52 protein-coding genes are annotated in these 57,671 nt (G+C 44.8%); 49 read left to right on the plus strand and 3 right to left on the minus strand.

Translation table 11 applies throughout. The features are described 5' to 3' along the window. The 34 genes from G517_RS19135 to G517_RS0113160 all read left to right on the plus strand — a co-directional run. Window positions 1-1,149, plus strand: a 1,149-nt coding sequence (locus tag G517_RS19135; protein WP_084632219.1) for a flagellin N-terminal helical domain-containing protein, incomplete at its 5' end; no start/stop codon positions are given. 268 nt (window positions 1,150-1,417) lie between these two features. Beyond that, window positions 1,418-1,843: a flagellar protein FlaG gene (locus G517_RS20245; RefSeq protein WP_051206386.1), complete on the plus strand. Its 426-nt coding sequence runs from the start codon at window positions 1,418-1,420 to the stop codon at window positions 1,841-1,843. Between the two features lie 65 nt (window positions 1,844-1,908). Continuing rightward, complete coding sequence (fliD, locus tag G517_RS19145) at window positions 1,909-3,627, plus strand: flagellar filament capping protein FliD (protein WP_036591494.1); 1,719 nt, start codon at window positions 1,909-1,911, stop codon at window positions 3,625-3,627. Window positions 3,628-3,646: 19 nt separating this feature from the next. After that, window positions 3,647-4,087, plus strand: coding sequence for a flagellar export chaperone FliS (gene fliS, locus G517_RS19150; RefSeq protein WP_051206387.1), 441 nt, complete (start codon window positions 3,647-3,649; stop codon window positions 4,085-4,087). After that, a complete protein-coding gene (locus G517_RS0113015) occupies window positions 4,077-6,239 on the plus strand; it encodes a motility associated factor glycosyltransferase family protein (RefSeq protein ID WP_028304769.1) in 2,163 nt (720 codons plus the stop codon). The genes fliS and G517_RS0113015 overlap by 11 nt, the downstream gene beginning before the upstream one ends. Before the next feature lies 1 nt (window position 6,240). Beyond that, a complete protein-coding gene (locus G517_RS0113020; RefSeq protein ID WP_028304770.1) occupies window positions 6,241-6,552 on the plus strand; it encodes a hypothetical protein in 312 nt (103 codons plus the stop codon). Window positions 6,553-6,560: 8 nt separating this feature from the next. Next, a complete protein-coding gene (locus G517_RS19155; RefSeq protein ID WP_036591496.1) occupies window positions 6,561-7,709 on the plus strand; it encodes a sensor histidine kinase in 1,149 nt (382 codons plus the stop codon). 50 nt (window positions 7,710-7,759) lie between these two features. Beyond that, on the plus strand, window positions 7,760-9,166 hold the full coding sequence (locus tag G517_RS0113030) for a sigma-54-dependent transcriptional regulator (RefSeq protein ID WP_028304771.1): 1,407 nt from the start codon (window positions 7,760-7,762) through the stop codon (window positions 9,164-9,166). Window positions 9,167-9,249: 83 nt separating this feature from the next. Next, window positions 9,250-9,612: a flagellar hook-basal body complex protein FliE gene (gene fliE, locus G517_RS0113035; RefSeq protein WP_028304772.1), complete on the plus strand. Its 363-nt coding sequence runs from the start codon at window positions 9,250-9,252 to the stop codon at window positions 9,610-9,612. A gap of 51 nt (window positions 9,613-9,663) precedes the next feature. After that, window positions 9,664-11,397, plus strand: coding sequence for a flagellar basal-body MS-ring/collar protein FliF (gene fliF, locus G517_RS0113040; protein WP_084632223.1), 1,734 nt, complete (start codon window positions 9,664-9,666; stop codon window positions 11,395-11,397). Beyond that, window positions 11,390-12,400, plus strand: a complete 1,011-nt coding sequence (gene fliG, locus G517_RS0113045) for a flagellar motor switch protein FliG (protein WP_028304774.1) — start codon at window positions 11,390-11,392, stop codon at window positions 12,398-12,400. The genes fliF and fliG overlap by 8 nt, the downstream gene beginning before the upstream one ends. A gap of 42 nt (window positions 12,401-12,442) precedes the next feature. Further along, entirely contained in the window at window positions 12,443-13,477 is a 1,035-nt protein-coding gene (locus G517_RS0113050) for a flagellar assembly protein FliH (protein ID WP_157833198.1), read from the plus strand. 30 nt (window positions 13,478-13,507) lie between these two features. Continuing rightward, complete coding sequence (gene fliI / locus G517_RS0113055) at window positions 13,508-14,863, plus strand: flagellar protein export ATPase FliI (RefSeq protein ID WP_028304776.1); 1,356 nt, start codon at window positions 13,508-13,510, stop codon at window positions 14,861-14,863. Beyond that, the gene (gene fliJ / locus G517_RS0113060; RefSeq protein WP_028304777.1) at window positions 14,860-15,306 is read left to right on the plus strand and encodes a flagellar export protein FliJ; all 447 of its coding nucleotides are present in this window, start codon (window positions 14,860-14,862) and stop codon (window positions 15,304-15,306) included. The genes fliI and fliJ overlap by 4 nt, the downstream gene beginning before the upstream one ends. A gap of 58 nt (window positions 15,307-15,364) precedes the next feature. Continuing rightward, window positions 15,365-16,978: a flagellar hook-length control protein FliK gene (locus tag G517_RS20250; protein WP_028304778.1), complete on the plus strand. Its 1,614-nt coding sequence runs from the start codon at window positions 15,365-15,367 to the stop codon at window positions 16,976-16,978. A 134-nt stretch (window positions 16,979-17,112) separates the two neighbouring features. Then, on the plus strand, window positions 17,113-17,616 hold the full coding sequence (locus G517_RS0113070; RefSeq protein ID WP_028304779.1) for a flagellar basal body-associated FliL family protein: 504 nt from the start codon (window positions 17,113-17,115) through the stop codon (window positions 17,614-17,616). A 14-nt stretch (window positions 17,617-17,630) separates the two neighbouring features. Continuing rightward, window positions 17,631-18,599, plus strand: coding sequence for a flagellar motor switch protein FliM (gene fliM / locus G517_RS0113075; RefSeq protein WP_102043372.1), 969 nt, complete (start codon window positions 17,631-17,633; stop codon window positions 18,597-18,599). A gap of 22 nt (window positions 18,600-18,621) precedes the next feature. Continuing rightward, on the plus strand, window positions 18,622-19,137 hold the full coding sequence (gene fliN, locus G517_RS0113080; RefSeq protein WP_102043373.1) for a flagellar motor switch protein FliN: 516 nt from the start codon (window positions 18,622-18,624) through the stop codon (window positions 19,135-19,137). Between the two features lie 91 nt (window positions 19,138-19,228). Next, complete coding sequence (fliO, locus tag G517_RS20255) at window positions 19,229-19,645, plus strand: flagellar biosynthetic protein FliO (RefSeq protein WP_157833199.1); 417 nt, start codon at window positions 19,229-19,231, stop codon at window positions 19,643-19,645. After that, window positions 19,645-20,388, plus strand: coding sequence for a flagellar type III secretion system pore protein FliP (gene fliP / locus G517_RS0113090; RefSeq protein WP_028304782.1), 744 nt, complete (start codon window positions 19,645-19,647; stop codon window positions 20,386-20,388). The genes fliO and fliP overlap by 1 nt, the downstream gene beginning before the upstream one ends. Window positions 20,389-20,390: 2 nt before the next feature. Further along, window positions 20,391-20,660, plus strand: coding sequence for a flagellar biosynthesis protein FliQ (gene fliQ / locus G517_RS0113095; protein ID WP_028304783.1), 270 nt, complete (start codon window positions 20,391-20,393; stop codon window positions 20,658-20,660). Between the two features lie 5 nt (window positions 20,661-20,665). Next, complete coding sequence (gene fliR, locus G517_RS19170) at window positions 20,666-21,454, plus strand: flagellar biosynthetic protein FliR (protein WP_084632225.1); 789 nt, start codon at window positions 20,666-20,668, stop codon at window positions 21,452-21,454. After that, window positions 21,454-22,587 carry a flagellar biosynthesis protein FlhB gene (gene flhB / locus G517_RS0113105; protein WP_028304784.1) on the plus strand — a complete coding sequence of 378 codons (1,134 nt, stop codon included), beginning with the start codon at window positions 21,454-21,456 and terminating at the stop codon, window positions 22,585-22,587. The genes fliR and flhB overlap by 1 nt, the downstream gene beginning before the upstream one ends. Window positions 22,588-22,682: 95 nt before the next feature. Further along, complete coding sequence (flhA, locus tag G517_RS0113110) at window positions 22,683-24,800, plus strand: flagellar biosynthesis protein FlhA (protein ID WP_028304785.1); 2,118 nt, start codon at window positions 22,683-22,685, stop codon at window positions 24,798-24,800. An 86-nt stretch (window positions 24,801-24,886) separates the two neighbouring features. Next, the gene (gene flhF / locus G517_RS19175) at window positions 24,887-26,161 is read left to right on the plus strand and encodes a flagellar biosynthesis GTPase FlhF (protein WP_051206389.1); all 1,275 of its coding nucleotides are present in this window, start codon (window positions 24,887-24,889) and stop codon (window positions 26,159-26,161) included. Between the two features lie 19 nt (window positions 26,162-26,180). Beyond that, window positions 26,181-26,909 (plus strand): RNA polymerase sigma factor FliA, encoded by a 729-nt coding sequence (locus tag G517_RS0113120; protein WP_211224296.1) that lies wholly within the window; start codon window positions 26,181-26,183, stop codon window positions 26,907-26,909. An 87-nt stretch (window positions 26,910-26,996) separates the two neighbouring features. Then, entirely contained in the window at window positions 26,997-27,374 is a 378-nt protein-coding gene (locus G517_RS0113125) for a chemotaxis response regulator CheY (protein WP_425413774.1), read from the plus strand. Window positions 27,375-27,431: 57 nt separating this feature from the next. Then, window positions 27,432-28,220, plus strand: a complete 789-nt coding sequence (locus G517_RS0113130) for a protein phosphatase CheZ (RefSeq protein ID WP_036591499.1) — start codon at window positions 27,432-27,434, stop codon at window positions 28,218-28,220. Between the two features lie 12 nt (window positions 28,221-28,232). Beyond that, complete coding sequence (locus G517_RS0113135) at window positions 28,233-30,398, plus strand: chemotaxis protein CheA (RefSeq protein WP_028304789.1); 2,166 nt, start codon at window positions 28,233-28,235, stop codon at window positions 30,396-30,398. An 18-nt stretch (window positions 30,399-30,416) separates the two neighbouring features. After that, on the plus strand, window positions 30,417-31,580 hold the full coding sequence (locus G517_RS0113140) for a protein-glutamate methylesterase/protein-glutamine glutaminase (RefSeq protein ID WP_028304790.1): 1,164 nt from the start codon (window positions 30,417-30,419) through the stop codon (window positions 31,578-31,580). A 129-nt stretch (window positions 31,581-31,709) separates the two neighbouring features. Further along, complete coding sequence (locus G517_RS0113145) at window positions 31,710-32,510, plus strand: ParA family protein (RefSeq protein WP_028304791.1); 801 nt, start codon at window positions 31,710-31,712, stop codon at window positions 32,508-32,510. A gap of 1 nt (window position 32,511) precedes the next feature. Next, the gene (locus G517_RS19180; protein WP_051206390.1) at window positions 32,512-33,669 is read left to right on the plus strand and encodes a chemotaxis protein CheW; all 1,158 of its coding nucleotides are present in this window, start codon (window positions 32,512-32,514) and stop codon (window positions 33,667-33,669) included. 74 nt (window positions 33,670-33,743) lie between these two features. Then, on the plus strand, window positions 33,744-34,235 hold the full coding sequence (locus G517_RS0113155) for a chemotaxis protein CheW (RefSeq protein WP_028304792.1): 492 nt from the start codon (window positions 33,744-33,746) through the stop codon (window positions 34,233-34,235). A 20-nt stretch (window positions 34,236-34,255) separates the two neighbouring features. Beyond that, window positions 34,256-34,690, plus strand: coding sequence for a DUF2802 domain-containing protein (locus G517_RS0113160; RefSeq protein ID WP_028304793.1), 435 nt, complete (start codon window positions 34,256-34,258; stop codon window positions 34,688-34,690). 124 nt (window positions 34,691-34,814) lie between these two features. On the opposite strand, the gene G517_RS19185 is transcribed toward G517_RS0113160, so the two are convergent. Both G517_RS19185 and fliK read right to left on the minus strand, forming a co-directional pair. Then, window positions 34,815-35,159, minus strand: coding sequence for an EscU/YscU/HrcU family type III secretion system export apparatus switch protein (locus tag G517_RS19185; protein WP_051206391.1), 345 nt, complete (start codon window positions 35,157-35,159; stop codon window positions 34,815-34,817). After that, a complete protein-coding gene (fliK, locus tag G517_RS0113170) occupies window positions 35,156-37,231 on the minus strand; it encodes a flagellar hook-length control protein FliK (protein WP_028304794.1) in 2,076 nt (691 codons plus the stop codon). The genes G517_RS19185 and fliK overlap by 4 nt, the downstream gene beginning before the upstream one ends. A gap of 210 nt (window positions 37,232-37,441) precedes the next feature. Between fliK and ccmA the strand changes: the two genes are divergently transcribed. The 14 genes from ccmA to G517_RS0113245 all read left to right on the plus strand — a co-directional run bounded on the left by ccmA (window position 37,442) and on the right by G517_RS0113245 (window position 53,730). Continuing rightward, window positions 37,442-38,089, plus strand: a complete 648-nt coding sequence (gene ccmA, locus G517_RS0113175; protein WP_028304795.1) for a cytochrome c biogenesis heme-transporting ATPase CcmA — start codon at window positions 37,442-37,444, stop codon at window positions 38,087-38,089. Beyond that, window positions 38,089-38,826 carry a heme exporter protein CcmB gene (ccmB, locus tag G517_RS0113180; RefSeq protein ID WP_036591501.1) on the plus strand — a complete coding sequence of 246 codons (738 nt, stop codon included), beginning with the start codon at window positions 38,089-38,091 and terminating at the stop codon, window positions 38,824-38,826. The genes ccmA and ccmB overlap by 1 nt, the downstream gene beginning before the upstream one ends. A 27-nt stretch (window positions 38,827-38,853) precedes the next feature. Further along, complete coding sequence (locus G517_RS0113185; protein WP_036591504.1) at window positions 38,854-39,603, plus strand: heme ABC transporter permease; 750 nt, start codon at window positions 38,854-38,856, stop codon at window positions 39,601-39,603. Further along, a complete protein-coding gene (ccmD, locus tag G517_RS0113190; RefSeq protein ID WP_028304798.1) occupies window positions 39,603-39,782 on the plus strand; it encodes a heme exporter protein CcmD in 180 nt (59 codons plus the stop codon). Before G517_RS0113185 ends, ccmD begins: the two co-directional genes overlap by 1 nt. Continuing rightward, window positions 39,779-40,222 carry a cytochrome c maturation protein CcmE gene (gene ccmE, locus G517_RS0113195; protein WP_028304799.1) on the plus strand — a complete coding sequence of 148 codons (444 nt, stop codon included), beginning with the start codon at window positions 39,779-39,781 and terminating at the stop codon, window positions 40,220-40,222. Before ccmD ends, ccmE begins: the two co-directional genes overlap by 4 nt. A 200-nt stretch (window positions 40,223-40,422) precedes the next feature. Further along, entirely contained in the window at window positions 40,423-42,501 is a 2,079-nt protein-coding gene (locus G517_RS19190; protein WP_169447917.1) for a heme lyase CcmF/NrfE family subunit, read from the plus strand. Further along, entirely contained in the window at window positions 42,498-43,028 is a 531-nt protein-coding gene (locus G517_RS0113205) for a DsbE family thiol:disulfide interchange protein (RefSeq protein WP_028304800.1), read from the plus strand. The genes G517_RS19190 and G517_RS0113205 overlap by 4 nt, the downstream gene beginning before the upstream one ends. Then, entirely contained in the window at window positions 43,019-43,510 is a 492-nt protein-coding gene (locus tag G517_RS0113210; RefSeq protein WP_084632229.1) for a cytochrome c-type biogenesis protein, read from the plus strand. Before G517_RS0113205 ends, G517_RS0113210 begins: the two co-directional genes overlap by 10 nt. 199 nt (window positions 43,511-43,709) lie before the next feature. Further along, window positions 43,710-44,951, plus strand: a complete 1,242-nt coding sequence (ccmI, locus tag G517_RS19195) for a c-type cytochrome biogenesis protein CcmI (RefSeq protein ID WP_051206392.1) — start codon at window positions 43,710-43,712, stop codon at window positions 44,949-44,951. Between the two features lie 190 nt (window positions 44,952-45,141). Next, window positions 45,142-48,726, plus strand: coding sequence for a chromosome segregation protein SMC (gene smc / locus G517_RS0113225; protein WP_028304803.1), 3,585 nt, complete (start codon window positions 45,142-45,144; stop codon window positions 48,724-48,726). Between the two features lie 90 nt (window positions 48,727-48,816). Next, window positions 48,817-50,382 (plus strand): cell division protein ZipA, encoded by a 1,566-nt coding sequence (gene zipA / locus G517_RS0113230; protein WP_028304804.1) that lies wholly within the window; start codon window positions 48,817-48,819, stop codon window positions 50,380-50,382. 164 nt (window positions 50,383-50,546) lie between these two features. Continuing rightward, window positions 50,547-52,631: an NAD-dependent DNA ligase LigA gene (gene ligA, locus G517_RS0113235; protein WP_084632233.1), complete on the plus strand. Its 2,085-nt coding sequence runs from the start codon at window positions 50,547-50,549 to the stop codon at window positions 52,629-52,631. 143 nt (window positions 52,632-52,774) lie between these two features. After that, window positions 52,775-53,431: a transglycosylase SLT domain-containing protein gene (locus G517_RS19200; protein ID WP_051206393.1), complete on the plus strand. Its 657-nt coding sequence runs from the start codon at window positions 52,775-52,777 to the stop codon at window positions 53,429-53,431. A gap of 56 nt (window positions 53,432-53,487) precedes the next feature. After that, a complete protein-coding gene (locus tag G517_RS0113245; RefSeq protein ID WP_028304806.1) occupies window positions 53,488-53,730 on the plus strand; it encodes a YheU family protein in 243 nt (80 codons plus the stop codon). Window positions 53,731-53,827: 97 nt separating this feature from the next. Here G517_RS0113245 and G517_RS19205 read toward each other — a convergent pair whose 3' ends face one another. Next, entirely contained in the window at window positions 53,828-55,165 is a 1,338-nt protein-coding gene (locus G517_RS19205) for a peptidoglycan DD-metalloendopeptidase family protein (RefSeq protein ID WP_036591507.1), read from the minus strand. A gap of 324 nt (window positions 55,166-55,489) precedes the next feature. On the opposite strand from G517_RS19205, the gene G517_RS0113255 reads away from it, so the two are divergent. Continuing rightward, window positions 55,490-57,652, plus strand: a complete 2,163-nt coding sequence (locus G517_RS0113255; RefSeq protein WP_028304807.1) for an FAD-dependent oxidoreductase — start codon at window positions 55,490-55,492, stop codon at window positions 57,650-57,652. Window positions 57,653-57,671: the final 19 nt, after the last annotated feature.

Here is a 57,671-nt window from a genome sequence, read left to right on the forward strand (position 1 = left end):
CGTATGAACAGCTCGTTTGAGAAGCTGTCTTCTGGTAGCCGTATTAATAGTGCTCGTGATGACTCTGCAGGCTTGCAGATTGCTGACCGTTTAACTACGCAGATCACCGGCTTAAACCAAGCAAACCGTAACGCGAATGATGGTATCTCTATCGCGCAAATCGCAGAAGGCGCATTGAGTGAAGTAACCACCAACGTACAGCGTATGCGTCAATTGGTCGTACAAGGCGGTAACCGCACCATGAGTAGCGATGACCGTAGTGCTCTAGCGCAAGAATTTACTAAACTGCTGGATACCAATAACGATATTGCCGAGCGTACTGCTTACGGCACGACCAAAATTTTGAATGGTGACTCGCCTCAATCAGGTTTCCAGATTCAGTCTGGTGCGCAAGCTGGCCAGCAAGATACAGTGACCACAGGTAATGCTGAGTTGTCTGCTTTGTTTGGTAAAATTGCTGCCGGTGAAAGTGCTACAGGTAACATGTCTGCAATTAGCGGTATGAATAATGCTGCCCTTAAAGCGCTGGGTACTGCAGGTGAATTAGTTGTTGCTTATCTTGCTGTAGAGGGTACAACAAAGGCTACTCGCGGCGAAGCTCTTGAAGAGGTCGCTAATGCCTTATTTGGTACAGATCGTGAAGGCGCTGTTGCTGATTTTGGTACGGATAAAGGTGAGGGCACGATTAATACAGCAGCCCTTACTAAAATTCTAGAAGGTAATATTGATTCCCCGTATGATGGAACAACTACCTCTACCGCTTTTAATGTCATTATGGATGGTGCTACTGGTCTTTTGGCAAATGCTGGTGTTGATCTAGAGGGTTCTGTTGGCTTCACTGATGCCCAGATCAATACGCTACATGGTTTTGCTACAGATACCCTGCTTGATGCGATGAGTGGTCTTGTGACTCAGGTTGATACGCAGCGTGCTAAGTTGGGTGCAGAGCAAAATGGTTTGACCTCTATCGTACGTAGTAATACTGCGGCTGTGGTTAACGTATCAGATTCTCGTTCTCGCATTATGGATACTGATTTTGCTTCAGAAACATCTGAACTGACTCGTAATCAGATTATTCAACAAGCATCAACGACTATTCTGTCTCAGGCTAACCAGTTGCCACAGACTGCATTGTCTCTACTGCGTTAATATTGATCTGCTTCGTTAAGATAGCGTTGTATTTTTTGATAACGCATTGATAATGAAAGAAGTATTTGTAAGATAAGAATCCCGCTTCGGCGGGATTTTTTTTGCCTGTCATCTCTCCTCAAAATCTCTGTAATATCTCTTTAAGAACTCTTCAAGAAATTCTCTGTAAAGCCGATATAGTATAGAGATTAAGGAGCTTAAGGTTTGATAAAGGATTTTCTATTTAAAACCGTTTTTTGAAGTGTTGACTAAGAGCCTGGAGACTGGCATGAAAATTGATAGTAATAGCGATACATACTCGCAGTCCCAAGAGCACCGGCAAAAAACTGCCGCCCCTGATATTGATAAGGTTTCAACAGAAGCGGGTGTTAAATTAGAAAACGTCCGAACATCAAGTGTTGATGCTATTAAAGCAGCGATGCCTGCTAAAGAATATTCAGATGAGGAATTGCAAGAAGCTATTGAAAAAGTTAATCAATACGCTGATATGCAAAAAGTAAGCTTAAGATTGCAAGTCGAAAAAGAATTACAGCAAGTGATTGTAACCGTTGTTGATCAAAGCACGGATGAAGTTATTCGCCAGATACCCTCAGAACAAGCTATTACGATGGCTAAAAGGCTTGATGAGGTTATGCGAGAATTTCTAGATGAGCAGACAGGTTCTGCTTTCAGCCTTTTTTCAGATCAAGTTTGATTATTTGCTTAGATGTTTAATTATTCGCTTAGAATGGTAGCGCTTTCGTTATCAAGGAGAAGATTATGAACTTTTTAGGTATTGGATCTGGTTTAGAACTTTCAACCATGCTAACCAAACTTGTTGAGGCTGCCAGCACGCCTAAAGTAGAGCAATTAGGGAAGCGTGAAATCTTAGCTGAAGATTCAATTTCAGGCTTGGGTATTTTGAAAAGTGCACTGTCAGATTTTCAAACAGCCTCTGATGCACTAAAAGATGCGGGTCTTTATAGCAAAATGACCACGACGGTAACCCAGCCGACGAGTGGTGATATTGTTGAAATAGAAGCTGAAGATAATGCGGTTGCTTCAAATTATACTATTGAAGTAGTCGAGTTAGCCGCGGGTAGTAAAGCAACGTCTGGTTGGAAGTCTGTAAGTTATCAAAGTGATAAATTTGCGAGTTCAACGGATGCTTTGAGTAAAAACGGAACGCTATCTTTTTCCATAGATGGTGCACCTAGTTTTAATTTAAGTGTTTCTGCGGGGGACTCTCTTGACGATATTGCTTTCCATATCAATGCTGCAAATACTGGAGGTACTACTGGGATTAGTGCTCGTGTAACCGATGGTCGCTTGGAGTATTATGCGGAGGGTACTGGTGAGGCTTTGACCGTAACAGGAAGTGACCCAAGTCTTGACGCATTTACAACATCTGGTGATATGACCCAGCGTGCAACAAGTTCCAAGCCTGTTAATTTAAGCGGTGATTTAACCTTTGGGGCTGATGGCAACACCTTTGGTGTGACGTTAGATGGCTCGGAAACACTGGATGAGATCGTAGCCAAAGTTAATAGCGCTGAAGATAATTTTGGTGTAACCGCTAACATCATTGATGGCAAGCTGGTCTACCAGTCCTCTATTACGGGTGTCGGTAATGATTTAAGTGTTACGGGTGACTCGGCAAGTTTAGATAAGTTAACAACAGAAGCCTTTGGTGGTGGTGCTGGAGGCGTTGTTGTTGGTTCTGTCTCAACAGATGCAAAAATCAAGGTGGATGGTGTCGAAATTACCAATGACTCTAATACCTTTGATAGTGCTGTGGCTGGCTTAACGATTACGGCGCTAAAGCAGTCAAAAGATGCCGGCACAGTTGATGCTGAAACGGCTAGTTTAAGTGTTGGTGATAATAAAGTTGCTGTAGAGAAAAAGATTGAAACCTTTGTGGGTACTTATAATACGCTCAGAGAAAAAATGAATGAGCTAAAAGGTTATATGGTCGATAAAAAGTTTGTTGCAGGTAAGCTAACCAACGATCCTATTGTTCGTAATATAGAATCGGTGCTTAACCAAGTAATGACTTCGGTCGGTGTCGATGCTGAGGATAATACCAATACCCTATTTGCCATCGGTCTTGAAATTACAGAGGATGGAACGCTATCACATTCTAGCTCTGATACAGGTGCTTCGGGTCGTTGGGATGCTGCCATGAGTGGTAGCATGGATAGCCTGAAAAAGTTGTTCGCAGGTGATGGGCAAAGCTCAAATGATGGCTTAGCTGATTTAATCAGTGATCAAATTGACAACTATGTTGGTATTACAGGTATCATTGCAGGCCAAGAAAGTTCATTCCAAGAGCAGCTAGATGATCTTGAAAAGGAATACGAAGCCCATACCCGATATATTGCAAGCTATAAGGCAACGCTTAAACAGCAGTTTACTGCACTGGATACTAGCATGGCTCAAATGAATGCAACGCTTAAATATCTCACGTCTCAGCTGGCTGCGTTGCCAGGTGTAGCCTAATAAAATAAGGTCATAAACAATGAACAGAGCAATCAATAAGTACAAGAATGTTAGCGTAGAAAGTGGCTTGGAGGGCGCTAGCCCTTATCAAGTCACCAAAAAGTTATTTGATGGCTGTATGATTTTTATCAAGCAGGCGAAAGTGGCAGTTGCTAACAAGGATTTTGAGAAAAAGTCGTTCCATATCTCAAAGGCCCAAGCCATCATCACAACACTGGCATCAAGTCTTCAGACAGATAAAAATGAAGAAGTAGGTGGTAATTTACTGGCCCTTTATGATTTTTGCCTTAATCGACTAATTGAAGCCTCTGCTGAAATGAATACGGAGAAACTTGATATTGTTGAGAAAATAATGGGTGATATCAAATCTGGCTGGGATTCCATCCCTGCTGCTGCGATCCATCAGGCTGAAGCTATGCGGAACCCTGATAATGGCAAGGTCAGTACTGATGCAGGATAAGTCTCAAGAGCCTTTACAAAGCCATGAATTGGTAGCCGCTTTTATTGAAACGCGGCTATCAAATAATCTAGCTGCTTTTAAAGAACATTTGCCTGATATTTATCAGGCATTTTCTCACTATCAAGAAGAAAGATTTTTCCTTATTTATGATCAAGATGGAAATATCAATCTTTTTGACCGTGAAAGTGAGGTTGCACTTTATTCGGATAATGCAGTACAGCAATGCTTGAATACTTTATCTGAATATGAAAAAACCCCAGTACAGCGACCTTATTTTATCGCGTCAGGTGATAAAAAAGTAGATTTGGTTAATTATGTTCATTCTAACGCATTAAAAAAAGTAGGCGAGCACCAGAAAAATGTTGTCGCTAACTTGGTTAGGTCTACAATAGATAAATCTATTGCTGAAAATAAAGAATTTTCTGGCGATTTTTCTTCTTGTGTGAATTCATTATTTTGCCTTTCAACTGGATTGGGTTTTGATGTAGAGAAACTTTATCTAGAACGAGATATAAAGCATTTTTATGTTATTGAGCCTAATCTTGATGTTTTTTACGCGTCTTTACAGTTAATTGACTGGGCTTCTATTTTAGAAAAATCAGTAGATAAAGGGCTTGACCTTCATATTGTAATAGAAAGTGATAAAGATAAGTTAGTTAGTGCTGTCTCAAACCTTGTTGTAAAGTCAGGGAAGCATAATGTCGCTGGTGCCTATCTTTATTCTGCATTCTATCTAAACGATTATAAGGACCTTTACGAAAATATAAAGTCGACTATTAGTTATAGTTATCTCTCTGGTTTTGGTTTTTATGATGATTCTCGATATAGCTTGGCTCACACACTTGGTAATATAAAAAATAATCACCCTATTTTATCTGCTAATAAAAAGATAAATAAAAAATATAGCCAAGATGAACGGTCTGTATTTATTATCGGTAATGGGCCTTCACTGGATAATGATATAGATTTCATTAAAAATAATCAGAAATCATTTGTTATTGTCAGTTGTGGTTCAGCTTTACGTTCACTGTTAAAGAATGGTATCGAGCCAGATTTTCATGTTGAATTAGAACGAACTGCTCATGTACCTCATTGGGTTAAAAAGTCTGCGGAAGGTATTGAAAGTTTTTTCGAAAAAACAAAGAAAATCACTTTAATTGCTGTATCGCAAGTACATCCCGATGTTGCTAGTCTATTTGGAAAGGTGGGGATTGTACTTAAAGATATAGAAACAGGCTCATCTTTTGCTTACTACGGTTTAGAGGGTAGTGGTGTTGCTCTTGTTCCTAGGTTGGCACCTTCTTGTGTGCATACTGCTGTAACAGTATTTGTCTTGATGGGTTTTAAAAAGATTTATTTCTTTGGAACTGATATGGGAAGTATAGATCCTGAACAACATCATTCCAAAGATAGCAGTTATCAATATTTGAAGAAAGAAACCTCTGATAAGTTTGTTTTTAAGAAAAATGCAGAGATTTATTCTTCGAACTTTGGAGATAAAGAAGTTTACTCGTCTGGGGTTTATCCAATGTTTAAGCGTGAGCTAGAGTCTATCGTCTCAGGCTGGTCTTATACTTTTGGTAATGATATTGATTTTAAAAACTGTAGTGATGGAGCGCTTTTAAAAGGCATAGATCCTTGTTGTCGAGAAGATATTGTTATTTCGAATGATAATAATTCGGAAAAGAATGAGATCTTAGATAACGTTTTTGATGCATTCTTTAGCTATTACCCTGACGGCTCTATTGATGGGCTGTATGAAAACCTTTCCAGTATGAAAGATAGTGTAGATAAGGCATGTGATTACGCTATTGATATGATTAGTGAGGTGGGTACGGTTTGGGATGTTTTTGATCAGGTTGATCGATTCTCAACAGAGTTTCATAGCAATAAGGTATTGGATGATGATGAGGCATGGCTTTATTCTTTATTTGATGGCTCTTTGCTTTATTTTTTAAGCTGTATTAACTCGACTGCTATGTTGCCTGCTGATGAAGCTGTTATTTTGTCTGCTGTTAATAAGCAGTTTGACGAATTAAAAGACTTCTTCGAACAAATCAAAAAAGATTTTAGAGAAAATTGTACGGAATGGGATAAAGAATCCCGTTACTCAATGTTTGCAGAAGAAGAGGCTGTATCTTCGGAGGCTTAGTATGAGTTTTTTAATTTGGCGATCTATTGTTGATCAGGTTAGTGCTCTAGAAAGCGTTGCACTTAAAGAGGGTTGGGAGCAGATACCAGAGCTTGGGGCTAAGCTTGATCAGGATCTACGGTCTTTTTTTGAAACGCAGATTTCTGATCTTACTGCTGAAGAGCAAGGTATCGTTAAGCAGGAAGGTAACCAAGTAGTAACAACTATTTACACGCTTCTAGAGAAAGCGAAACAAGAAAAAAAGAAGATCAATAATGAAGCTGGTAAGATGGCTCGAGGCAAAAAAGGTATTTCTGCCTATAAAAAAACATAGGGTAGTTTATGAGCGCATCGGCTAAAGAGTTGCAGGCGGCTTTTTTGGAGTTTTCAGCTCTGTCAGAGCAGCTAACATCATCTTATGATCAGCTTCAGTTTAAGATAACGTCGTTAACCACAGAATTAGAAGAAGCCAAAAGACAGCGCTCGGAAGAGTTAACTAAAAAACAGCAGGTTGCTGAAAAACTTGAGCACCTGCTTTTTTTATTGCCAGTTGGCGTGGTGGTAATTGATGGCAGTGGTACGGTTACTAGTGCAAATCCCACGGCTTGTGAACTTTTATCTGGTAGCCTAATTGGTGATACTTGGGTTGAGGTGATAGAAAATTGCTTTGCACCGCGCCAAGGCGATGGTTATGAAATATCATTAAAAGATGGCCGGTTGGTATCAATATCAACGCGTTCTTTGGAAAAAGAGCCAGGGCAGATGATTGTTATTAATGATATGACAGAGACTCGACGCTTGCAGGAACAAGTAAGCCGTAGTGAGCGATTAACAGAAATGGGACGTATGGTTGCATCTCTTGCACATCAAATTAGAACGCCCTTATCTGCTGCTATGTTATACGCAGGCCATCTTCAAGCCGGTGGGCTTTCTGAGGAAAAGCAGACTAAATTCTCAAGCAAGTTATTAGGTCGGCTTAAAAACCTTGAACAACAGATTGGTGATATGCTGATATTTGCACGGGGCGGTAGCACGATTGCTGAGCCTTTTGCTATTCAAAGCTTGGCTCAATCTATTACGTCAGAAACTGAGAGTGTACAGTTAGCCTCTAATGTTATTATAACTTTGGATGTTCAGTGTGATGGTATGCTCTTGGGACATTTGGAGTCGTTGTCAGGTGCCGTGCTTAATTTAGTCAATAATGCGGTCCAGGCTGGGGCAAAGTGTGTCGATATAACATTCTTTCAAGAAAGCCATGAATTGCTGATTATTAATGTTAAGGATGATGGTCCTGGAATTGCTGAAGAGCAGATTGCTAAGATCACTGAGCCTTTTTTTACAACAAAAAGCCAAGGAACCGGATTAGGGTTGTCTATTGTTCAATCTGTTGTGAGCGCTCATAAAGGATTGTTAAGTGTTGAATCTGAGCTTGGAAAAGGGTCTCAGTTTGTTATATCGTTGCCCGTTATAAGCTTTAGTTACCCGTTATAAGCTTTATCGTAGATTAGACATCAGACAGATGGATACTTGGACAGTTAATTATGCACAAAGGAAAGCTTTTAGTCGTTGAAGATGATGCAGATCTTCGCGAGGCAGTTGTCGATACTCTTGAATTAGCCGGTTATGACGTGGTTGATTCAGATTGTGGTGAATCGGCCATTGTGGCATTGGCTCAAGAATCCTTCGATATGGTTGTTTCTGATGTCAATATGCCTGGTATTGATGGGCATCAGTTATTAGAGCATGTCGTTACGAAGTACCCAGGTCTAAGCTTTTTAATGGTTACAGCCTATGGTTCGATCACTAATGCTGTTGATGCGATGCGCCAAGGGGCGTCTGACTATTTGGTAAAACCCTTTGAGCCGAGTAAGCTCGTAGGATTGGTTGAGCGGTATATTGCGGGAGTATCGGCGGATAAATCTGATGCCCCTGTTGTAGAGAGCGATAAAGGGAAGCAGGCATTTGCTTTAGCTAAGCGCGTTGCTGTGACGGATTCAACGGTTTTAATTGCCGGTGAAAGCGGTTCAGGTAAAGAAGTTATTGCCAAATATATTCATCAACACTCTCAACGAGCAGATAAACCTTTTATTGCCATTAATTGCGCTGCAATTCCAGAAACTATGCTTGAAGCAACTCTTTTTGGTCATGAGAAAGGGGCGTTTACAGGTGCCCATGCGAGTGCTCCAGGTAAATTTGAGCAAGCAAATGGCGGTACATTGCTACTTGATGAAATATCAGAGATGGCGATTGATTTGCAGTCAAAGCTTTTACGGGTGCTTCAAGAGCAAGAAGTTGAACGTGTTGGTGGGCGTAAGGTTATTAAGCTTGACGTGAGAGTTATTGCGACCACAAATAGGAATATGAGGGATTATATTTCTGAGGGGCGTTTTCGGGAAGATTTATATTATAGGCTTAATGTATTTCCTTTAACTTTGGCTCCTCTGCGCGAGCGTGTGGAAGATATTGTTCCGTTGTCAGAGAAATTATTTAAAAAGCATGCTTCCAAAATGAATCGCAGTGATATGCAGCTTTCAGAGTCCGCAAAGCATATGTTGAAAGCATACGCTTGGCCTGGAAATGTACGAGAGTTAGAAAACGTTGTTCAGCGTGCGTTGATTTTACAACCCGGCTCTATAGTTGAGGCGGCAGATCTTTGCATAGATTCTTTTGACATTGCGGATAATTTTTGCCCAGACAAATCAATAAGTGACATTGAGACTACTGGTTCCGCTCTGTTTGATTCTGGAATATCATCTGTCTCTGGACGGCTAGGAGACGATCTTCAAATGAAAGAGTTTGAGATGATTCTAACTGTTTTACGCGAATTTAAAGGGCGCAAGAACAAAGCTGCTGAGAAGTTAGGCATTAGCCCAAGAACATTACGCTATAAATTAGCTAAAATGCGGGATAATGGCATAGATGTTGAAAGGGAAATAGAAGTTGCCTAACTCCAGGTATGGCAATAAGCAGGCGATCAGATATAGAATCAGTCCGTTAATATTCATTTAATGCAACAAGTTGAGGATTTACCATGGTAGATAGAGCTGATATATCAGGAGTGCTGGATCAAATTCGGTCTATGCAGTCTGAAATTCATCAGGCTAGCCGTGTTGCTCCTTCAGCCAATAGCGCTAATGTTACGGCCATTAATGGTGCCAAAGCGGCAGATGCGCCTGATTTCTCTGAAATGCTTAAAGCCGCTATTGATAAAGTTAATGAAACACAAAAAACAGCTAGCGCATTGCGTGAATCTTATGAAATGGGTAATCCTGAAGTGGATATTACTCAGGTCATGATTGCCTCACAAAAATCGACGGTGGCTTTTGAGGCCATGAGCCAAGTTCGCAATAAATTAGTGTCGGCTTATCAAGAAATTATGCGGATGCCACTTTAATAACGTTAATTTCTAGTAATTTGTCGCCAACCTGGACTAGGAACCTGATGAATGGATAACTCCTCTGCTGAAGCAGCGAATGAAGCTTCTGAGCTTTCTAATAACGAACAAAGCCAGACTGGAGAACCTAGAGCAACAACAGATCCAGCCGCTAACCGCTCTGGTATTAGTGGTGTTATGGCTGGTTTTAACAATCTTGATATGCTTCGTCAGCTAGGCCTTCTAGCTGGTTTTGCGGCAAGTATTGCGATAGGATTTGCTGTTGTTCTTTGGTCGCAAGAAGAAGACTATCGCCCGCTTTTGAGTAGTATTGGTGAGTATGATTCACCGGCAGTCGTTGATATTCTTGAAAAAAATGGTATTAACTACAAAGTAGACCCTAAATCAGGGGCATTACTGGTGCTTTCTGATCGTATTTATGAAGCTCGAATGAAAATAGCGGCTTCTGATGTGGCTCGTGCGAATACGGTTGGGTATGAATTACTCGATCAAGAGCAAGGCTTAGGAACGAGTCAGTTTATGGAGTCGGCTCGATACCGTCGTAGTATTGAAGGTGAGTTAGCTCGTACAATTTCTAGTTTGCAGCCAGTAAAGGGCGCGCGAATTCATTTGGCAATGCCTAAACAGTCTGTTTTTGTAAGGGACTATCGAAAGCCTTCTGCATCCGTATTTTTAAATCTTCATAGTGGCGCTGCTCTTGATTCCAGTCAGGCGAATGCCATTGTTAATCTTGTTGCAACCAGTATTCCTGAGCTTGACCCTAAAAACGTCACTATTGTCGACCAGAAAGGGAGAATGCTCTCTCAGACTGAAACCAAAGAGTCAGATAAACAAATTCAGCGACAATTTGAGTATTCGCGCAAGTTAGAGCGAGTTCTTACTGAGCGAGTTCGCAGTATTTTGGAGCCAGTATTAGGTGCTGGTCGTTATCAAGCCGCTGTCTCAGCTGAAGTTGATTTTACTCAAACAGAGCAAACCGAAGAGATTTATAATCCTGATTTACCGGCCTTGCGAAGTGAGCAAGTGCTTGATGAGCATCGTTCTGGTGATATGAATCAAGGTGGCATTCCCGGTGCGTTGTCAAATCAACCTCCTACTCCTGCTGATGTACCAGAACAAGCGACAGATGAGAATGGTAATCTAATTTCCACGACACCGGTCAATAGTCGAAAACAGGCAACTCGTAACTTTGAGTTAGATCGAACGGTTAGCTACTCGCGTAATAATTTGGGGCGAGTGGATCGATTGACTGTGGCGGTGGTCGTTGACGATATTATTATCCGTGAGCCGGATTCTGGTGATGTTGTTCGTCGCGCTTGGGATGAGAATGAACTGAAGCGGTTAGAAGTCCTTGTTCGTGATGCGGTTGGCTTTAATGCTTTGCGTGGCGATAGTGTTAATGTTGTTAACTCGCCGTTTGCGGATGGTGGTGGTGACGTAATCGAGAAACTGCCTTTCTATCAAGAGCCTTGGTTTTGGGAAATTGCTAAGCAAGTCTTGGCTGGGTTATTTGTACTTATTCTTATTTTTGGTGTGCTTCGTCCGATCCTTCGCAGCTTGGCTACTGCAAGGGATGCGAGTGATGGTGCCGATGCAGAAGATGAAGTCATTCCTTTGGATGACCTGGGTGACGATCAAGTGACCCTGTCCGCAGCGGATGATCCTTTGCTAGCAGGACCAAATGAAGCATATGAACGTCAATTAAATGCTATTCGAGCTATGATCGCTGAAGATCCTGGCCGTGTTGCACAGGTTGTAAGGCAGTGGGTGATTTCTGATGAGTGATGAAGATTATCAAAGTCTGAGTTCGATTCAGCGCGCTGCTATTTTGCTGATGACGCTGGGCGAGTCTGATGCGGCACAGATTCTGCGTCATATGGGGCCGAAGGAAGTTCAGAAAGTCGGTATGGCCATGTCTCAAATGCAACATGTTTCTAAAAGTCAGGTAGAAGAAGTACTTTCTGAATTTCTAGAAACAGCAGGTGATGTGACAGGTCTGGGTGTCGGGGCTGATAGCTATATCCGCCGAATGCTGACAGAAGCTTTGGGTGAAGATAAAGCAAACGGTCTTATCGATCGTATTTTGTTAGGCGGTAATACTACAGGGCTAGATACTCTGAAATGGATGGAGCCTCGGGCTATTGCCGATATTATTCGCTATGAGCATCCTCAAATTCAGGCGATTGTTTTATCTTATTTAGATTCGGATCAATCTGCAGAAGTACTTGCATTCTTCGACTCAAAAGTGCGTCTTGATGTTATTTTACGAGTTGCTGCTTTAGAGTCTGTGCAGCCTCAGGCTTTGCAAGAGTTGAATGATATTCTTGAGAAGCAGTTCTCTGGTAGCACGGGGACTCAAACAACGAGTATGGGCGGTGTTAAAGTCGCTGCCAATATCATGAACAACCTAGAAAGTGCGCTTGAAGGTGAGTTGATGGAGGCCATCAAAGAAGTTGATGAACAGCTAGGTGAAGAGATTGAAGACCTAATGTTCGTATTTGACAACCTTGTTGAAGTTGATGATCGTGATGTTCAGATCCTATTGCGTGAAGTTAACCCGGACAGCTTGGTTCTGGCGCTTAAAGGTGCAGATACTCGCGTACAGGAAAAAATCTTTAAAAATATGTCTAAAAGAGCCAGTGAGCTGTTACGTGACGACCTTGATGCGAAGGGGCCTGTTCGTGTGAGTGAGGTTGAGCAATCTCAGAAAGAAATTTTGGCTATTGCTCGTCGCTTGGCTGAAGATGGTGAAATTACGCTTGGTGGCGGCGCTGACCAAATGGTTTAGGCTTGTTATCGTAATGTATATGGCTTGAGTTGAGTGAAAACTATGTCTCTGGATAAACGACACCTATGGTCGAGTGAAGAGATTGAAGCCTTTGAACGTTGGGAGATGCCGGATTTAACCGGTGTCTCCCTTCGTAGTTTAGGGCGTGGGAAAATCTCAGATAACGCGGCGGACTCTGAAGAATCTCAAGAAGAGGTTGAAGAAGTTCAGCTACCCACAGTAGAAGAAGTCGAGGCGATTCGTAAAGCGGCATACGATGAAGCTCATGCAGAAGGTTTTGAGCAAGGACGGCTTGATGGCTTTGAGCAAGGCCGAGAAGATGGCTTTCTAAAAGGTAAAGCTGAGGGTTATGAAGACGGTTCTAAGAAAGGCTATGAAGAAGGGATGCAGCAAGGTGAGCGCGAGATTAATGATGCCTTGTCTCGCCTAAATAGTATTTTATCTCTCCTCCATGAGCCGATTGCTGCACAGCATGAGGAGCTTGAAGGTGTGCTTTATGAGCTTCTGACGCACCTGGTTTCTTTAGTAACAAAGCAAGAGTTGAGTGTTAATTCGTCAGTTGTGACGCGGATTATTCAAGAGTCGTTGGCTGCATTGCCTCATAACAGCGAACGAATTCGTGTATTTATTAATCCTATCGACTATGAGTTAGCCCGTGAGCAAGCGAGCCGCCAGATTGATCCTTGGCATGTCTATCCTGATGAGGATATCGCACCGGGTGGTTGTCGTGTTGAAAGCTTAAGCTCTCTGATTGATAACACGGTTGAACATCGCTTAGGTGATCTGTTGCAACAGATTGTTATTGATAGGTATGCGACTCCAAAAGCGGCTCAAACAGTTAAGCCGCCAGCGCCAAAAGCGGCTCAATCTGCAGCGCCAAAAGCAGCTCCAGCGGCTCGGCGTACTTCGCCTAAAACAACAGATCAACCTGTGGCTCGAAAAGGAGCCCAAGCAGCACAGTCTACTGCTCAAAAAACAACTCAGCGGGTCGCGCCAAAAACAGATCAATCAGTGACTCCAAAAGCAGCTCCGAGTGTGAGTCAAAAAGAGCATGTAAAGCCCCCATCAAACGCTTAGTTTGATTAATGGATATTCAGGTTTGAACTTATGGATAATCTAGCTCAGCGTTTACGACAATATAAGCCTAGTGTCGATGTAAAGCCCCGTATTCGTGCTGAAGGACGCTTGGTTCGCATGGTGGGGTTAACATTAGAGGCCATTGGCTGCGATATGCCTGTGGGTAGCTATTGTAACGTTGAAACTGCGCGTGGTGACTTTGTTGAAGCCGAAGTTGTTGGTTTTGCCTCTGAAAGGACTTTCTTGATGCCCGTTGGTATGGCTGAAGGTTTAAAACCGGGTGGGCGCGTTATCCCGAATGATAAAGCTTTGAATATTCCGGTTGGTCCAGAACTATTGGGGCGAGTACTTAATGGTATCGGTGAGCCTTTGGATGGACGAGGCCCTATTACCACTAAAGACACAACTAGTTTACACGGAAAAATTATTAACCCTTTAGCGCGCAAGCCGATTCGCGAAACTCTTGATGTTGGTATTAAGGCGATTAATGCCTTGTTCACCGTAGGGCAAGGACAGCGAATAGGTTTGTTTGCTGGTAGTGGTGTGGGTAAAAGTATGCTGCTTGGCATGATGACCCGTTTTACTGAAGCTGACATTATCGTCGTCGGTCTTGTTGGTGAGAGGGGCCGAGAAGTTAAAGAGTTTATTGATGAGATTTTAGGTCAAGAAGGTATGTCGCGCTCGGTTGTTGTTGCCTCTCCTGCTGATGATGCGCCTTTGATGCGATTGCGTGCTGCGATGCTAACGACCAGTATTGCAGAATACTTTAGGGACCAGGGGAAGAAAGTTTTATTGTTGATGGATTCATTGACTCGTTTTGCGCAGGCGCAGCGAGAAATCGCTTTAGCGATAGGGGAGCCACCGGCAACAAAAGGTTATCCACCATCAGTATTTGCTAAAATTCCTCAGCTGGTTGAACGTGCGGGTAATGGTAATGAAGGTACGGGAGGCTCCATTACTGCATTTTATACCGTGCTAACAGAGGGCGATGATCAGCAAGACCCTATTGCTGATGCAACACGGGCCATCCTTGACGGCCATATTGTTCTATCTCGTCGCTTGGCAGAAGAAGGACACTACCCAGCTATTGATGTTGAGGCTTCTATTAGTCGTGTAATGCCTCAAGTTGTATCAGAAGATCACTTGAAGTTAGCCTATTCATTAAAGCAAATTTATGCCTTATATCAACAAAATAAAGATCTAATTAGTGTTGGTGCATATAACGCAGGTTCGGATGCTGCTATTGATCAGGCTATCGCTTTGATGCCAAGGGTAAAAGGCTTCTTACAGCAAAATTTGAAAGAGAATGTTGATATTGTGACTAGTTATCAGCAAATGAATCTTGCATTAAATAACCAACTACAGGCAAAGGGCGGTGAGTCATGAAGCGTTCCGAACGGCTGAAGAACATCATGAGTATGGCGGAAAAAAAAGAAAAAAATGCTGCGAATGCTTTAGGTTATTTGAATACCAAGATTATGAATGAAGAGCAGAAGCGAGAGCAGTTGATGGGCTATGAGCTTGAGTATCATGAGCAGATCATAGAGACCGGAAAAACAGGAATTAACGGTGCAACACTTAGAACCTACTTTGGTTTTATGGGGAAGCTCAGTCATGCTGCTAATCAACAGATTGGTCATATTGCTGAACTAGAGCAGCAAGTTGATCAGGTGCAGGAATATTGGTTTAAAACCCGTGGTAAGTTAAAGGCTTTTGAAAGTTTAGTTGATAAGGTGGAGCGGCAAGAAGCGGCGGAGCAGGATAAGCAAGAGCAAAAAATGCTTGATGAGTTTGCATCCCAGGCGTTTATACGGCGAATGGATAGATGATCGCACTTGGCATGTACCTTGCTAAATACCCTCTAGGAATAATCAACGAGGATACAACATGGGTGTCAGTCAAGCGCAATCAGTTGTTGATGTATTAGCCTCCTCTACCTCTGCAAGTAAGCGGAATCAAAGCAACGCTAATCAGGCTATGTTTGATATTGCTTTGAAGAGTGCATCAATAGCTACACCTCAAGCCTCAGGGAATGAAACGTTAAAAAAACAGGATGTTGCATCAGCTGCAGATAAAGCTAAAGGCAAAGAAGTTCCGCATAACGGCAAAGAAGTTCCAGAGAAAAGTGATAACGCTAAGACTGCTACCGTTGCTCATCAGGATTCGCGTGACGCTGTTTATAACGCTCAAGCGGAAGATGATTCTAACCAAGCCGCTGAGGACAATGAGCGTGATTTGGCGCTTGTTGATAAAAATGCCATGCAGGCCGCTGCTGACAAGGCGGCGCTTGCAGCTAATGAAGAAGAAGAGGAATTAGAAGCCGCTGCTTTGGCTGATGCAGATGCTTTAGCCTTAGATCAAGAAGAGGTTGATTTAGCTTTAGAGCAAAAAGAAGCATTAACTGCTGAAACGTTAAATGATCTTTTAACTCAGATGGAATCCGGTGAACTTAGTGCCGAAGATTTCCTAGGGAAGCTTGAACAGGTTTTAGAATCGCAAGATCTTGATATCAGCGATATTCAAGACTTTGTTGTATCTGAAGGTCTTGTGTCAGAAGAAGAGTTTAATGAACTCTTGGCAGACCCTGCTGATTTTATTACGCAGCTTCAGCAATGGTTTACCCCTGATAGTGAGCTTGCGGCAACGTTAAAAGATCTTGGTGCAAGTGCTGATGTTATCGCTCGATTGGGCGCGGCATTACAAAGCCGATTATCTAATCAGAATGAAACCTATCGCTTTGTCGATGTTTTGAAGTCTGAGAATAACAGCCGCCAAGCTGATGATCTTGTTTCCAGTTTGCTAAAAGAACAAGGTTCGGCTAAGGATCAAGATTCTTTATTTGATAGAGATAAACTTTTTGAGCAACTTATGGCTCAAAAAAATCCTGATACAGCTGGTAAGGTCTCGGGTTTTGCTGGGTTGATGCTTAAAGAAGGTGTTCAAGGAGGATTTTCCCAGGCTGGGACTCTTGGCAGTACAGTGGTTGGATCAGGAAGTGAAACTTTACAAGCTCAAGGCTTAAGGCCTGGAGTGCAAGTTCAAACACAGACGCTTCCTCAGTTACCTGTTTTGCGTGGTTTGCCTGGGCAGGCAGGTGCAACAGAAGCTCTTAATGAACGTATTATGATGATGCGCTCAAAAGGGATTCAAACCGCTGAGATTCGCTTAGATCCACCTGATTTAGGGAGCTTGGAAATTCGAGTTCGTGTCTCTGGAGATACAACAACGATTCAATTCCATAGTCCAAATCCAAGTGTTCGTGAGGCGCTGGAGTCTCAAGTGAATAAGCTCCGTGAGATGATGGAAGGTGCCGGTGTGGATCTAGGGCAAGTCGATGTTTCGGATCAATCGCTATCCGAGAGAAAAGATGACGAATATGCCTTTGGTGAAAGCCCTCGCTCTAGCGATGGGGCAAGTGATGAGGACCCAGAAAGTGACTCTGTCGCTGAAAGGCGCATACAGAGCCAATCGGCGATTGGAGTAGTTGACTACTTTGCTTAGGCCTTGCATTATCCTATGCCGAGTAACGATCTAGTCGTTATCAACCCTATTAATAGTTAGTAGTACTAATCTATTCACCGTGCCAACCTATTTATTATTAACGGCATTAACCAGTTGAGAGTAAGAGGCGTGAAATGGAAGACCTAAATGAACAAAAACAAAGCAATAAGAAAACAATTATTATTATTGCAGTTGTTGTCTTGCTCTCAATTGCAGCTGCAGTAGGTGGCACACTCTACTTTTTTGGTGGTGTGCCTGGGTTAAGTGGAGACTCTAAAGTACAGGCTAATGTTAGTTCTGGGCCGCAGATTATTCCAAGTAATTCTATTTATTACTCAATGGAGCCAGCCTTTGTTATTAATTTCAATGCGGGCAGAAAGCAGCGGTTTATGCAGGTTTACGTTGCGGTTAAGGCCCAGACTGAGTCAGCAGTCAGCCAAGTTGAACGCCATGCACCTGTGATTCGTAATAATCTTAATCAATTGTTTGCGAAACAAGATTTTGAAAGCATTCAGACACCTGAAGGCAGAGAAGAGATGCGTCAAGCGGCAACTCAGGCAGTTCAGGATGTGCTAGCTAAGCATGGTAATGGTGAAACAATTGATCAGGTGTTGTTTACGAACCTGGTTATGCAGTAAGGATCGGTATTCTTATGCAGGATTTACTCTCTCAAGACGAAATTGATGTCCTTCTGCACGGGGTAGAAGATGATGATCTGCCAACAGGCGGTGATGATGAGTCTGATGGCGATATTCAGTCTTATGATATAACTAGCCAAGATCGTATCGTTCGAGGGCGAATGCCAACCCTTGAAATGATTAATGAGCGTTTTGCTCGTTATACAAGGATTAGTCTGTTTAATTTATTGCGCCGTAGTTCCCATGTGACAGCCGGTGGCGTGCAAATTATGAAGTTTGGTGAGTATGTACATACTCTATTTGTACCGACCAGTCTTAACCTTGTAAAAATGCGGCCATTAAGGGGCTCGGCATTATTTGTTCTTGATGCCAAACTTGTATTTAAGCTGGTTGATAACTTTTTTGGTGGTGATGGACGTCATGCCAAAATTGAAGGACGGGAATTTACACCTACGGAAATCCGTATTGTTCAGAAAGTTCTTGAGCAGGTTTTTGTTGATTTAAAAGAAGCTTGGAGTACTGTGCTCCCCTTAAATTTTGAGTATATTGGCTTCGAAGTTAACCCTTCCATGGCAAATATTGTAAGCCCTAGTGAAGTAGTGGTGGTCAGTACATTCCATATTGAGTTAGACGGCGGTGGTGGTGATATGCATATTACCATCCCGTACTCTATGATAGAGCCTGTCCGTGAAGAACTCGATTCAGGTGTGCAAAGTGACGTCGATGACGTTGACGAGCGCTGGGTGCGAGCACTGCGTCAAGATGTTATGGAGGCCAATATACCGCTGAATGTAAAAGTGGTTGAGCGCCAAATTAATCTTGGTGAAATTATGGGGCTTGAAGCAGGTGATATTATTCCTGTCGATATGCCTGAGAATGTAACTCTTCTGGCTAATAACGTACCAACTTTTAAGTGTAAGTTGGGTCGGTCGGGTGAGAATTTAGCATTAAAAATTGTCGAGCAGGTTAAGCTGCAGCGTTAATAAACAGGACTGGCGGTGAGTTATGAGTGACGAAAATAATGAACTGAACCCTGATGGCATGGGTGATGATTGGGCTGCAGCAATGGATGAGCAAGGAACAACTGATTCCGCTGATGATTGGGATGCGGCTATGGGAGAGCAATCTGCCTCTGGCGAAGATGATTGGGCTGCGGCGCTGTCTGAGCAAGAGACGTCAGACGGTCTCTCTGAAGACGATATTGAAACAGCGCCACTTGAATATCTAGAAGATGATAGCGTTGGAAATATGGATGATGATAATCCTAATCTAGACGTTATTATGGATATTCCTGTTACCATTGCGATGGAAGTTGGTAGTACTGAAATTGCGATTCGTAACCTTCTGCAGTTGAATCAGGGTTCTGTTATTGAGCTGGATCGATTAGCAGGTGAACCTCTTGACGTTAAAGTGAACGGTACTTTAATTGCTCATGGAGAGGTTGTTATGGTGAATGAAAAGTTTGGTATTCGTTTGACGGACGTTGTTAGTCCATCCGAGCGTATTCGTAAGCTTCGATAATTGGTTGTTTATGTCGTTAAACCTAAAGCAATATTGTACAAAGCTGCAGCTTAAGAAAAGCTACTTATTTGTTATTGTTTTTGGATTATGTTTGAGCTCGCCTGTGCGGGCTCAAACTGTATCTGAAGCCAGTGAAAAGCAAGCAGCATCTAGCTTTCAAGCCGGAACGGCTACGACAGGTATTGAAGATGTGGCTTTCTCTTTAGCTATCGTCTTGATTCTTATTTTCGCGTTGGCTTGGCTTGTTAAGCGTTTTGCACCGGGTGTTGGCAAGATGGGGAATAAGCATATAACTGTGCTCTCAACCATGGCTTTAGGTAACAAAGAGCGGTTAATGTTGGTTGATGTCGCAGGTACTCAGATGGTTTTAGGCGTTTCGTCATCAGGGATTGAATGTTTGCATGTTTTCCCAGAGGCCCCCATTGGATTGCCCAACGGGACTGCTTCAAGTGATGTACATTTTGGAAAAATCCTGCAAGGCTTCAAAGCGAATAGGGAAAAGAATTAATGCTTCGATTTGTATTACTTTTTGCCTTGGGGTTATTGGCAAGCACTGGAGCTTTTGCTGACACAGGCATTCCTGCACTGACGTTGGTTACTGGTGAAGATGGCACTCAGAGCTATACTGTAACGATCCAAATTCTTGCCATCATGACGGCGCTGACGTTTATTCCAGCTGCCTTGGTCATGATGACATCTTTCACTCGGATCATCATTGTTTTTGCTATTTTACGCCAAGCATTGGGTTTGCAGCAGTCACCATCAAATCAGATTTTGATTGGGTTGGCATTATTCCTAACCTTTTTTATCATGACTCCGGTTTGGGAAGAGATAAATGTCAGTGCCTTGCAGCCTTATTTGTCAGAAGATGTAACGGCCCTTGAAGCCGTTCAATTGGCGAAAAAACCTATAACAGAATTTATGTTAGCTCAAACACGGGAGGATCATGTTGATCTTTTCGCTCGAATTGCTGGTCATAATATTATTCGATCCACCGATGAGATTCCTTTTAGCGTGCTTGTACCGGCGTTTATGACTAGTGAATTAAAAACAGCCTTTCAGATTGGCTTTATTGTCTTTATCCCCTTTCTCGTTATTGATTTGGTTATTGCCAGTATTTTAATGGCAATGGGTATGATGATGCTATCGCCTATTATTATCTCGTTGCCGTTTAAAATTATGCTATTTGTGTTAATTGATGGTTGGGCCCTGGTTATGGGAACTCTAGCCTCAAGTTTTGGAGCGGGTTAGCTATGACGCCATCCGTTGTTACCGATATCCTGCGCGAAGCTATGTTTCTTATTATGCTTATTGTGGCGGTTATGGTTGTACCTAGTTTGATCGTGGGCTTGATTATTAGTGTCTTTCAGGCCGCCACACAAATTAATGAACAAACCTTGAGCTTTCTACCAAGATTGTTCACAACGCTTATGGCTATTGTTATTGCAGGGCCTTGGATGGTTCGCTCCCTTGTCGAATTCGCAACTCGATTGTATTCAAATATTCCCTTTCTAATAGGCTAAAGCTGATGCCGTATCAGATCTCAGATACGATGATCATTGAGTGGGTTGCAGGCTTTCTATGGCCGTTATTCCGAGTTGCTGGCTTTTTTATGGCAGTACCTTTGATCGGCTCGCAAACGTTGCCGTCAAATGTTCGGCTACTTTTAGCCTTGGTTGTCACTTTAGCCATTCTGCCTATGGTGCCTGATGTACCGCAAATAGACTTGATCTCAATCGAAGCATTTCTGGTTATTGCTCAACAGGTAATGATTGGCGTGGCTTTTGGCTTTGTCATTCAAGTGGTGTATCAAGTATTTGCTCTTGCTGGGCAAATGTACGCTATGCAGGCTGGTTTAGGTTTTGCGTCAATGGCGGATCCTGCTAACGGGGTTAACACAACTGTTGTTGCTCAGTTTTTGGTGATTGGCGCTAACTTATTGTTTGTTAGTCTGAATGGGCATCTAGCGCTGATACAAATTCTGGCTGATAGTTTTCGAATGATACCTATTGGCTATAGCGGTATTGATCGAGAGTTTCTTTGGGAATTGGTCAATATGGGAGGGTGGATGTTCGCCTCTGCTTTTCTAATTGTTATTCCAGGGGTTACCGCACTTTTGATGGTACAAGCTGGGTTAGGTATCGTGACCCGCGCAGCACCTCAGTTGAATGTTTTCTCATTAGGTTTCCCGTTTATGATGACCTTTAGCCTTCTTATTGCTTGGATCGGCCTGACAACGCTGACCTCACATTTTGAAGCGGTTTTTGAGTTTGGCCTGACGTTTCTTAATGATTGGATTGAGTCGAGGGCCTATTAATGGCAAAAGAAAATGAAGATGGGCAGGAAAAAACCGAAGAGCCCACCAGTAAGCGCATTCAAGAGGCCCGTGAAAAAGGCGATGTTCCCCGATCAAAAGATCTAAATACCATGCTGTTAACGCTGGTTGCAGCAGCAGCCTTGCTGGTGTTGGGGCCTATTATCGCCGATGCCTTGAAAAGCGTTTTTCGCTATAATTTCACAATATCCCGTGAGGATATTTTTGATACTCAGGGGCTTTTTCGACATTTGACTCATTCGGTCAAAGAAAGCTTTATCGGTATGCTGCCTACCATGGGGGTTCTTATTTTAGCGGCATTAATCGCGCCTATTTCTTTGGGTGGGTGGAACTTTAGTACACAAGCTTTAGCACCTAAATTTAGTCGGTTGAATCCTATTGAGGGTATCAAGCGCTTATTTTCCATGAATTCTCTAGTAGAACTACTTAAGTCAATAGGTAAGGTTGCCGTCGTTGGTATTTCCGCTATTTTTGTTTTTTTAGCCTATCGGATGGAGTTACCTTCGCTATCTTGGATGGCTCCGGAGTATGCCTTTGGCAGAATGTTAGAGATTTTAGCCTGGGTGGCGATCTGGATTAGTGCTTCATTAATTATGATTGTATTGATTGATGTACCGTTTCAGCTGCATCAGTACAATGAAAAAATGAGAATGACTTTACAAGAAGTCAAAGATGAAATGAAAAACACTGAGGGTAAACCGGAAGTTAAAGGCCGCATTCGACAGCTGCAGCGTGAAATGGCAAACCGAAGAATGATGTCTGATGTCCCTCAGGCCGATGTTATTATTACTAACCCGACGCATTTTGCTGTTGCTTTGAAATATGACGAAAATGGGATGGGGGCTCCTGAATTGCTCGCTAAAGGCGGTGATGAGGTTGCGATGAAAATTCGAGAGATAGGCGATGCTAATGATATTCCTATTTTACAGATTCCCCCTTTGTCTCGAGCAATTTACTATAGCACGGAGATTGGTGATGTGATTCCGGAAGGACTTTATATGGCAGTAGCACAAGTCCTAGCGTACGTATATCAGCTGAAGCAGTCAAAGACAGGTAAGGGAAGTCATCCAGGGAAAACTCCGTCACCTGAGATTCCTTCTGAGTACAAAAAGTAAAGAAATTAAGCAGTTGCTTAACACTTTGCCTGTTATAGTATTGTTGGTAGCATTAGCCTAAAATTAATTCTGACTGCCAGCAAACAAGGGCAACAATGGAACGTACACAGATCATAAGCAGGTTAAAAAACCTACCGCTTACAGGTATCGGGATACCCGTGCTCATTCTCGTGCTATTAGGCATGATGACATTACCTGTACCCGTGCTCCTTCTGGATCTATTGTTTACCTTTAATATTGCCTTATCCATACTTATTCTTTTGGTGGCAGTTTATTCATTACGTCCTTTAGATTTTGCTGTTTTTCCCACGATCCTCCTTGTTGCTACCTTGCTTCGTTTAGCTCTAAACGTTGCGTCTACCCGTATTGTTTTACTTAACGGCCATGAAGGTGGCGCTGCTGCAGGTAAGGTTATTGAAGCCTTTGGTGCGGTGCTTATTGGTGGCAACTATGTTGTTGGTTTAGTCGTATTCCTGATTTTGATGATTATCAATTTTGTGGTAATTACTAAGGGTGCGGGGCGTATCTCTGAGGTAAGCGCTCGCTTTACCTTGGATGCAATGCCTGGTAAACAGATGGCTATTGATGCGGATTTAAACGCAGGCCTGATTAACCAGGAAGAAGCAAAGCAGCGTCGGGCTGATGTAGCCAATGAAGCAGATTTTTACGGTGCGATGGATGGTGCGAGTAAGTTTGTTCGTGGTGATGCTGTCGCTGGCATATTAATTTTGGTTATTAACGTTATTGGTGGTTTAGGCATTGGTGTTATGCAGCATGATCTTGAATTTGCTGATGCACTAGAAAAATATGTTCTGTTGACCATTGGTGATGGTTTGGTTGCTCAGATTCCGTCGTTATTGCTTTCAGTTGCGGCGGCGATCATGGTAACTCGTGTCAACAGTGATCAAAGTATTGGTCAGCAGGTTGGTGGGCAGATGTTTGCTACGCCTCAAGCCTTGACGGTTACTGCGGTAATTTTAACCTTGATGGGTATTATCCCTGGCATGCCTCACGTTGCTTTCCTAGGGCTTGCGGCATTAGCAGCCTTAGGGGCTTACTCAATAAAGTTCTACACGGAAAAGAAAGTGGAGCAGGAGTTGGCGGCGCAAAAGAAAGGTCCCGATATGCCTTTACCTGATGAGGCAACTGTTAACCAGAAAGAATTGGGTTGGAGTGATGTGCCTATGATTGACCTTTTAGGTCTTGAAGTGGGTTACCGTTTAATCCCTCTGGTTGATAAGAGTCAAGGTGGGCAGCTGCTAGGGCGTATTAAAGGTATTCGTAAAAAACTATCTCAAGAGCTAGGTTTTCTTGTACCCTCTGTTCATATTAGAGATAACCTAGAGTTATCTCTGACGATTTATCGGATTTTGTTAAAAGGTGTCGTCGTGGCGGAAGCCGAGGTTTATCCTGATAGAGAGATGGCTATTAACCCTGGTCAAGTTTTTGGTGAGATATCGGGTATCGAAGGTAAAGATCCTGCTTTTGGTTTAGATGCCGTATGGATTGAGGCTCAGGATCGTGATGAGGCTCAGGCTCTTGGTTATACTGTCGTGGATTCAAGTACGGTTATCGCGACTCAGTTGAACCAGATTATGCAGAACTATGCGCACGAGTTAATTGGCCATGATGATATTCAACATCTTATGGATGCTCTTGGTCGCCACTCTCCTAAGCTTTCTGATCAGTTGGTACCGGATAGCCTCTCGCTTAATCAATTGCTCAAAATTATTCAGAATTTATTGCAGGAAAGTGTTTCTATTCGAGATTTCAGAACGATCGCACAATCTCTTGTAGAGACCGCTCAGAGTACGAGAGATATCGGACAAATGACGACTTCCGTTCGTATCGCATTATCTCGATCTATTGTTCAATCGATATGTGGGCCAAGTACAGATCTGCCGGTTATTACTTTGGAACCTAAGTTGGAACAGATTTTGCTTCAATCAGTGCAGCAGGCTGCGCAATCCAGTGTTGATGACAACTTAATATTAGAGCCTGCAATGGCAGAGCGCTTACAGCAGTCGCTCGCTGAAGTATCTCAGCAGCAAGAGATGATAGGGAATCCTGCGGTATTGGTCGTAGCCGCTCCTATACGGCAAGTACTTGCCAGATTTGTGCGGTATAGTGCCCAGTCTGTGCATGTACTGTCCTATCAAGAAATTCCTGATAACAAACAGATAACAATTGTAGCGACAGTAGGTCAGCAGTAGAGCAGGATGAAATTTAGTAAGATAATTTTACTTTGTAGGTTGATGAGTTTCCATGGCTACCAAAATAACGAAGGATACGGCTATTTATGAAAGTTAAACGTTTCTTTGCTCCTGATATGCGTCAAGCCATGAAGTTAGTTCGAGATGAATTTGGTGCTGATGCTGCTATTTTATCGAATAATAAGGTAGCTGGCGGCGTTGAAATTGTGACTGCAGTAGATTATGACGCAAGTATCTTAAGAGAGCCTAGTGAGCGGATTGATCCAGAAAATAGTGATGCATTAACAGATTCGCTAGCCGATGCTTTGGCGAAAGCTAAAGAAGTTATTGAGCAATCGGGTAAAACTGATCAAGTATCGAATAATGTTGGTACGGCATTCCAAGCCAAAGCAAAAGAGCGTCAATTTAGTCAGGCTGAAGCTATGGTTGATACTTTAGAAAATACGCACCGGCGCAGTCAAACGCCAGAAAGCGCTGCAATGAAGGCGATGCAGTCTGAGATTCAAGGATTACGTGAGCTGCTGCGAGAGCAGATGAAGGACACACTGTCAGAGCGAAAACCTGTTGAAGCGATGCTGCATAAACGGTTACGCCGTATGGGGTTGTCAGAGCATTTTTCTGCTCGGGTTATTGAGGCTCTTGGGCTTGACGATGATGTTGAGTTTTCTGACGCTTGGGAGAAAGCTATTGAACAGGTACGTTCAAGTGTTCTGGCTACAGGGTCTGATGTTGTTGATCAAGGTGGCATTGTCGCTTTAATGGGGCCGACCGGTGTTGGGAAAACAACGACTATTGGTAAGCTTGCGGCGCGTTATGTGCTTAAATATGGCCCTGACAGTTTGGCTTTGGTGACGACAGATTGCTATCGTGTCGCGGCTTATGAGCAACTCAGAACTTTTGGACGTATTCTCGGTGTACCTGTAAGGGTTGTCGATGAGACGCACAGCCTTGATAACACGCTAAAGTCTTTAAAAAGCAAGGCGCTGGTACTGATTGATACCGCAGGGCTTAGTGTTCAAGATCCTAATATGAAAGAGCAGTTTTCACTACTTGAAGCCGCCTCTGTTCGTATTAGAAAATACTTGGTGCTTGGGGCTACGAGTCAACAGCAGGTACTTCAGTCAACTTATGATACCTATCGCCGCCATGGTTTAAATGGTTGTGTTGTCACAAAGTTGGATGAAGCTATTAGTGCAGGGGAAGTTGTTAGTCTTATTGCAGATAATCGCTTGCCGCTTGCTTATATCGCGAGCGGACAGAAAATACCTGATGATCTTCGGTCTGGTGATGTAGGATTGCTGGTTAGCAGGGCTTTGGATCTGCTTGAGCAGCAAGAATCTCACCAGAACTCGGAACGATAGAGACAGGAGGTCACTATCTATGGCTCTGGTTCTTAATTCAGGCATGTATTACCCCGGTAAAGATGGTTGCAGTGGCCTTATTGACCAACATGCACCTCTTGTGAAGAGAGTCGCACAGCACCTCTTAAATCGTTTACCGTCTACGGTGATGCTTGATGACCTTGTTCAGGCTGGCATGATTGGTTTAATCGAGGCTTCTCAGAAGTTTGATGGTACCAAGGGGGCTAGTTTTGAGACCTACGCCTCTATTCGTATCCGGGGTGCAATGATTGATGAGGTTCGGCGTTATGACTGGGCTCCTCGATCCGTGCATAGAAACAGTCGACGGGTTTCTGAGGCGATTAAAGTTGTTGAATCCCGAACAGGGCGTGATGCTAAAGATAATGAAATTGCTTCAGAGATGGGTGTTTCTGTAACGGAGTACAATAGTTATGTACAAGATACAGCAGGTACCAAACTTTTTAGCTTTGATGAGATAACGGGTAATGAAGACAATAGTTTTGAACTGCCCGATGAAGGTTCACCTGAACCAGATGCAGCCGTGGAGGGTAATGCTTTTCAAGAGGCTTTAGCAAATGCTATTGCCGCACTTCCTGAACGGGAAAGAATGGTATTGGCTTTATACTATACAGAAGGTCTTAACCTAAAAGAGATAGGTTCAGTGCTTGATGTTAGCGAGTCTAGAGTCAGTCAGATACACAGTCAGGCCGCATTAAGGCTTCGATCGCGTTTATCTGAGTGGAAATGATTACATTATATATATTTGATAAATGAATAAATGTAGTATTCTAAATAGTGGCAAATTGGGTAAGTGGAGGTTGCCTTGGATAAGAATATGAAGATTCTCATTGTGGATGATTTTTCCACCATGAGACGAATTGTTAAAAACCTACTTCGTGATTTGGGTTTTGCAAACACACATGAAGCAGATGATGGTTTGACCGCTATCCCTTTACTGGAAACAGGTAACTTTGATTTTCTAGTGACCGATTGGAATATGCCAGGTATGACAGGTTTTGACCTGCTTAAAACTTGTCGTGCTGATCCTAAGCTAAAAGATCTGCCTATTCTTATGGTTACAGCGGAAGCTAAACGTGAGCAAATTGTTGCTGCTGCGCAAGCTGGTGTTAATGGCTACATTATTAAGCCGTTTACCGCAGCTGTGCTGAAAGAGAAAATTGAGAAAATTTTCGAGCGTTTAGAACAGCAGTAATCTGTTGTTGGGAAGCGGCCAGTAAACAGACATTCATTACGATAAAGGTTTCAGGTTATGGCTCTGAAAAGCTCGGGCGAACAGCAAGTAAGTGAGTTCGAACAGATACTTAAAGAAAGTACCTCTGAATTGCTTGAGAAAGTTGAAAGTGGCAATCTTAGTGATGCCGTAAACTTGATTCAGCGTATTCATGATGAGCGAAATCGTAACTTGTATCTGGAAGTAGGCCGGTTAACTCGAGCTTTGCATGACGCTATAACTAATTTTCATATTGATGTTGGTGCGGGCAATCCTGTTTCAGAAGAGATGTCGCAGATGGCTAATGCGACAGATCGGTTGAATTATGTCATTAAAATGACACAGGATGCTGCAAACCAAACCATGGATAAGGTGGATGAGAGCGCCCCTGTTGCTGAACGCTTGCGAGAGCAAGCTGCTGCACTAAGGAAAGATTGGGCGCGCTTAGTTCGACGTGAAATGAAACCTGATGAGTTTCGAGATCTTTACCGTAAGATCGATGGATTTTTGAAGGAGTCCGAAGAGCAAGCGGGTACGCTATCGAATAACTTTAATGACATTTTACTTGCTCAAGGCTATCAGGATTTGACGGGACAGGTGTTGATTAAAGTAATCACCCTTGTTCAAGAAATCGAAGAGAATCTTGTTAATTTAGTATGTATGGCTGGCCAAGTAGATAAAATGACTGGCATCCAGCATGACAAGAGTAATCCGGCTGAACAGGACGCGTGTGCTCCTGAGGGCCCGATTGTTAATGCCGAAAAACGGGAAGATACTGTTTCCGGGCAGGATGAAGTTGACGACCTGCTGTCAAGTCTCGGCTTTTAAGGAGAAGTATGGATGAGCTTTGAAGTCGATCAGGACATTTTACAGGACTTCTTGATTGAAGCTGGAGAAATCCTTGAATTACTGTCTGAGCAGTTGGTTGATCTGGAACAGTCCCCAGATGACCCTGACCTCCTGAACGCTATTTTTCGCGGTTTCCATACAGTTAAGGGCGGTGCAGGTTTCCTCCAGCTTTCACCGTTAGTTGATTGCTGCCATGTTGCAGAAAATGTCTTTGATACATTAAGGAAGCATCAGCGGACTGTTACCCCTGAATTGATGGATACCGTTCTAAGTGCATTAGACACTGTGAACGAAATGTTCGAAGAAGTTCGCAGTGGACAGATGCCTGATAATGCTGACCCTGAACTGATATCGCAGCTAGGATTTTTTGCACAACCTGAAGCCGCAGAACCTGTTGCTGAACCTGAAGTCGCGGTTGCGCAGGAAACCGCTGTGACCGCTACTGCACAAGAAGCTGCGGCGGCGCCTGCTTCTGCAGTACAGGATGCAGAAGGTGATATTACTGATGCTGAATTTGAATCACTACTAGACGCACTACACGGTGGTGGATCGCCTACCGCGCCACAACCCCCTGTCGTTAGCGCACCTGTTGCTTCTAATCCTGCTGCTTCCAATAGTGATGAGATCACTGAAGACGAGTTTGAAGCGCTTCTTGATCAGCTCCATGGCTCTGGAAAGTCACCAACGGCTGTTAGTCCGCCAGATCCCACTGTAGTGCCTGGTAGTGCAGTGTCTGGTAGTGCAGTGCCTGGCGGTGATAGCGACCTTATCACTGATGATGAGTTCGAAGCACTTCTTGATGAGTTGCATGGAAAAAATGGTTCTCCTGTGGCACCGTCCCAGAATGAGGCGGAATCTAATGCTGCCCCTGTGGCTCCTGCTGCTCCTGTAACTCCTGTCGCCGTAGCGAAACCACCGGCTGCTGTCGCTCAAGCTTCTGCTGCCCAGAAAAAAGTGGCTCCGAAGAAAGAGGCTGCACCTGTCGCAGAAACAACCGTTCGAGTTGATACAAGCCGTCTCGATGACATTATGAATATGGTGGGCGAGCTAGTATTGGTTCGTAACCGACTGGTTCGACTTGGTGGACAAAGCTCTGACTCAGAAGTTGCCAAGGCTGTTTCTAACCTTGATGTGGTCACGGCGGATCTGCAAACATCGGTAATGAAAACGCGGATGCAGCCTATTAAGAAAGTTTTTGGCCGCTTTCCGCGAGTGGTACGAGATCTGTCTCGTAAGCTGAAAAAAGAGATTAGCTTACGTCTTGTTGGTGAAGATACCGATTTAGATAAAAACTTAGTTGAAGCTTTAGCAGATCCTCTTGTTCACTTAGTACGTAACGCTGTTGATCATGGTATTGAAGGTCCTGAGGATCGTGAACGGAAAGGTAAGCCAAGAGTTGGTGAAGTTTTGCTTTCTGCCGAGCAGGAAGGTGATCATATTTTGTTAACTATCAGTGATGATGGTGCAGGTATGAATCCTGTCGTTTTGCGTAACAAAGCGGTAGAAAAAGGTCAGCTTGATCAAGACGCGGCAGACCGCTTAACGGATCAAGAAGCCTTTAACCTGATTTTTGCTGCAGGTTTGTCAACTAAAGACGAAATTTCTGATGTTTCAGGCCGTGGCGTTGGCATGGATGTTGTGAAGACAAAAATCTCACAACTCAATGGCACCATTAATGTTTGGTCAGAGGAAGGCAAAGGCTCCAAAATCATTATTAAAGTGCCTCTGACGCTTGCGATTATGCCAACTTTGATGGTGATGCTAGGTCAGCAAACGTTCGCACTGCCTCTCGTTAATGTTAATGAAATTTTCCAGCTAGATATTTCACGAGCTAATATTGTTGATGGGCAAGAAGTTTTAGTTATCCGTGAGAAAACATTGCCGCTATTTTATTTAAAAGAATGGCTTGTAAAAGGTTCCGATGTGAGTCGTGATCTTAAGAATGCTCATGTTGTTGTTGTCTCTGTTGGCACCCAGAAAGTTGGCTTTGTTGTTGATCAATTGATCGGACAGGAAGAAGTGGTTATTAAGCCGCTGGGTGACATGTTGCATGGAACTCCGGGTATGGCAGGTGCAACCATTACTGGTGATGGTCGCATTGCTTTGATTCTGGATATTCCTGGGATACTTAAGCACTACGCCAGAAGTTCCCGTTAAACGGTTTAAGGACCTGATATGCCAATAACGGTTTTAGTGGTTGATGATTCGGGTTTCTTTCGGCGTCGAGTGTGTGAATTATTAAGCACTGATGCACGTATTAAGCCGATTGGTACAGCAAGTAATGGCCGCGAAGCTGTTGAAAAAGCGATAGAGCTGAAGCCCGATGTTATTACCATGGACTATGAAATGCCTGTATTAGATGGTATTTCTGCGGTTCGTGAGATTATGCAGAAAGCTCCTGTGCCAGTGTTAATGTTCTCGTCATTAACCCATGAAGGAGCGCGTATCACATTGGGCGCTCTTGAAGCTGGTGCAGTGGATTACTTGCCGAAAAATTTTGAAGATATTTCTCGGCGGCCAGATGAACTAGCTAAAGCTCTTTGTGAAAAGGTGATTGAAGTCTCAAGGAGTCGTCGTGGTGCTCTAGCGTCAGCTTATCGCCCTGAGCGAACGCCAATAGTGAGGCCTACGACACCGATATCTCGACCAACGGTATCGACATCAAGAACGCCGGTTTCTGTTCGCTCTGAGCGACCTGTTTCTAGTATTACCCCTTCGGTGGCAGCACCGAGACGGACAGAGTCTACGGTTCATACCAAAGCCCAGCCTCGTCATTTTGATTTAGTTACAATTGGCACCTCAACGGGTGGGCCAATGGCTTTGCAGATGGTGCTGACTCAACTACCTGCTAACTTTCCTGCGCCGCTACTTCTTGTTCAGCATATGCCTGCTGCTTTTACCGGTGCTTTTGCTGAGCGACTGAATACACTTTGCCAAATACAGGTAAAGGAAGCGCAAGATGGTGATCAGCTTAAGGCCGGGGTTGCTTTATTAGCACCGGGTGGAAAGCAGATGGTTGTTGATAAACGTGGTAACTGTGTTCGCATTTTACCTGGGGATGAACGACTTAACTACAAGCCTTGTGTTGATGTGACTTTTGGCTCTGCGGCCAATGCTATTCGAGGAAAAATCCTTGCTGTCATTATGACGGGAATGGGTTCCGATGGTCGTGATGGCTGTCGAATGTTAAAAGAACATGGTGCAACGATTTGGTCTCAAGATGAGAACAGTTCTGTTATTTATGGTATGCCTATGGCTGTAGCAAAAGCTGGGTTGTCAGATGAGGTTTTAGATTTGAATGACATTGGTCGTCGATTATCATCCGATGTGTCACGTTAGGCTAAAATCTGAATAAGCTTACGGTGTCGTTAGCATTTTTAATCTTGCATATTTAATTAGTAATTATATTAGAATAAATACAGCTAAAATAAATATAGCAAATATAACTGGCAAATAAGGGATACTTTCATGCACGTTTGGGCTGTTGCCAATCAAAAAGGTGGAGTTGGCAAAACAACTTCAACCGTTACCCTTGGTGGCCTACTTGCTGATCAGGGGCATCAAGTACTGCTTTTGGATCTTGACCCTCATGGCTCCTTAACCAGTTATTTTAAATATGATCCTGATGGCCTTCAAAGAAGTGCTTATGATCTATTTCAGCAGGGAAAAAATATCCCTGCAGATCTGCCAGAAAGTTTATTGATGGATACTGGTCATGATCGGTTAAAGTTGATTCCGGCATCAACCGCCTTGGCAACCCTTGAGCGGCAAGTGAGCTCTCAAGGAGGGATGGGATTGGTCATTTCTCGTGCCTTGGCGTTATTGTGGAGTCGCTTCGACTATGTCTTGATAGACAGCCCGCCGGTGCTTGGATTGTTGATGATCAATGCGCTTGCTTCAGCAGAGCATCTTATTATTCCAGTACAAACAGAGTTTCTTGCAATCAAGGGACTTGAGAGAATGATGAGAACACTAACGATGGTGACTCGGGCTCGAAAAAATGAGCTACCGTACACGATTGTACCAACGCTTTATGATCGAAGAACACAGGCATCGGTTCAAAGTTTGCGTATGTTACGAAATACGTATCCTGATAATATTTGGAACTCAATGATTCCGGTTGATACTAAGTTTCGTGATGCCAGTATGGCTGGAATGCCCCCGTCTATGTTGGACTCGCAGAGTCGGGGTGTACACGCTTATAATGTGCTACTTAAGCTATTGCTAGAGAAGCAATCCGACCACAGACAAAAGCCGGGGGCTGAGTAATATGGCTCACGATTCGCAGGACTTTTCCTCTCCACAAGAGGCGATTGAAGGTTATCTTGAGGCCTTGCTTCAAGATGTTGCTGAATATGACGAGCCTGAAAGCCCTGTTGAACCGGTTAGCAAGGCTGAGGCTGTCACCGAACGGCAAGCTAATAGTGATAGTTTTACTTCTGCCGATACGGAGTCAAAGCATACGGGTTCATCTGATACTGGCTCTACTGTTGACGAGCCTTCAGCTGTAGACAAGCCTTCAGCGGTTAGTGAACCGTTGTCCACGGATGAATCCTCAACCGTAGATGAGACTGGGGCTCGTATTTTTGCACCGCCATCTGCACGGGCTTATGCTAGGGAAGCCGCCGCTCAAATTCGTCAGCGACAACAAGCTGCCGAGAGTTTTGAGCCAAAATTTGATACAGCATTTAAAGAATTACCGACTATTTTGATGCCAGAGCTTAAGGTTGCTGAGCCTGAGGTTAAGGTCGAAGTCGAGACTCAATCTGCTGTTAAAACATCGATTGCCCAAGAGCCTGTTGCAGTAGAGCCAGCCGTTGCAGAGCCGGTAGCAGTAGAAGCTGTGGAGACCATGGTCTCCGAAGAAACGGTTGCGGTAGCCTCTACCGCGGATATCGCTTCGACGTCATTGGAGCCTCAACAAAATGAAGGTTGGACGAATGGCCGACCTGATTGGGCTCAAAATCGTTTTGAGTGCTTATTGTTTGTGGTAAAAGGTTTGAAACTTGCGGTACCTTTAGCTGAGCTAGGCGGTATCCATAAACTTGAAAAAGAACCTACGCCATTGTTTGGTCAACCGGGTTGGTTTTTAGGTATTGTACGAACCAATAATATGAATGTTGGTTTGGTCGATACTGCTCAATGGGTTATGTCTGAACGCATTAAGGGTGATCATAAACCCGATTTCAAATTTGCGATTAGAATACATGATAGTGAGTGGGGGTTAGCTTGCCATGAAGTGGCCGAAGCGATCTCCCTCGACCCTAGCGAAGTTAAATGGCGTACCAAACTTGGTCGTAGACCTTGGTTAGCGGGTACGGTTGTTGATCATATGTGTGCTTTAATTGATGTAGCGGCATTTGCCCGATTACTTGATAGCGATAAAGTCCCTGTAGATTTGCAGGCGCTTATGGCAGACGAAGAATAATCGACCGGTTTGCCGGTTATGAATAGAGATTGGTTTTGTAGCGACAAAACTGACGATTTAGATGGAGCATTCGCATGGCAAATGTTGTTCAAGCTAAAAATTCAGCGGGATCTGATGACCCGATTCTGCAGTATGTAACTTTCCGTCTAGCAGACGAAACTTACGGCATCAACGTGATGCAGGTTCAGGAAGTACTGCGCTATACAGAAATTGCCCCAGTTCCTGGTGCGCCGTCATACGTCCTTGGCATCATTAACCTACGGGGTAATGTTGTTACGGTTATCGATACGCGTCAGCGTTTTGGTTTGATGACCTCTGAACCAACAGACTCTACCCGTATTGTGATTATTGAAGTTGATCAGCAAGTTGTGGGGATTATGGTTGATTCCGTTTCTGAAGTGGTTTACTTGCGTCAATCAGAGATTGAGACAACTCCGAATGTTGGTAATGAAGAAAGTGCCAAGTTTATTCAGGGTGTATGTAATAAGAATAACCAGCTGCTTATTCTGGTTGAGCTTAACAAATTGATGAGCGATGAGGAGTGGGCAGAAGTCGCAGCACTGTAATCTGTGGCTTTTGAGTGTTTATGCAGGATTCTTTAGTAAATCTCATTCTTTGGGCTGTGGCAATTATTGCGGTATTGATCGCATTGTATGGGCTGATGCAAGCCCTGACACTGCGCAAATTGCTTGAGCGAAGTAAACATGAGACGCAAATGTTGATTCAGTCGCTTCGGAATGAAACTCATGTTATGGGGACTGGTTCTATTGGTGTTGGGCAGCGTTTACTTGAAGTTGAGAAAAAGCTGAACCAAGCGATGGAGCGCCAAACGGATCTTGAACAAAAAGATTCAGGAAGCCTGCCGTATAATTATGCCATTCGACTTGTTGAAATGGGGGCAAACTCTGATGATCTTGTTGATAATTGCAGTTTGGCCAGGGTGGAAGCTGATCTGATTTTTTTAGTTCATAGTGAGCTAAAAAAACGTAAAGCAAATGCCGCAGAACTTGACCAGTTTTAATACGGTTTTTGATTGATCTTATGTAAAATTTGATCATTTTTAATGTATTAACAAAAGGGCACCCTTGTGAGGGTGCTTTTTTGCGTCTGAACGTTTCATTTGTCGTTAATAGACTTTATCTTTACTAAGGGCTGTACTTATTTTTTAGCATGTCTCGCCGAGTTAAAACATCTTTGCGTATATGCTCTGTACCACCCTGGGAGCGCTCTAATTGGTAAATAAAGGCAATAACTTCAGCGATAGCCATATAGAGTAGCTCTGGAATTTCGTCTCCAATATCTACTTGAGCTAAGGCTTGAACGAGGCCTTTATCTTCGTAAACTGGGATATCATTTTCGCGGGCTAGTCGAACAATTTCATCCGCAAGTAAGTGTTCGCCCTTGGCGGTGACTCTTGGTGTTGAAAATCCTTCATATTGTAGAGCCACTGCTTTTTTCTGAGGTATATTTTCTGGGGGCTGTGTACTCATGCTTTTAAACTCACTAACCCAGGTTGAGGTTTGCTTTCCGGCTTGCCAGCTTGGCAGCGTACTTCTTCGACAACAATACCCAAACTGTTTAAACGTTCTTTTAATTCATGTAGCTGCTTGCTGACATTAGGCAAGTGGCTATCTTCTTCAACCCAAAGATGAGTGGATAGCTTTTCGCCTTGATAAAGCAATCGGGCGTGTAGCTGGCCTAGTTCTGGTGGGGCAAAAGATAGATTAATAACCCATCGGCGTTGATAATCTTCATCCGCCGTAGGCTGTTGATCTTCTGGCCATATTTCTTGCTCAATTTTGACCTTAACCTCAGACAGCTGACTGTTAAACATGATAGGAAGATCTGTTTGTACACCTTGAGTGGCCGCGCCTTGGTCTGCCCCGCGAGCTGCAGGACTACTTTGTAGTTGATTACTACGAACGCGAGCCAACCCCTCTTGTAGCGATCGTACAAGCTGGCCTTGGGTGCTTTGCTTACTATCGGCTGCATCGACATTGCCACGGTTACCACCAGATGAGTCTTGTCCCCGTTCAGCGTTCGATCCCCCCCGCGTTAACTGGCGGAAAATCTGAAAAAATGCACCTTTAAGGTCATCGCCAACGGCTGCTATCGGCGCTCCTTGCGGGGCTGCACTGGCTTGCTGAAGCGCTTGCATCATAACCGCCTCATGAAATACGCCGCTTCTTTGCACGCCCTGCTTTACGGTCTGAGCTGATGGGGCGCTTTCAGATGATAGCTTGAGTGTCGCTTTCTCAATAGTTTGTAAGGCTTGCTGTATAATCGGGTTGTCTCTTACAGCACTCGGTAACTGAGGTAATAACGATTGAAGGGTCGTTAACGTCTCTGTTACTGGCTTTTGTAGCGGTAATGCTTCCCGTAGTGCGCTCATTGTTGTTTGCTGTAGCGCGGCTTTTTGCAGTGCTTGCTCATTAACAACAACGGTTGTACTAGCGGCTTTAGTTTGAATTTGTGGTGGTAACTGAATCTTTAAAATATCAACATGGTCGCCACCGCTCTGTCGAAGCATCATCTGAGTGCCCGCTGGCAATGGCTTTATTTGGGTTAGTTCAACGGTTTGACCGGTTTGGGGAATCATAACCCGAATAGATAAATTCTGGTTGCTCAGGGCGGTTTGTGCTGCTGAAGCAGCCGTTGGCTGAGGCGTATTCGATGCTGGAATATTGCCCGTACTATGAATATTTGTATTTGAGCCTGCCGCTACTGGTGCCGATGCTGCCGATAGAGTAGATGATACAGATGTTGTGGATGCTGTTGGCTGTGGTGTTGCCGTTGGAGATGCTAAAAGATTGCTTAGTTGGTTTAACACAGTGCCAGCGGTACGAGTTGCGCCTGCAGTATTGGTTAATCCACTTGTGGCATTGGCTAAGGCGGCGGCAAGCGTTGCTGCTGTTTGAGCATTAACCTGATTAACTAAAGCTTGTGCAGCTGTTTGAGGTGTTGCTTGGGTATTATTTTGTGCTGTCTGCGGGCTGTTTGTTTGAGCGGTTACTTGAGTTTGAGCTGCTGTTTGAATCGCCGCCGTTTGAGCTTGAACTGTGGCTTGAGTTGCTGTCTGAGCTGTTGTTGACTGAGCTACTGTTGATTGAGCCGTCGCTTGGGCGGCGCTTGCCTGAGCGAGCACGGCATTAGTTGCGGCGGCAACGGATGCTTGAGCTTGTGCTGCGGCGTGGGTCACTTGCGCAGGCATTGGGCTGGCTTGTGTCGATATTTGGGCGGCTTGCGCAGGTGTTTGAGTCGCTTGTGTCGATGTATTGGCAATTTGCCCAGATGCTTGGGCTGGATTTTGTCCAGAAGCCTGCGTAGAGCCACTGTTAGTGGCTACTTGAGTGCTTTGGCTAGGCTGTCCCGATTGACCCGATGAAGCTCCACCACCACCAGAGTTTTGATTTTGAGGTGCGGCTGTCTCAGGCACTTGAACAACTGCCATAGCGGTTTGGCCTTGGCTTAAGCCAGTACTGCCACTGACAGCAGAGCGTATAGCTCCTATCAAAGCCATCATTTGTTGGTCGACGCGTGACTGAAGGACTTGATCTAACATAACAACCTGTTTCTACAGCATGTTTATAGGCCACTTTAAATGCCAAGCAGACCTTGATGCAGGTCTGTGGCGCAATAAAGTGAATCGTAGTAAAGTGCGCTCTTTTATAAGCTGATCTGGGTGCCGCCTGCCCAGGTAATGTTCTATTTATTTTAGACCGTTTTAACCGCTTAGGTAATTATCGGCAGGTTCATCAAAAAGGTTAGATACGTGCAAGTATTGCTATCAGGGCAAGGTCTGTCATGTGAACGAGATGATCGTTTACTTTTTAAAGATCTCGATTTTAAACTGCATTGCGGCGATGTGTTGCAAGTAGCGGGGCCTAATGGAACGGGTAAAACCTCGCTGCTGCGTATCCTTGCAGGCCTATTGCCTGACTATGATGGTGAACTTTATTTCCAAGGTCGCGCCATACATGACGACCCCGATATATTTCGTGAGAACCTGTTATTTATCGGCCATCAACCGGGTATTAAGCTTAACTTGACCCCTGAAGAAAACCTCCGCTGGTATCAATCACTTTACCATCCTGCCAACAAAGAGCAGATTTTTCACGCATTAGCTCAAGTAAAATTAACCGGCTTTGAAGATGTGCCCTGCTATACGCTCTCTGCAGGACAGCATCGGCGCGTGGCCTTGGCTCGTTTATTTTTGCAGGGTGCCCCTTTGTGGATTTTGGATGAACCTTTTACTGCAATTGATCAGGCTGGGGTTAAAGAGGTTGAGCAGCTTATTGCTGACCATGCTAAAAACGGAGGGGGCGTTATCTTGACCACGCATCACAATCTTTCCCTGCCAACGGAACTTAACGTTATACAGCTGGGTCAGAGACAGCAATCTGAAACGGAGCAAACTTGATGGCTAATGATAAACATAGTCTTCGGGTTACTGATAAATATAGTCCTCAGGTTATCTCGGTTAGCAGTTGGCGAGCATTTACTGGAACCTTAAAGCGAGATCTACTATTGGTCTTTCGTCGTCGTTCTGATGTTGTAAACCCTCTGTTGTTTTTTACGATTGTTGTTACTCTTTTTCCTTTGGGGATTAGTCCTGAATCTGAATTTTTAGCACAAATTGCAGCAGGTGTGCTTTGGGTTGCTGCATTGTTGGCGACGTTGTTGTCTTTGGATAGCCTGTTTCAGCAGGATATGGCCGATGGTTCTTTAGAACAGCTTGTGATTAGCCCGCATCCGTTAGCCGTTATGGTGTTATCTAAGGTGTTGGTACATTGGCTTGTAACAGGGCTGCCTCTAACCCTGTTGGCACCTTTACTTGCTGTTATGATGTTTTTGCCTGATGAAGGCTATAGCACCCTGTTTTTAACATTGCTAATGGGAACGCCGACATTGAGTTTGGTTGGTGCTATTGGCGCGGCACTAACGGTGGGCTTGCGTCGAACCGGAGTGTTAATGACGCTACTGATTTTACCTCTGTATATTCCGGTTTTGATCTTTGGAACTGGAGCCGTGATATCTGCGGTTAATGGTATGGCAGTGGCAGGACATCTCGCTATCATGGGGGCGATGTTGATGGTAGCCCTTGTGATGGCACCTTTAGCTGCGGGTGCTGCATTACGCATCAGCCTGAATGGTTAACCGAATAAGAGAGTTTGAGTAAGCATCATGTGGAAAACATTTGTCGCTTGGTTTCATCGAATGGGCTCGCCAAAGTGGTTTTATGACATTACGGGGCGTTGGATTCCTTGGTTTGCCGTGGCATCGGCGCTGCTCTTGATTGCAGGCACCGTTTGGGCTTTAGCGTTTGCCCCTGAAGATTATCAACAAGGCAACAGTTTTCGGATTATCTATATCCATGTTCCTGCCGCCATTTTAGCGCAGTCTATTTTCTTTCTTATGGCGATGGCCGGCGCTGTTGGGCTTATTTGGAAGATGAAAGTGGCTGATATGGTGGCTAAATCCTGCGCACCTATCGGTGCCAGCATGACGTTTATTGCACTATTTACCGGAGCCGTTTGGGGTAAACCCACATGGGGCGCATGGTGGGTTTGGGATGCCCGTCTTACGGCGATGCTTATTCTTTTGTTCCTTTATTTTGGTGTTATAGCACTTCAGTCTGCATTTGATAGTAAGCAGTCGGGGGCGAGAGCCAGCGCTATTCTCTCCTTGGTGGGGGTTGTTAATATTCCTATCATTAAATACTCGGTGGAGTGGTGGAATACTCTGCACCAGCCTGCCACTTTCACGTTAACGGAGAAGCCAGCGATGCCTGCTGAAATGTGGGTGCCACTTTTAGTGATGGTTATCGGCTTTTATTGTTTCTTTGGCACAATTCTTATGATGCGTACCCGTAATGAAATTTTAGAACGGGAGAAACGTACCCATTGGGTTCAGGGACTATTGAGTAAAAAGTAATGTATTTTGATTCTTTTTCTGAGTTTTTAAATATGGGCGGCCACGGACTTTATGTCTGGTTGGCGTATGGGTTGAGTGCGGTATTAATTGTTATTAATGTGGTCTTGCCTGTCATGCACAAACGTCAGTTGATTAAAGAGCAGGCGCGTAAGCAGCGTCGGGAGCAACAATCCTCATGAATCCAAAACGTAAAAAGAAACTTATTCTACTCAGCTCTATGGTTGCGGCTGTTGCCGTAGCCGTTGGCTTGGTGCTGTTTGCCTTATCAGAAAATATCAACCTGTTCTATACGCCAACCCAGATCGCCCAAGGTGAAGCACCCGTTGGGCAGCGGATTCGTGCGGGGGGCATGGTTGTAGAAGGTAGCATCGAGCGAGCACGAGATAGCCTAGATGTTCAGTTTGCAGTAACCGACTATAAGCACGAGGTTATTGTTAAGTACAGTGGCATCCTGCCGGATCTATTTCGTGAAGGCCAAGGTATTGTTGCCATGGGTTCGATGAACGACCAAGGTGACTTTGAGGCCTCGGAAGTGCTGGCAAAACATGATGAAAATTATATGCCGCCAGAAGTTGAAGCGGCACTGAAGGCCAGTGCCGAAACAGCTGCGATAGAGTAGTTAAGCGTTAAAAAAATCCCGATTTTTATCGGGCTTTTTTTGTTAGGCCTTCGGCTTATTTTTGTAAGGTCTTAAGTTTATATGAAAGTGAGGCTATCCGTTTTTCTATTTAACTCGTTTTTCTATTTGTTTTACCTAATTTGAAATCGCAATAAAGAATACGCTTTTTAGACATCACCGAGGTTACTATGACCGGACTTATGATCCCTGAACTGGGTCACTACGCGCTGATTATTGCGTTAGTGATGGCTCTTATTCAGGCTGTTGTTCCCCTATTGGGCGCTCAGCTCAAAATGACTGGATGGATGAGCTATGGTCCACCGATGGTATGGGGGCAGTTTTTCTTTATCTCGTTGGCATTGGTTATTTTAGCCTATGCTTTTGTCACGGATGATTTCTCGGTTGTTTATGTCGCAAACAACTCCAATAGTGCACTGCCCGATGCTTATAAAGTTAGCGCCGTATGGGGTGGGCATGAAGGCTCTCTACTGCTGTGGGTCTGGATTTTGGCAGCCTGGAGTTTTGCTGTCACTCTGTTCAGTAAAAGCTTACCGGATGACATGTTGGCGCGAGTGATCTCTGTGCTAGGTATGATCAGCGTAGGGTTTACCTCCTTTATTTTGTTAACGTCAAATCCATTTGATCGGCATTTACCACAGTTTCCTGTCGATGGTGGTGATCTTAATCCACTGCTGCAAGATTTTGGCCTAATCGTTCATCCTCCTATGCTTTATATGGGATATGTGGGTTTCTCTGTTGCCTTTGCTTTTGCCATTGCCGCTTTGATTGGTGGTCGTCTTGATACAGCATGGGCACGCTGGTCTCGCCCGTGGACATCCGTCGCCTGGGCTTTTCTAACGCTGGGTATTGCCCTGGGTAGTTGGTGGGCCTATTACGAATTAGGCTGGGGCGGCTGGTGGTTCTGGGATCCGGTAGAGAATGCCTCGTTTATGCCGTGGCTTGTGGGGACGGCCTTAATGCACTCTCTTGCCGTCACCGAAAAGCGAGGTGTCTTCAAGAACTGGACCGTGCTGTTAGCTATTATTACGTTCTCACTGAGTTTATTAGGCACCTTCTTAGTTCGGTCTGGTGTTTTGACCTCGGTGCATGCTTTTGCTACCGACCCTGATCGAGGCTATTACATTCTGGCAATGCTGGTGATCAGTATTGGTGGCTCTTTTGTTCTTTATGCTCTACGTGCCCCAGAAGCAAAAGCGAAGATCGGTTTTAGCTGGCTTTCCCGTGAGTTCTTCCTGCTGCTGAATAACATCATACTGGTGATCGTTATGGTTACGGTGTTGCTCGGAACGCTGTATCCATTGCTATTGGATGCGATGGGCTTAGGAAAAATTTCCGTTGGCCCTCCGTATTTTAACGCTGTGTTTGTGCCTCTTATGAGTGTACTTGGCATCTTTATGGGTCTTGGCCCTGCGTCTCGTTGGAAAGATATTAGCTTCTCGGTACTGAAAAAACGCATCTGGTTAGCGGGCGTTTTGAGTCTTGGCTTAGGGGCTGCTCTACCCTTTATGATGGATGGCACATGGAATACCTACGTTTTTGTTGGTATGACACTTGCTTTCTGGATCACCTTTACTCAGCTGCGGGATATGAACGAGAAGCTGAAAAATAAGGGCTGGGGACCTAAAGGGTTGGTGAGTTTAGGCCGTAGTTACTGGGGGATGGTCTTAGGGCACATCGGTGCAGCGATCACTGTTGTGGGTATGGCTATGGTCGCGAATTACACTATGGAACGTGATGTTCGGTTGATTCCTGGTGGTAGTGCCGATGCCGGTGAATATCGCTTTGAAATGAAAGAAGTTAAGCATGTTGATGGCCCGAACTGGACCGCAGAACAAGCTGAAATTCGGGTTTATTATAAGGATGAGCTTGAAGCGGTTATGTATCCACAAAAACGCCGCTATATCGCCCGTAATCAGGTGATGACTGAGGCGGCTATTGATTGGGGGATCTTCCGCGATATCTATGTCGCCATGGGAGAGCCTCTTGAAGGTGGTGCTTGGGCGATGCGTGTTCAGCATAAACCCTATGTGCGCTGGTTGTGGATTGGTGGTGTTGTCATGACATTAGGTGGACTATTGGCCGCTGTTGATAAACGTTATCGTCGCATGGCTGCCCGTGATATTAAAACCAAAGACTCTGATGTGGGCGGTTCAAATAGTGAACGTGCTGAACAAAATGTTTCTGGCTTGGATAAGAGCGTCACGAATTTAGACAATCAAGCCATATTAGATAAAAAAACTACAGGAGCTTCGGTATGAAGCGTCGCTTAATGCTGTTTATCCCTTTGGTGGTTTTTTTCATTATGGGGATTTTCCTTTGGCAAGGACTAAAACTCGATCCTCGGGAGCTGCCTTCTGCCTTGGTGGGTAAGCCTTTTCCAAGCTTTACACTATCGACCGTAAAAAATCCTGAGGCAGCACTAACAGAGGACGTGCTAAAAGGTGAGGTGTCTCTGGTTAATGTTTGGGCAACTTGGTGTGTATCCTGTCGTCAAGAGCACCCTGAATTGGTTCGTATTGCTCGGGATACGGGGTTAAAGATTTTTGGCTTAAATTACAAAGACAGCCGCCCAGAAGCGATTCGTTGGCTAGAAGAATACATGGATCCGTATCAGTTCAGTCTCTATGACAACGATGGTCGCGTTGGTTTGGATTTGGGGGTTTACGGTGCACCAGAAACCTATATCGTTGATAAAGATGGCATTGTTCGTTACCGCTTTGTGGGGGTGATTGATCGGCAGGTATGGTTGAATGAACTGCTGCCGGAGGTGAACAAATGGCGTTAAAGTGGAAAAGAGTATTTGTCGTTGCGTTACTTGCCCTTGTTATAGCTGCAATTAATTTGACGTTAGCGCCTAAAGTATTCGCCAATATTGAAGCCTTTGAATTTAACGATAGCGAGCTACGTGAACGCTACCAAGATCTAGCGGTAATCCTGCGTTGCCCTAAGTGCCAAAACCAGAATATTGTCGACTCTGATGCGCCCATTGCGGCGGACCTTCGGCAACAGGTTTATCGCTTGCTGAATGAAGGCTATAGCGATGATGAGATTTTAGAATTTATGGTTGCTCGCTACGGAAATTTTGTTTTGTATGAGCCACCAGTAAACCCTCTCACATACTTACTTTGGTTTGGCCCTTTCGGTCTATTATTACTGGCCGCTGTGGTGGTTTTTCTGCTGCTAAGAGGTAATAAAAAAGCGGCAAAAGATGCGCAACAGCTGAGCGATCAAGACCGTGAACGCTTAAATAAGCTGTTAAATAAATAGATTTGGGTTTTCCTATTGATCGCCGTTTTCGATGGTTTTCTTTGATAGCTGTTGCCACTGTTCTTGCAATCATTGTCGCAACCGTTCTTGCCGTCATTGTTGCAATGATGGCTACGACCACGCTATCAAGGCTGGAGCCGAAAACGGCCTTAGTTTCACCGACAGTTGAGTTAACGTTATGACACCTCTATGGATCGGTATGGCAGTTTTATCCGCTCTTGCAGCGGTATTTGTCCTGCTACCTTTAATTAGACAAAAGAATCAACCTGATAGCCTGACCGATGCTGAGCGTACAGAGCAAAATATCGCGATGTTTCGTCAGCGATTGAAAGAGCTGAATCAAGAATTAGAGCAAGGCAATCTGTTGTCTGAACAGTTTGAGCAGATGAAATCAGAGTTAGAACAAACGCTGCTTGATGATGTTGGGGATACGGATATTCCTGTTCTACGTTCAACTCGTCCAAGTCTGCTTCTTAGTATTGGTTTAATCGTGCTGATTTTTGTCGGTTCGGTGGGCTGGTATTTTAGCAAAGGCAATAGTGGCGGTGTTTTGTTGGCAATGGAGCGAGGAAGCGGCCAGATGCCATCGGTTGAAGAGCTTGTCGTGCGCCTTGAGCAAAGCTTGCAGCAAAATCCAGACAGCATTGATGGCTGGTATTTGCTGGCGCGTACTTATATGAATATGGGCCGCTTTGAAGAAGCATCAAAGGCGGTTGAAGAGGTGATTCGCTTAGATGGTCGTACAGCGGTTGCTTTGGCTCAATATGCTCAAGCGTTATATTTTGCCAATCAAAATGTAATGACACCAGAGATTGACAGCCTGTTGGATGAAGCCTTGCAGGCTGATCCTAATGAAGCAGCAGCACTGGGGTTACGGGGTATTTCTGAGTTTGAATTGGGCCGTTATCGTGAAGCGATAAGTTACTGGCAGAAAGCCCTGCCGTTTATTAATGACCCTAACAGTGCGAATGCATTGCGTGCGGGTGTTGGTGAGGCGGTACGACGTATAGAGGCACAGGGCGAGACGGTTGATATTGCCGCCATGAATCCTAACGCTAACATCGTGGCCCCTAGCGCTGATGCCGTGACAGGCCCTAGCATTAAGGTGCAGGTTGACCTTAGTGAAGCCGCAAGAGCAGCGGCAAGCCCAACCGATATCGTCTTTGTTTTTGCCCGAGCACCTCAAGGTGGCCCTCCTATGCCGTTGGCCGCAGCCCGTTTGACCGTAGCAGATCTACCGGCAACCGTAACATTGGATGACTCTATGGCGGTTGCACCAATGGCGCGTTTATCTAGCACCGAACAAGTAAACTTAACGGCCCGAGTGGCTAAAGCGGGTACACCGGAAGCTCAAGCAGGTGATTGGCAAGGACAAAGCGGGCCTTATCCGGTTAGCCATAAAGAGATTGTGACGCTGGTCATTACAGAGCAGATTCAGTAATCTAGGCAACTGGATAGATATCCACTGATTAAGTAATAAGTGGATACTTGGCAACTCTTCTGAAGCAGGGCTATTTAGCCCTGCTTTGTTTTGTGTTGGATTTGTACCTAAACAACACAAACAACAGGCCTACCAGAAAAGATTCGGCTATTAAGCCAGATACAGCAACAGACTCAGGTAATAGCAGGTTATGCGGCTTAAATGTATTCGACTGGCAGGGTTCAAGTCTTTTGTGGACCCGACCACCGTGCCTTTTACAAAAAATATGACCTGCGTTGTCGGCCCGAACGGTTGTGGCAAATCGAATATTATCGATGCCGTGCGCTGGGTAATGGGAGAAAGCTCGGCGAAACACCTGCGGGGTGAATCGATGACCGACGTTATTTTCAACGGTTCCACCGCTCGTAAACCGGTTAACCAAGCGTCTATCGAGCTAGTGTTTGATAACAGTGATGGCACCTTAAAGGGGCAATACGGGCAATATGCAGAGATTGCGCTAAAGCGTCAGGTGAATCGCGATGGGCAGTCAAACTATTATCTTAATGGTACTAAATGTCGCCGTAAGGATATTACCGAAATATTTCTCGGCACAGGTTTAGGCGCTCGTAGCTATGCCATTATTGAGCAGGGCATGATCTCCCGCTTAATTGAAGCTAAACCGGAAGAACTGCGCCATACCCTTGAAGAAGCCGCTGGCATTTCTAAATACAAAGAGCGCCGACGTGAAACCGAAAATCGGATGCGCCGTACCCATGACAATCTTGAGCGCCTGCAAGATATTCGTGATGAACTAGAGCGTCAGTTACAGCGCCTGCAACGGCAAGCTGATGCAGCCCATCGATACCGAGAATTAAAATCCCAAGAGCGTCGCCTTAAAGGGCAGCTGCGAGCCATCCGGTGGCGTGATTTAGATGTACAGGTTCGGCAGTATGCTGCAGTGATTGGGGATCTAGAGGTTCGCTCAGAAAAGCATCTCTTTGCCCTGCGCCGCGCTGAGAGTGAGATTGAAGAAAGCCGCCAGCAGCATCAAGACGCTAACGAGCAACTTGAGCAGTTTCAGGCCAGTTTTTACGAGCTGGGCAATCAGATCTCTCACCTAGAACAGCAGATGAGCCACCAGAAGCAGCGAGGGCAACAGCTGCATATCGACCTGTTAGATGTTGATCGACAGATTCAGGAAAATAACCAAGAACAGTTACAGGATAAAGAGCGTTTACAGGCTGTACTCTTACAGCTAGAAGCGTTAGAACCTGAATTTGAGATACAGCAGGAAACCAGTGAATCCCTAGAGCTGGCGCTGGAAGAAGCCGAGGAAAATGTTCAGCAATGGCAGCACCGCTGGGATAGCTTTAATCAAACCGCACAACAGTATCAGCGTGATGCAGAGCTAGCCCAAAGTCATATCCAGCAACATGAGCGCAGCTTAACGGAATTGCTGCAACGCCAAGGCAGAACACAGGATCAGCTGCAAAGTTTGGATGCTCCAGAGGAGAATGACGACGAACTGGAGCTGATGCAGGAAACGTCCCTTGAATATGAATTGCAATTAGAAGACTTAGAAGACGCCGCTGAAACACAGAAAACATCACTGCACATTTGCCGTGAACAGCTCGCCCAGACTCAGCAGCAGCGTGAAGAGCTACAAGGGCAGCAGCAAATTAATGCCGGTCGGTTAGCCTCCCTTCAAGCCTTACAAGAGGCCGCATTAGCGGACGATGATCCTGATCAGCAGCGCTGGTTAGTGGCTCAGGGGTTATCTCAAGCGCCTAAATTGGCGGAACAGTTAGATGTGGCTCCTCGCTGGGTACAAGCGGTGGAAACCGTATTGGGGGATCAGCTGCAAGGATTAAGCTGTAAACAACTGCAGCTACCGGGCTTAGCCCGTGATCTTGCGACCCAAGAGAAAGCTCATTTCAGTTTTATTGCAGCAGACTGCTCGCTGCCGGTATTGAGTTCTAAGATTGAATACCGTGAAACGCTGGCAGCCCAGGTTTCTTTTTCGACACACCAGGCTTCTTTTTCTGGGCATCAAGCTTCTTCTCTCTCTGGGCATCAAGACTTATTACAACTGCCGGAATCACTTTTACAGGTGATTACTGTTGAAAGTCTTGATCAGGGCTTTCAGCGTTTAGCCGAGCTGCCTCTTGGTTACTCTGTAATTACCGAACAGGGTATTTGGCTAGGGCATGGTTGGTTGCGCTATCACAAAGGTAATACCCAAGCACAGGGCGTATTAAATCGAAGTCGTGATATTGAACAGTTAGAGCTTGATATAAAAGCCGCTCAAGAGCAACTTGCCAAACTTGACCTCGACGTGACTAGGCTTCGTCAGCAGCAACAGGTGCTGGAAACGGAGTCTAGCCAGGTTGCAGATCAGCGTATGGCCGTTCAGCGTCAGAAAAGTGAATGGGATGGACAGATCCACACCCGACAGCTAAAGCGAGAACAGTTTAACGAGCGTCAACGTCATCTTAATGAAGAGTTAGCCCAGATTCAGGCGAGGCTTGAAGAAGAGCAGGGGATGTTAGAAGAAGCCCGAGAAAATTGGCAGCTGGCACTTGAGCAGGTCGAGCAGTTTTCTGAAGAACGGGAACATCTGCAAGCGGATAGAAATCGTATTAAAGAGGCTTGTGAGCAGCAGCGTCAAACCGTTCGCCAAGAACGAGACAAGCTACATCAATTGGCTCTGCGTCGACAAGAGCTATCCGGCCAGAAGCAGCTATCAGAAAAAGGTGCTGAACGAATCGAGCAACAGCTAGAGCGCCTTCGTGAAAAACGTGAAGATCTACTAATGCATCTTGAGAGTGTGCAGGAGCCTAAAGAAGATAGCGAACTGCGACTGGATGAGCTGATTGAGCGAAAAGCGGCAGAAGAACAGAAACTGACCGGTGTACGTGAAAAAGCTCAGCAGTTAAATGAAGGAATGCACCTACTGGAAAAAAGTCGCACCGAGCATGAGCGAGATCTTGAGCGCGTTCGTACTGAGCTTGAGAAAATGCGTATGCAACAGCAGGCTCTTTCGGTTCAACGGGAAGGTATTAATGAACAGCTGGATGAGATAGGTGGCGATCTTGATGACCTGCTTAACGGTCTACCAGAAGAGGCCACGGCGAATCATTGGCAAGAGCAGCAAAGCCAAGTAACCGAAAAAATTAAGCGTCTAGGGGCGATCAATCTAGCGGCTATCGAGGAGTATGAAACGCAGTTAGAACGAAAACAATATTTGGACGCTCAGCATGATGAGCTGACGGAAGCCCTTGGTTTGTTAGAAAATGCAATTCGTAAGATCGATAAAGAAACCCGTCAACGCTTTAAACAAACCTTCGATGAAGTTAACCATTGGTTACAACATTTGTTTCCGAAGGTTTTTGGTGGAGGTAGTGCTTGGCTTGCGTTAACCGGTGATGACCTGTTAGAAACAGGGGTAACTATTATGGCAAGACCACCGGGTAAGAAAAATAGTACTATTCATCTATTATCGGGTGGGGAAAAAGCACTGACGGCGATTGCGTTAGTTTTTTCGATTTTTCAGTTAAATCCAGCTCCTTTTTGTATGTTGGATGAAGTTGATGCGCCCTTAGATGATGCTAATGTTGGGCGATACGCCCGTATTGTTAAGGAAATGTCAGAACATTTGCAGTTTATCTATATCAGTCACAATAAAATTGCAATGGAGATGGCGGATCACCTGATGGGTGTTACTATGCAAGAACCTGGTGTTTCCCGCATCGTGGCAGTCGATATTGATGAAGCAACTGCGCTTGTAGACGTATAATTGTTGCTTTTTGTAGAGTAAAATAGGCAAAGTCAACTAATCTAAGTCAATCTATTTAACGTTTATTTATATATACAAGGTTTTAGCTGCATGGGATTACGTGAGTGGCTGATGATTCTTGGTGGTGTGGTTTTGACGCTTATCATAGCCGATGGCATCCGGCGTATGCGCAAATCTGATGCAACTCAAGATGATTTGGATGAAGAAGAGCGTGCGCGACAGGCACAGCTACGTCGAGAGCTACCTGCTGGAAAGGCTCGAGTTATCAAAACACACGATGTTGATGTCTTTGATGACGACCCTATTCCTGTTCTATGTCATGAAATTGAAATACCGGGCTTTAAGGATAGCGATCCTAGTCAGTCATCTCGCTATTCTAATAGTGAAGAGGATTTAGCGAGCTTTAATTTTAATAACGAAGAACAGCAAGAAAGCCAAGATCAGTTATCGCCATTTGCCACTGAGAATACGCAAGAAGAACCTAGAGCAACGGTTCAGGATCTGAATGATTCAGATGCTTATAGTAGCCCATTGCCGGAGGCTGATTTTGTTAATAATGATGAAGCGTCTTTAGGCTATGAAGATGCACTTTTAAGTGAACCTTTTGCTACCGCTGAATATGAGACAGAGCTGGAATCTGAGCCGCAACTAGAATTTAATCCAGAAGAGGGCATCCCTCTTAACGGTTTAGATGATTTAGAGCCACCGGTTCCCCTTGAGCAGCGTTTTGCTGAAGAGCAATATCGCCGTCAAGAAGCATTAAGACTTCGCCAAGAGGAAGCTGATGCAGAAAGGCAAGCGACAGCCGATGAGCAGGCAGAAGCTCTAGCACAGCAGGAAGAAGACGAAGATCCTGTTAAAGCTGCTGCGCGGCGTATCCTTGGTAAGCATACAGGGCCTAGACCGTCTGAGCGACTGGCTGCGATGCAGCAACAAATGTCGGAAGTTAGTTTGGCCGAGCAGCAATATCTTGATCAGCAAGCGGCGGAGTCCAAAGCTCAAGTCGCACGCTTAAAAGATGATCAAGCTCGCAAAGCCAACGCTGGTCAGATTGCTCAAGGCTATCAGAGCCAAAGTTATCAAAGCCAACCTTATCAAGGTAATGAAGAGCCGGCGGATTCATATTCATCACAGGAAGAAGTGCAACCACCTATGCGTGAAAGACCAACTACTCGTAAGCCGTTACTGACAGAAGAAGAAGAGCGTGGCCAGATCGCGGATGCTAATGAGCTTCTAGTGATGCACGTTAAATGCAGAGACCCCCGTGGATTCCATGGTTCTGCGCTGCTACACATTGTTATGCAGTGCGGTATGCAGTTTGGAGACATGAAGGTGTTCCATCGTTTTGTAAAAACAGAAGATGGCCCTCAGATACAGTTTTCTATGTTGAGTTCTGTTGAGCCTGGGGTCTTTGATCTTGATGAAATTGATGAACTTTATATTCCAAGCATCACTTTTATCATGGGTTTGCCTGCGCCGGGTAACAGCCAAGAATGTTTCTCTATGATGCTAGAGACAGCCAAGGTGATTGTTCGTCACTTAGATGGCGAGTTACGGGATGAACACCGCAGTGTAATGACGCCGCAAACCATTGAGCACTATAAGCAGCGTATTCAAGACTTCGAGCGCCGTAAACAGCTAGCTCGTATGCGTTAACTGCACTTGAACTAACCGTATACACTTGAATTAACTGTAATAGCCGCGAAACCACCCTTTGGTGGTTTTGCTGTTTTAGTTGGGCTGGTTTGTATCACGACGATTGTTTCTTGATTGTTTATCACCGTTCCCTTTAATTTTAAAAAGCCGGTATTGAGATTGTTATGCCTTTATTGTCTGGTGCTTCCTCTGAATCTATAGAATACTCTGAAAACACGCCTGAGCACACACCTGAACAACGGACCGAGACGCTGCGACAGCAGCTCAATGATCATAACTACCGTTACTATGTGGAAGATGCGCCGAGTATTCCCGATGTGGAATATGACCGTCTAATGCGCCAACTGCAGGCTTTAGAAGCTGAGTACCCTGAGCTTCAAAGCCCTGACTCACCTTCTCAACGTGTTGGCGCTGCACCCTTGTCAGCGTTTACTCAAGTTGCCCACCGTATTCCTATGTTATCACTGGATAATGCCTTTGATGATGATGAGTTTGCCCGCTTCAATCAACGGGTGAAAGAGCGTCTCAATACCGATGGTGATATCGAATATGCCTGTGAACCCAAGCTCGATGGTATCGCGTTAAGTTTGCGTTATGAGTCGGGCTTGCTGGTTCAGGCTGCTACTCGGGGAGATGGTCAAACTGGCGAAGATATCACTCAAAATGTAAAGACTATCGGCTCTGTGCCTTTGCGCTTAAAAGGTACAAACCTGCCTTCTGTGTTGGAAGTGCGCGGTGAAGTGTATATGCCAAAGGCGGGCTTTGAGTCACTCAATCAAACCGCTAAAGAGACGGATGATAAAGTTTTTGTTAACCCTCGTAATGCCGCTGCCGGTAGCCTTCGCCAACTGGACAGTCGTATTACCGCTAAGCGTCCGCTGGAGTTTTGTGCCTACAGTGTTGGTGAAGTCAGTGAAGGCTTTTTACCGGAGCGCCATAGTGAGGTGTTAGCGGTATTGAGTGAGGTAGGGTTTCGATTAAATCCAGAGCTGAAAGTTGTTACCGGTGTGCAGGGCTGTTTAGATTATTATCGTGATCTTGGCGAGCGTAGAAGCCAGCTCGCCTTTGAGATAGATGGTATCGTGTTTAAGACAAATAGACTGGATTTTCAACAGCGGCTAGGGTTTGTTTCCCGTGCGCCGCGCTGGGCTATTGCTTATAAATTTCCTGCTCAGGAAGAGATGACACAGCTGAACGGTGTTGAGTTTCAGGTCGGGCGAACCGGTGCGATTACGCCTGTTGCTCGATTGAAACCTGTTTATGTGGGAGGCGTTACCGTATCCAATGCTACGCTGCATAATGCTGATGAAATAGCCCGACTTGGGGTGAAAGTTGGTGATACCGTGATTGTACGCCGTGCCGGAGATGTTATCCCTCAGGTTGTTTCTGTTGTCTTAGATAAGCGCCCGAGTGATGCCATCGATATCACTTTTCCTTCAACGTGCCCTGTCTGTGGTTCCGAAACGGAGCGGGCAGAGGGTGAAGCTATTGTGCGTTGTTCCGGTGGGCTGGTTTGTGCCGCTCAGCGAAAAGAGGGTATTAAGCATTTTGCCTCTCGTAAAGCGCTAGATGTCGATGGCCTTGGGGATAAGCTGGTTGAAATTCTGGTTGATAAAGGCTTAGTTAATCGCTTAACGGATCTCTTTCATCTGGAGCTAGAATCGATTGCGGCTCTTGAGCGTATGGGGCCAAAATCCGCACAGAATTTGTTGGATGCGCTGGAAAAAAGTAAAAGTACTACTTTGCCACGTTTTATCTACTCGCTAGGTATCCGAGAGGTCGGCGAAGTAACCGCTAAGCAACTGGCGAAACATTTCTGTACTATTAAGGCGATTATCAATGCGACTGAAGAAGCCTTATTGGCCGTGCCGGATGTAGGCCCTATTGTAGCGCATCATATCGTAACCTTTTTTAGACAACCCCATAATTTAGAGATGCTAGAAGCCTTACTTGCCGAAGGTATTCATTGGCCGGATGTGGAGCCGCAACCTCCAGTAGAAACCTTACCACTAGCTGGTAAAGTGTTGGTTTTAACTGGCACGCTTATCGAGCTGAGTCGAACGGATGCTAAAGTGGCTTTAGAAGCCTTAGGTGCAAAAGTGACCGGTAGCGTATCGAAGAAAACAGATTTAGTGGTTGCTGGAGAGGCCGCAGGCTCTAAATTAGCGAAAGCAGAACAGCTCGGTATTGAAGTAACGGACGAAGCAGGATTAAAAGCGCTTTTGGCTGAGTATCAAGACCAAGCTTAATAGGCTTTTTATAAGCTGACCGAATGACGTATATCGTCTTAATAACGTGATAATTGATTTATGGGTAACGTTTAATGTTGAAAGGATATCAAACTCGTTTATACAGATGCTCCCAAATACTCAGCGAGCGTCGAGCTGGATTAATGACGGCACTCATAGGCTTATTGGTGCTTTTAAGTGGTTGTGCTACCACACCGCCTCAAGAGCCGGATAACGCCTGTGAAATTTTTCGGCAATATCCCGATTGGTACACCGCTGCCAAGCAATCAGAAGATAAATGGGGAACGGCAGTGCCTATTTTGCTGGCCTTTATTCATCAGGAATCCTCATTTCAGCCTGATGCTCAGCCAAGGCGCAGTACTTTTCTAGGCTTTATTCCTGGCCCGCGTAAATCATCGTCCTATGGCTATACCCAAGCAATTGATACCACTTGGGAAGAATACCAAGAAAAAACAGGAAACCTGTATGCCAGCCGTGGCAACTTTGCCGATGCGGTGGATTTTATCGGCTGGTATAACTACCAAGGCTTTTTGCGTAATCGCATTGAACGGAACCAAACCTACTATATGTATATCGCTTACCATGAAGGCCACGGTGGCTATACCAATAACGCTTGGAAGAACAAAAAATGGCTAAAGGATGTATCCACTAAGGTTGCTAATCGAGCTATTGAATACCACAAGCAGCTAAAAAGCTGCGGCTATAATATGAATCGAAGCCCAAGCAGTATTAATGGCAGTAGCAGTAATGGAAATAGGAAAAGCGATGTCAATAGAAACGAGAGCTGGTGGGTGTTTTAACCCACCATTTTCTATCGTTTTTTTATTTACTTACAATCCACAGAAAGAGACATTACATGATAGAAGTGCCCCATAAAGATATTTCATCAGAGGCGCTACAGGGATTGTTAGAAGATTTTGTTACCCGCCAAGGGTACGACACGACGGATGTGGAGCGAGGGCTGGATGACTGGGTACAGCAGGTTAGCCAACAGTTGGTTCAAGGCCAGTTGAGTATTGTGTTTGACCCAGTGACCGAGTCCGTCACAATTCTTACTCGACAGGAATACAAATCACGATTACAAGAAGCCGGTTTTTAGTGAGTATTTTTAGTGAGTAGTGCGTGTTTTTAGTGAGTAGTCAGCGGTTAATGCTGACTACTCGCATTCTAAAAACCGGTATTGATCATTTGAGCATCTAGCCTTTATAGGAAGAGGTGCTATTTTGTGCGAGCAAAAGATTAGACCGGCTGGCCGCATACTCCATCACTTCAAGTCGCTTTTCCACCTCTTGTTCAAAAAGTGTGAACTCCTTGCTAGGCACGCGCGCCGCCGTGGGTATATCAGCGGTTAAGGGGTTTACTGGCTTACCATTAATATGCAATTCAAAATGAAGGTGTGGGCCGGTACTGCGTCCTGTGTTACCTGACTTCGCAATTTGCTGACCTCGCTTTACCTTAGAACCCTGCCTAACCAAAACCTTACTCAGGTGAAGATGACGGGTTGTGTAGGAGCCGCCATGCTCAATCTCAACATATTTACCGGCATAGGGGTGATTACCTATGCGTTTTACAACACCATCGCCTATGCTCAGTATGGGGGTGCCTATCGGTGCTGCGAAATCAACGCCGTTATGAGGTTTTAGCCGCTTTGTAATTGGGTGACGGCGGTTGTTGTTGAAATGGGAGCTGACCCGGAAAGATTTTTGAGTTGGGCGGCGTAAAAAGGCAGGGGTTACGCTATTGCCATTTTCATCATAGTAATTACCATCGCGAAACCGAAATGCATAGTGAGATGTCACACCTCGTTCGATGACGATAGCCTCAAGCCTTGTTTTTTTAGTGGCTTGATCTCCGGTCATCTCATGGCCCACGATGACGGTAAAGCCATCGCCTGAGCGTAAACTGCGTTTAAAATTTAATCGGCTTTCTAGCAATTGTCCGATTAAGGCGATCTGTCCTTTGTTAAGGCCTGCGCGAAGTGCAGAAGTATACAAGCTTCCATCAATACTGCCTCTTAACACTTCAGATACCCAGTGGGTCTTCATTTCATGCTTTTGATATTTGAACGAGCCATCTTGCTGCTTTGTAAATGTGATTTTCCGAGCTACATCAATCTGAAGTAGTAATTCAGAGAAGCTGCCCTTGTCATCAAATGAAAGAATCAGTGTGGCTCCCGGTTGCAGGGTTGCCAAAGATAAATATTCAAGATCTTCTTCCATGATCTTGTAAAGGTCACTTTGAGGCGCATTGCTCGCGTTAAAGATACTGCTTAAGGTATCTCCAGACTTAATCTGATGGATTACGGTATTAGGGTCATCGGCCACGGAAAAAGTAGGTAAAGGTTGACTGTCTAGGCCGGTTTGTAGCGTGTTATCAATTGAGGTTATGGATGATTGAATCCTGTCCATTAACTTAAAGGAATGTGTCGATGCCGGTTCACTGACTGTCGGCCAAAAATTTAATATCAAAATACTCGAAAGAGCGGCAGCAAAAAGTGTTTTGTGGGTAGAGGTAAACGCTTGGGGTTGATTCATTTGCAATAAAATCCATGGGTTCCCAAAAGACTGAAACTCGACTTGAGCACCGTTGCTTAAATTAAAATGCTACAAAATAACATAAATCGATGTATTGGCTAAAAATGTATTGACTAAAAAAGATACTGGTGACGCGTATTTAATAAAATGCTTACCCCTCTTCCATGCAATGGGAAGAGTTTACGGAACAATATAAGCATTAAGAAAAAATGTAGGGAACCGAAGTGTTTTACCATAAGACACGGAAAAGATGAATCCTAAAAACAACGGCCTGCGTATTATCAATAACCTTTGGATATTCAGCCCGATTTAAACGGAGTTCTGATGAAAAGAATCATCTTGCTTGCACTTTTAGCTGCTGTCGTCGCGGCTTTCTTTACTTTCGACCTTAATCAGTACCTTACATTAGATAGCTTGAAAAATAGTCAAGAACAGCTGGGAATATGGCAAGAGGAGCAGCCTTTTGCCACCGCAGCGGTTTTCTTTCTGGTTTATATTGCGGCAACAGCTCTCTCTTTACCTGGTGCCGTTATTATGACCTTAGCCGTTGGTGCGGTGTTTGGTTTGGTGTGGGGGTTGATGCTAGTAAGTTTTGCCTCGGCTATTGGTGCAACACTCGCATTCTTGGTGGCTCGTTTTGTTCTGCGGGATAGCGTGCAGGAGCGATTTGGTGATCGGCTAAAAGCCTTTAATCAGGGTGTGGAGCGGGAAGGAGCGTTCTATCTGTTTACCTTACGTCTGGTGCCAGTGTTTCCTTTTTTTCTAATCAACCTTTTGATGGGTTTAACGCCGATCAAAACCCGTACTTATTATTGGGTTAGTCAGATCGGCATGTTGCCGGGAACCCTTATTTATGTAAATGCAGGTACTCAGTTAGGCCAGCTGGACTCTCTGTCCGGTATTGTCTCCCCTGAAATTCTGCTCTCTTTTGCTTTGCTTGGAGTCTTTCCTTTGATTGCGAAAAAGATTGTTGCCCTAGTGAAAAAGCGCCGAGTCTATAAAGGCTTTCAAAAGCCCGCTAAATTTGACCGCAACTTAATTGTTATCGGTGGCGGAGCAGCAGGTTTAGTGAGTGCCTACATTGCCGCAGCGGTTAAAGCCAAAGTCACTCTGATTGAAGCCAATAAAATGGGTGGAGATTGTCTGAACTACGGTTGTATACCCAGTAAAGCCCTAATCAAAAGTGCCAAAGTGGCCGAACAGATGCGTCATGGGGATCGGTACGGTCTGGAAGGCGGAGAGCCTCAGTTTAGCTTTAAAAAAGTGATGCAGCGTATCCATGATGTGATTGCCGCCATCGAGCCTCACGACAGTGTTGAGCGCTATACCAGTCTGGGAGTAGAGGTTTTACAGGGTTACGGCAAAATTATCGATCCGTGGACGGTAGAAATTCAGTTGAATGATGGCAGTAGCCAAAGATTAACGGCACGCAGTATTGTGGTCGCCGCCGGAGCCAAACCCTTTGTGCCTCCGATCGAAGGATTGGATCAAGTGGGTTATCTCACCAGTGATACCCTATGGGAAGAACTGGCAAAAGAAGATGATATTCCGAAACGCATGGTATTACTGGGTGGTGGCCCTATCGGCTGCGAGCTGGCGCAAAGTTTTGCTCGCTTAGGCAGTAACGTGATTCAGGTGGAACGTAATGAGCGCGTTATGGTACGGGAAGATCCTGAGGTTTCTGTTCTGGCCGCCAATGCCCTTCGTAAAAGTGGCGTCAATCTGCTGACCGGTTACGAAGCGATACGCTGTCAGTTCGGGGGGGATAACCAGAGTGAAAAACAGCTGATCGTAAAGAATCCCGATGGCGAAGAGGAGATTATCGCCTTTGATCGCCTGATCTGTGCCGTCGGTCGGACAGCGCGCCTAACCGGTTACGGGCTGGAGAACTTGGGTATTCAGACCGAGCGCACCGTTGTGACCAATGAGTATCTGGAAACCCTGTTCCCCAATATCTATGCCGCCGGTGATGTGGCTGGGCCGTTCGAATTTACCCATACCGCCGCCCACCAGGCATGGTATGCCGCTGTTAATGCGCTGTTCGGGGAGTGGAAGTCCTTTAAGGTAGATTATTCCGTAATTCCTTGGGCCACCTTTATCGACCCTGAAGTGGCGCGGGTTGGTTTGTCGGAAACCGAAGCGAGGGAGAAAAATATTCCCTTCGAAGTCACCCGCTACGGACTGGATGATCTGGATCGTGCTATCGCCGACAGCAGTACCGAGGGTTTTGTTAAAGTGCTCACCGTACCCGGCAAGGATAAAATTCTGGGCGTGACCATCGTCGGCACCCACGCCGGTGATCTGCTGGTAGAGTATGTATTAGCCATGAAACACGGCCTTGGTCTGAGCAAAATCCTCGGCACCATTCATACCTATCCAACTCTGGCAGAAGCCAACAAGTTTGCCGCCGGAGAGTGGAAAAAAGCCCACGCCCCAGAAAAGCTGCTGTTATGGATTGAGAAATATCACCGCTGGAAGCGGGGGTGATTGTTTAAGTTTTATCTGT

The sequence above is a fragment of the Oceanospirillum maris DSM 6286 genome, assembly GCF_000422865.1.
GTDB lineage: Bacteria > Pseudomonadota > Gammaproteobacteria > Pseudomonadales > Halomonadaceae > Oceanospirillum > Oceanospirillum maris.

What these genes read in the sequence shown, in the direction of transcription:
- G517_RS19185 (WP_051206391.1), bottom strand. Translation starts at nt 35,159, where the DNA reads ATGAGTACACAGCCCCCAGAAAATATACCTCAGAAAAAAGCAGTGGCT.
- ccmD (WP_028304798.1), top strand. Translation starts at nt 39,603, where the DNA reads ATGTATTTTGATTCTTTTTCTGAGTTTTTAAATATGGGCGGCCACGGA.
- G517_RS0113160 (WP_028304793.1), top strand. Translation starts at nt 34,256, where the DNA reads ATGCAGGATTCTTTAGTAAATCTCATTCTTTGGGCTGTGGCAATTATT.
- G517_RS0113140 (WP_028304790.1), top strand. Translation starts at nt 30,417, where the DNA reads ATGCCAATAACGGTTTTAGTGGTTGATGATTCGGGTTTCTTTCGGCGT.
- flhB (WP_028304784.1), top strand. Translation starts at nt 21,454, where the DNA reads ATGGCAAAAGAAAATGAAGATGGGCAGGAAAAAACCGAAGAGCCCACC.
- G517_RS0113135 (WP_028304789.1), top strand. Translation starts at nt 28,233, where the DNA reads ATGAGCTTTGAAGTCGATCAGGACATTTTACAGGACTTCTTGATTGAA.
- G517_RS20250 (WP_028304778.1), top strand. Translation starts at nt 15,365, where the DNA reads ATGGGTGTCAGTCAAGCGCAATCAGTTGTTGATGTATTAGCCTCCTCT.
- ccmI (WP_051206392.1), top strand. Translation starts at nt 43,710, where the DNA reads ATGGCAGTTTTATCCGCTCTTGCAGCGGTATTTGTCCTGCTACCTTTA.
- G517_RS0113255 (WP_028304807.1), top strand. Translation starts at nt 55,490, where the DNA reads ATGAAAAGAATCATCTTGCTTGCACTTTTAGCTGCTGTCGTCGCGGCT.
- G517_RS0113185 (WP_036591504.1), top strand. Translation starts at nt 38,854, where the DNA reads ATGTGGAAAACATTTGTCGCTTGGTTTCATCGAATGGGCTCGCCAAAG.
- G517_RS19180 (WP_051206390.1), top strand. Translation starts at nt 32,512, where the DNA reads ATGGCTCACGATTCGCAGGACTTTTCCTCTCCACAAGAGGCGATTGAA.
- fliP (WP_028304782.1), top strand. Translation starts at nt 19,645, where the DNA reads ATGCTTCGATTTGTATTACTTTTTGCCTTGGGGTTATTGGCAAGCACT.
- fliF (WP_084632223.1), top strand. Translation starts at nt 9,664, where the DNA reads ATGGATAACTCCTCTGCTGAAGCAGCGAATGAAGCTTCTGAGCTTTCT.
- G517_RS19190 (WP_169447917.1), top strand. Translation starts at nt 40,423, where the DNA reads ATGATCCCTGAACTGGGTCACTACGCGCTGATTATTGCGTTAGTGATG.
- fliD (WP_036591494.1), top strand. Translation starts at nt 1,909, where the DNA reads ATGAACTTTTTAGGTATTGGATCTGGTTTAGAACTTTCAACCATGCTA.
- G517_RS0113050 (WP_157833198.1), top strand. Translation starts at nt 12,443, where the DNA reads ATGTCTCTGGATAAACGACACCTATGGTCGAGTGAAGAGATTGAAGCC.
- fliQ (WP_028304783.1), top strand. Translation starts at nt 20,391, where the DNA reads ATGACGCCATCCGTTGTTACCGATATCCTGCGCGAAGCTATGTTTCTT.
- G517_RS19200 (WP_051206393.1), top strand. Translation starts at nt 52,775, where the DNA reads ATGACGGCACTCATAGGCTTATTGGTGCTTTTAAGTGGTTGTGCTACC.
- fliS (WP_051206387.1), top strand. Translation starts at nt 3,647, where the DNA reads ATGAACAGAGCAATCAATAAGTACAAGAATGTTAGCGTAGAAAGTGGC.
- G517_RS0113130 (WP_036591499.1), top strand. Translation starts at nt 27,432, where the DNA reads ATGGCTCTGAAAAGCTCGGGCGAACAGCAAGTAAGTGAGTTCGAACAG.
- ligA (WP_084632233.1), top strand. Translation starts at nt 50,547, where the DNA reads ATGCCTTTATTGTCTGGTGCTTCCTCTGAATCTATAGAATACTCTGAA.
- flhA (WP_028304785.1), top strand. Translation starts at nt 22,683, where the DNA reads ATGGAACGTACACAGATCATAAGCAGGTTAAAAAACCTACCGCTTACA.
- G517_RS0113145 (WP_028304791.1), top strand. Translation starts at nt 31,710, where the DNA reads ATGCACGTTTGGGCTGTTGCCAATCAAAAAGGTGGAGTTGGCAAAACA.
- G517_RS0113015 (WP_028304769.1), top strand. Translation starts at nt 4,077, where the DNA reads ATGCAGGATAAGTCTCAAGAGCCTTTACAAAGCCATGAATTGGTAGCC.
- G517_RS0113245 (WP_028304806.1), top strand. Translation starts at nt 53,488, where the DNA reads ATGATAGAAGTGCCCCATAAAGATATTTCATCAGAGGCGCTACAGGGA.
- G517_RS20245 (WP_051206386.1), top strand. Translation starts at nt 1,418, where the DNA reads ATGAAAATTGATAGTAATAGCGATACATACTCGCAGTCCCAAGAGCAC.
- fliI (WP_028304776.1), top strand. Translation starts at nt 13,508, where the DNA reads ATGGATAATCTAGCTCAGCGTTTACGACAATATAAGCCTAGTGTCGAT.
- G517_RS0113210 (WP_084632229.1), top strand. Translation starts at nt 43,019, where the DNA reads ATGGCGTTAAAGTGGAAAAGAGTATTTGTCGTTGCGTTACTTGCCCTT.
- fliN (WP_102043373.1), top strand. Translation starts at nt 18,622, where the DNA reads ATGAGTGACGAAAATAATGAACTGAACCCTGATGGCATGGGTGATGAT.
- fliM (WP_102043372.1), top strand. Translation starts at nt 17,631, where the DNA reads ATGCAGGATTTACTCTCTCAAGACGAAATTGATGTCCTTCTGCACGGG.
- fliE (WP_028304772.1), top strand. Translation starts at nt 9,250, where the DNA reads ATGGTAGATAGAGCTGATATATCAGGAGTGCTGGATCAAATTCGGTCT.
- G517_RS0113070 (WP_028304779.1), top strand. Translation starts at nt 17,113, where the DNA reads ATGGAAGACCTAAATGAACAAAAACAAAGCAATAAGAAAACAATTATT.
- G517_RS19155 (WP_036591496.1), top strand. Translation starts at nt 6,561, where the DNA reads ATGAGCGCATCGGCTAAAGAGTTGCAGGCGGCTTTTTTGGAGTTTTCA.
- fliJ (WP_028304777.1), top strand. Translation starts at nt 14,860, where the DNA reads ATGAAGCGTTCCGAACGGCTGAAGAACATCATGAGTATGGCGGAAAAA.
- smc (WP_028304803.1), top strand. Translation starts at nt 45,142, where the DNA reads ATGCGGCTTAAATGTATTCGACTGGCAGGGTTCAAGTCTTTTGTGGAC.
- ccmE (WP_028304799.1), top strand. Translation starts at nt 39,779, where the DNA reads ATGAATCCAAAACGTAAAAAGAAACTTATTCTACTCAGCTCTATGGTT.
- G517_RS0113205 (WP_028304800.1), top strand. Translation starts at nt 42,498, where the DNA reads ATGAAGCGTCGCTTAATGCTGTTTATCCCTTTGGTGGTTTTTTTCATT.
- fliG (WP_028304774.1), top strand. Translation starts at nt 11,390, where the DNA reads ATGAGTGATGAAGATTATCAAAGTCTGAGTTCGATTCAGCGCGCTGCT.
- zipA (WP_028304804.1), top strand. Translation starts at nt 48,817, where the DNA reads ATGGGATTACGTGAGTGGCTGATGATTCTTGGTGGTGTGGTTTTGACG.
- G517_RS0113155 (WP_028304792.1), top strand. Translation starts at nt 33,744, where the DNA reads ATGGCAAATGTTGTTCAAGCTAAAAATTCAGCGGGATCTGATGACCCG.
- G517_RS0113125 (WP_425413774.1), top strand. Translation starts at nt 26,997, where the DNA reads ATGAAGATTCTCATTGTGGATGATTTTTCCACCATGAGACGAATTGTT.
- G517_RS0113030 (WP_028304771.1), top strand. Translation starts at nt 7,760, where the DNA reads ATGCACAAAGGAAAGCTTTTAGTCGTTGAAGATGATGCAGATCTTCGC.
- ccmB (WP_036591501.1), top strand. Translation starts at nt 38,089, where the DNA reads ATGGCTAATGATAAACATAGTCTTCGGGTTACTGATAAATATAGTCCT.
- G517_RS19205 (WP_036591507.1), bottom strand. Translation starts at nt 55,165, where the DNA reads ATGAATCAACCCCAAGCGTTTACCTCTACCCACAAAACACTTTTTGCT.
- flhF (WP_051206389.1), top strand. Translation starts at nt 24,887, where the DNA reads ATGAAAGTTAAACGTTTCTTTGCTCCTGATATGCGTCAAGCCATGAAG.
- G517_RS0113120 (WP_211224296.1), top strand. Translation starts at nt 26,181, where the DNA reads ATGGCTCTGGTTCTTAATTCAGGCATGTATTACCCCGGTAAAGATGGT.
- fliK (WP_028304794.1), bottom strand. Translation starts at nt 37,231, where the DNA reads ATGTTAGATCAAGTCCTTCAGTCACGCGTCGACCAACAAATGATGGCT.
- fliR (WP_084632225.1), top strand. Translation starts at nt 20,666, where the DNA reads ATGCCGTATCAGATCTCAGATACGATGATCATTGAGTGGGTTGCAGGC.
- G517_RS0113020 (WP_028304770.1), top strand. Translation starts at nt 6,241, where the DNA reads ATGAGTTTTTTAATTTGGCGATCTATTGTTGATCAGGTTAGTGCTCTA.